Genomic DNA, 54,892 nt, shown 5'->3' on the forward strand with positions numbered 1-54,892 from the left:
GTCGCCCGCGACACCCTTGCCTCCGGCTAACACTTCCCCTTGCCGGGCGTGTAGAGGACTTTCACCTCCAAGTGAATGCGCCCTGCCGGGCGCACAACGAAAAAAGGGCAGCGCCACGGCTGCCCTTTTGGATCGCGATGGACCGCGCTCAGGCGTGCTCGCCGAGCACCGACACCGTGACGTCGACGAGAACGTCCGTATGCAGCGAAACCTGCACCGGATGATCGCCCACGATCTTCAGCGGGCCTTGCGGCAGGCGGACTTGCGCCTTTTCGACAGCGAAGCCCTGTTTCGTCAGCGTCTCGGCGATGTCCGCGTTCGTGACCGAGCCGAACAAGCGACCGTCGACGCCGGCCTTCTGCGCGATCTGGACCGTGAGGCCCGACAACTTCTCACCGAGCGCTTGCGCGGCGGCGAGCTTGTCGGCGGCGGCCTTCTCGAGCTCGGCGCGACGCACTTCGAACTCGGCGATCGCTTCCTTCGTGGCGCGGCGGGCGAGCTTTTGCGGAATCAGGAAATTACGCGCGAAGCCGTCCTTGACCTTGACGATATCGCCGAGGTTGCCCACGTTGACAACCTTTTCCAAAAGGATGATTTGCATTCGAATTCTCCTTGTAGCGCCGTCTGATCAGGCCTTGTGCAGATCCGTGTACGGCAGCAGCGCGAGGAAGCGGGCGCGCTTGATCGCCGTATCGAGCTGGCGTTGATAGTGGGCCTTCGTACCCGTCAGACGAGCCGGCGTGATCTTGCCGTTTTCGCCGATGAAGTCCTTCAGCGTTTCGATGTCCTTGTAGTCGATGTACTCGACGCCGGCTGCCGTGAAGCGGCAGAACTTCTTGCGCTTGAAGAGCGGGTTTTGCTGCTGGCGGCGCTTGTCGAACTTTTTACCAGTGGGACGGGGCATGTTCAGTCCTTTCCAATGTCCTGCAATTCTGTGATGTGAAACACCAAGGTTCTCGCATTGCGACTCTTCTTCGCCAGAAAACCCGTGAACAGCGTCTCGACGCCCATTTCACAGCTTTCGAGCTTGCCGCTCGCGGCACCCGCGGCCAGCGCGGGCATCGTCAATTCGACCAGCCGGGCGATGCCGGCTTCGACGACTTCCGTGCGGTGTTGCAACGTGCAGCTTGCGATCGGCACGCCAGCCGGCGTATAGCGCAGCGGCTCGCGCTCGATCACGCTGGCCGTGAGTTGCAGCCTGTTCACGGAAGCGGCTTGGAATCCATGAGACCTTGGCGGCTCGTAACGTCAAACCGTTTTCAAGCCTGCGCTTCGGACGACTGCGAAGCAGCCGCCTTCTTGGCTTCTTCGCGCTGCACTTCCTTCATCATCGGCGACGGGCCGGTTTCGGCCTTCTTCATCTTGACGATGAGGTGACGCAGCACGGCGTCGTTGAACTTGAATGCGTGCTCGAGCTCTTCGAGCGTTGCCTGGTCGCATTCGATGTTCATGCAGACGTAGTGAGCCTTCGCGAGTTTCTCGATCATGTAGGCCAGCTGGCGACGGCCCCAGTCTTCGATGCGGTGGATCTGACCGCCGCGCGTGGTAATCGTGGACTTGTACCGCTCGATCATCGCGGGCACCTGCTCGCTCTGGTCGGGGTGCACGACGAAGACGATTTCGTAGTGACGCATAAGCACTCCTTGTGGATAGAAGCCACCCGGGCGTCAGAGCCGGTGTGGCAAGTGAGAAGCCGGCGATTGTAGCGTAAATTCGGGCCGCGCTCAAGCCGCCGGGCAGGCCACGGGCGAAGGCGCCCCGCCCCAATATCCCGGCCGGTTGTAGACGCTCTTGAGGTAGTCGATGAAGTAACGCACCTTTGCGGGGACATATCGCTGCTGCGGATAGACGGCGAGGATGTCGTAATCGGGCAGTGCGAACTCATCGAGCACCGTTTCCAGCTCGCCGCGCGCGAGCTGCTCGGCGATCTCCCACGTCGAGCGCCAACCGAGCCCGAGCCCCTCGGCCGCCCAGCGGTGCAACAGCTCCCCGTCGTTGCAGTCGAGCGTGCCCGTCACGCGCACGGTAACCAGCTTGCCGTTACGGCGGAAATACCAGCCGCGGTTCTGTCCCCCTTGTAAATTGAACGCGAGGCAGTTGTGCTCGAGCAGCTCGTCGAGCGTTCTCGGTCGGCCGTGCTTCGCGAAATACTCCGGTGTGCCGCAAACGACGCGGCGATTCGCTGCAAGCTTGACCGCCACGAAGCTCGGATCGACCGCTCCGCCAATGCGGATCGACAGGTCGTAGCCCTCGCGGACCAGGTCGACGACGCGGTCGGTCAGATTGAACGACATCTTGAGATCGGGTTTGTCCGCCAGAAAGGCCGGCGCGAGCGGCGCGACGTGCTTGCGGCCGAACGCGGCAGGCGCCGACACGATCAGATGCCCGCTCACGGAGCGCCGGCCGGCGGCGAGCTCGTTTTCGGCCTGGTCCCAGTCGGCGAGCAGTCCGCGGCAACGCTCGAGGAACGCGGCGCCCTCCTCGCTGACGACGAGACGCCGCGTCGAGCGGTACATGAGCTTGACGCCGAGGCGTTTTTCGAGCGCGTCGATGCGCCGACCGAGAATGACGGGGGAAACGCCCTCCTCGAGCGCCGCGGCGGCGAGGCTGCCCGCCTCGGCCACGCGCACGAAGGTCTCGATTTGCTTGAAGCGATCCATCGTCAGTCCCCTTGCACCGATTCGATACTTTTTGTATCGAAAAACCCGACTTTCCGCGATCTTATCAAACCTTCGGCACGCTTCTAAAGTAACGACTCGAACGCCCATAGACATGAAGGAGACATCCATGCCGAAAATGAGAGCTGTCGACGCAGCCGTGCTTGTTCTCGAGAAGGAAGGTATCGACACGGCATTCGGCGTGCCGGGCGCCGCCATCAATCCGCTCTACTCCGCGCTGAAGAAAGCGGGCAGCATCAGCCACGTGCTCGCGCGCCATGTGGAAGGCGCCTCGCACATGGCCGAGGGCTATACACGCGCCGCGCCGGGCAACATCGGTGTGTGCATCGGTACGTCCGGCCCCGCCGGCACCGATATGATCACGGGCCTCTATTCCGCTTCGGCCGATTCGATTCCGATCCTCGCGATCACGGGCCAGGCGCCGCGTGCGCGCCTCTACAAGGAAGACTTCCAGGCCGTCGACATCGAATCGATCGCGAAGCCCGTGACGAAGTGGGCCGTGACCGTGCGCGAGCCGGCGCTGGTGCCGCGCGTTTTCCAGCAAGCGTTCCATCTCATGCGCTCGGGCCGCCCCGGGCCCGTGCTGATCGACCTGCCGATCGACGTTCAAATCGCCGAGATCGAGTTCGACATCGCCACCTACGAGCCGCTTCCTGTCTACAAACCGCGAGCGACGCGGGGGCAGATCGAGGCCGCGCTGCAAATGCTGAACGACGCGGAGCGCCCGCTGATCGTATCGGGCGGCGGCGTGATCAATGGGGCGGCGGAGCAACTGCTCGTTGAATTCGCCGAGACGATCGGCGTGCCCGTCATTCCGACGCTGATGTCGTGGGGCGCGATACCCGACGATCATCCGCTCATGGCCGGTATGGTCGGTCTGCAGACCTCGCACCGCTATGGCAATGCGACGTTACTCGCATCGGACTTCGTGCTTGGCATCGGCAATCGGTGGGCGAACCGCCACACGGGCAGCATCGATGTCTATACGAAGGGGCGCAAGTTCGTCCACGTCGATATCGAGCCGACACAGATCGGGCGCGTGTTCGGCCCGGACCTCGGCATCGTCTCCGACGCGAAGGCCGCGCTCGAGCTCTTCGTCGAAGTCGCGCGCGAATGGAAGGCGCAAGGCCGGCTGAAGGACCGCGGCGAGTGGGCGGAGGCATGCCGCGAGCGCAAGCGCACGATGCATCGCAAGACGCACTTCGAGAACGTGCCGGTCAAGCCGCAACGCGTCTACGAGGAAATGAACAAGGTCTTCGGCCGCGACACTTGCTACGTCAGCACGATCGGCCTTTCGCAAATCGCCGGCGCGCAGTTCCTCCATGTCTATCGAGCCCGCAACTGGATCAACTGCGGACAGGCCGGCCCGCTCGGCTGGACGATCCCCGCCGCGCTCGGCGTGCGTGCGGCCGACCCGCAGCGTCCGATCGTCGCGCTTTCGGGCGATTACGACTTCCAGTTCATGATCGAAGAGCTTGCGGTCGGCGCGCAATTCAACCTGCCCTACGTGCACGTCGTCGTGAACAACTCGTATCTCGGGTTGATTCGCCAGGCGCAGCGGCAGTTCGACATGGACTACTGCGTGCAGCTCGCGTTCGAGAACATCAACGCGCCGGAGCTGAACGGGTATGGCGTCGATCATGTGGCAGTCGCGGAAGGCCTCGGCTGCAAGGCGCTGCGCGTGTTCCGGCCCGAGGACATCAAGCCCGCCCTTGAAAAAGCCCAGACGATGCTCGGCGAGTTCAAGGTTCCCGTCGTCGTCGAAGTGATTCTCGAGCGCGTGACCAACATCGCGATGGGCGCGGAGATCGACGCCGTCAACGAATTCGAGCCGCTCGCGGAATCGCTCGACGATGCGCCGACGGCGCTTCCCACCTGACCGACCAGTGAGATCTGCATCATGCCGAAATTCGCAGCGAATTTGACGATGTTGTTCAATGAGGTGCCGTTTCTCGATCGCTTCGAGGCGGCAGCCCGTGCCGGCTTCGATGCCGTCGAGTTTCTGTTTCCGTACCCGTTTGGTGCCGCCGAGCTCGCGGAACGGCTCGAGGCGAACCGGCTGCGCCTGGTTCTTCACAATCTGCCCGCCGGCAACTGGGAAGCGGGCGAGCGCGGCATCGCCTGCCTGCCTGATCGGGTCGGCGAATTTCAGGACGGCGTGGGCCGCGCGATCGAGTACGCGAAGGCCCTCAAGGTGCGCCAGGTGAACTGCCTTGCCGGCATCCGTCCCAACGGCGTCGATGCCGAGCGGACGCGCTCGACGCTCGTCGACAATCTGCGCTTCGCCGCGGCCGCGCTCGCGCGCGACGGGATCCGGTTGCTCGTCGAGCCCTGCAACGCCTACGATATTCCAGGGTTCGCGCTGAACCGCTCGAAGGAAACACTCGACGTCATCCGCGATGTGGGCTCGGAGAACCTCTTCCTGCAGTACGACATCTATCACATGCAAAGGATGGAGGGTGAGCTCGCCGCAACGATCAAGGCCAATCTGCCGCGTATCGCTCATATGCAGCTCGCCGACAATCCCGGCCGTCACGAGCCGGGCACCGGCGAGATCCACTACGCGTTCCTGTTCGAGTTCATCGACAGTCTCGGCTACGATGGCTATATCGGCTGCGAGTACAAGCCGCGCACGACAACGCACGACGGCCTGGGCTGGCTGCGGACCGTCGCCGGCCGCGCAAGCGCCGCTGCCCGATAGCGCACGGCGCGGTATAGCGGCACCCTTCATCATCCGATGGACTCGGCACACTCGAGCTGAGAATAGAAGTCGATCCATCACGATTCAGCAACCAGAGCAGACTGACTGACGGAAATATCGACATGGCAAAGATCGGCTTTATCGGCCTCGGCATCATGGGCTCGCACATGGCGCGCAACCTTCTGAAGGGGGGCCATACCCTCGTCCTCAACCGCAAGCACCCCGTTCCTGACGATCTGCGCGAGGGTGCCACCGTGGTCACCGATTCGGCGGCCGTTGCGGCGGCAGCGGAAGTCATCATCTCGATGGTGCCCGACACGCCGGATGTGGCCAACGTGCTTTTCGCCGACGATGGCGTCGCGAAAGGCCTTTCGAAGGGGAAGCTCGTCATCGACATGAGCTCCATCTCGCCGCTCGAAACGCAGGCGTTCGCCAAGCGGATCAATGAGCTCGGGTGCGACTATCTTGATGCGCCGGTATCGGGAGGCGAAGTCGGCGCGCGCGACGCAACGCTGACGATCATGGTCGGCGGCCCCGAGGCGGCGTTCGAACGCGCCAAGCCGCTCTTCGAGTTGATGGGCAAGAACGTCTCGCTCATCGGCGATAACGGCGCCGGACAGACCTGCAAGGTCGCCAATCAGATCATCGTGGCGCTCAACATCGAAGCCGTGGCGGAAGCGCTGCTCTTCGCGGCGCGCTCCGGTGCGGATCCGGAGCGCGTACGGCGCGCGCTGATGGGCGGCTTCGCCTCGTCGCGCGTGCTCGAGGTGCATGGCGAGCGCATGACGAAGCGCACCTTCAACCCGGGCTTTCGCATCGAGCTTCACAGAAAGGACCTGAACCTCGCGCTCGACGGCGCGCGCAAGCTCGGCATTGCGTTGCCTCATACGGCGAGCGCGCAGCAGCTCTTCAGCGTCTGCGCGGCGCACGGCGGCAGCGGGTGGGATCACTCCGCCATCATTCGCGCCCTCGAAATCATGGCCGGGTTCGAGATCGAGGCGTGATCAGGTAAGCAGGAACGCCGCTTTCGGGCTGAGGGCGGCGAAGTGGGGTCCGCAGCGGCGCCCGGCGACGACGGGGAAGCCTTGGTCGGTCAGACGTCGTCGTCGGGTGTCCGTCTGTCGGATTGCCCTGCGTTCTTTCAGTAGGTGTCGAAAGCGCGTTGCAGCAGTGTGCGCTCCCCCATTCCCACCGCCAGCGCGAGCATCAACAGCACGCGAGCCTTGTAAGGATTGAGCGTGCCCGCGGTGACGAAGCCGAGCGCATCGTCGGGCGCGGCTCCGTTGCGCATGACATGCCCCGAGCCGACACGCGACGCGCGAACCACCGCGATGCCCTGCCGGACCGCCTCGGCCAGAGCGGCTTGAACGGTCGCATGGACCGACCCATTCCCGGTACCCGCCACGACGATGCCGCGCACGCCAGCGGCGATCAGCGCATCGACCGCGGTGCGCGTCGCGCCGGCGTAGCTTGCGACGATCTCCACGCCCGGCCAGCCGGCGTCGGCGACAAACGGCGTTGCCGCCGTATGCGGACGCACGACGCTGCGCTGAAATTCGACACGCCCATCCTGAACCCAGCCGAGCGCGCCGACCTCGGGCGATTGGAACGCATCGACGGCATAGGTGCTCGTCTTGACGATATCGCGCGCACTATGAATACGGTTGTTGAACGCGACGAGCACGCCTCTTCCCCACGCCTCACGCGTGGCCGCCACCGTGACGGCGCCGAGCAGATTGAGCGGCCCGTCAGCCGAGAGCGCCGAAGACGGGCGCATCGCGGCCGTCATGACGATCGGCTTCGATGTTTTCACCGTCAGATGGAGCAGGTATGCCGTCTCTTCGAGCGTATCGGTGCCATGGGTGACGACGATACCGTCGATGTCGGCGCGTGACGCGAGCTCGCCGATGCGCCGTGCGAGCACTGTCCACAGGGAAAGTTCGAGGTCCTTGCTGTCGATGCTCGCGACTTGCTCCGCTTCGATGTTCGCCATGTTCGCGAGCGCGGGGACCGCCGCGAGCAGGCGATCGACGCCGACCACGCCGGCCTGGTAGCCGGCCGTCTGGGCGGCGTCGGCAGCGGAACCCGCTATGGTGCCGCCCGTCGCGAGAACGGCGATGCGCGGCAGCGCGGCCGGGTCGGGCGAAACCGCCGAGTTCGAGGTGCTGATTGTGTCCATGGCCGCCATTCTATACGGCGCGCGGCGCGGCGCCGTAAGGAATGGCGTAGAAAAACTCGTTGCGTTTAAGCCGCTTCGCGCAGTCGGCCCGTGATGTCGGTGCCGGCGAGCTGGGGCGCGAACATTTCGATGAACCGGTAGGCGTACGCGCGCAGGATCGCGCCCTTGCGGAGCCCGACGCGCGTCGTGCTCGCTTCGAACAAATGCTGCGACTCGAGCGCGACGAGCTCGGAGTCTCGCTTCGGATCGTAGGCCATCGCCGCCACGATACCGATGCCCATGCCGAGCTCCACATACGTCTTGATCACGTCGGCGTCGATCGCGGTGAGCACCACGTCGGGGAGTCTTCCGGTTTTCTCGAACGCTTCGTCGATATGAGCACGGCCGGTGATGTCGCGCTCGTAAGTGATGATCGGATGCTCGGCGACGTCCTCGAGGGTCACCGTCTTCACGGCGGCAAGCGGGTGTCCCTTGGGCACGACCACGATGTGATGCCACGAGTAGCACGGAAACGTGACGATGTCGGAGTATCGATCGAGGCCTTCCGTCGCGATCGCGATATCGGCCTCGCCCTCGACGAGCATCTGCGCGATCTGGCGCGGGCTGCCCTGGCGCAAGGCGAGATGCACCTTGGGGAAAACCTCCTTGAACTCCCGGATCACCTGTGGGAGCGCGTAGCGAGCCTGCGTGTGCGTCGTGGCGACGACGAGATGCCCGGTGTCCTCGTCGGCATATTGGCGCGCCACGCGGCGCACGTTTTCGGCATCGAGCAGCATCCTTTCGATGAGCCGATGCACGGCTTTGCCCGGCTCGGTCAACCCTGTCAGCCGCTTGCCGCGCCGCACGAAGATGTCGACGCCCAACTCGTCCTCGAGATCCTTGATCTGCTTCGAGACCCCGGATTGCGAGGCATAGAGCACATTCGCCACCTCGGTCAGGTTCAAGTTGCGGCGCACTGCCTCGCGCACGTAGCGCAGTTGCTGGAAGTTCATAAAGGCCTCTCTTGGTTTTTCTTTACTGCGCTTCGAAGACGCGCGCCGAGCGCGGCACGACTGTCACGCGGTCGCCCTCGGCGAGCTGCAATGCATGCCAGGCCTCGCGCGCGATCTCCGCCTCGAGCGGACCAGCGGCGCCGGCGAGCTCGACACGAACCGAGCCCCCGCGCGCCACGACGCGCCGCACGTCGGCCGCCACGCCATCGCTACGCGCGACCGCGTGCGGATAGATCTGCAGGTCGTGCGGACGCACGTACGCGAATGCCGGACCCGAAGCCGCGGCCGGCGCGCCGGCCTCTTCCGCCAGCGTGGATGCGGCAACGAGCGGCGCACTCGCTCCGTGAGGAACGAAACCGTGCGGCTCGACGCTGCCCGCCACGCGGTTGGCCGCGCCGAGGAACGCATAAACGAACGGCGTGCGCGGCTCGTCATAGACTTCCTGGGGGCTGCCCGCCTGTTCGATGCGGCCATGATTGATGACGACGATCCGGTCCGCGACGTCGAGCGCCTCCTCCTGATCGTGCGTGACGAAGATCGTCGTGATCGAAAGCTCGTCATGAAGCCGGCGCAGCCAGTCGCGCAGTTCCTTGCGCACCTTCGCGTCGAGCGCGCCGAACGGCTCGTCGAGCAGCAAGACGCTCGGCTCGACGGCGAGCGCCCGCGCAAGCGCGACGCGCTGCCGCTGGCCGCCCGAGAGCTCGGCCGGATACCGGTCGCCGAGATGTCCCAGGTGCACCAGTCCCAGGAGCTCATTGACTTTCGCGCGAATGACCGCCTCCGAGGGACGCTCGCGACGCGGCTTGACGCGCAGCCCGAAAGCGATGTTCTCGAACACCGTCATGTGGCGAAAGAGCGCGTAGTGCTGAAACACGAAGCCGACTTGCCGTTCCCGCGCGTCGAGCGCCCCCACGTCGCGACCGTTGAGCACCACTTCCCCTTCGTCCGCCGCCTCGAGTCCGGCGATCACGCGCAGCAGCGTGGTCTTGCCGCAGCCCGACGGACCGATCAGCGCCGCGAGCTCGCCGCGCGTGAATTCGAGCGAGACGCCGTCGAGCGCGACGAAATCGCCGAAACGCTTGTGCAGATTGCGAACGATGATGCTCATTCCAGTACCTTTCGTCAGGGAAGTGTTGCGCTCGCGCCCTCGGCCGCGAGCCGACGCTCGGCGACGAGTTTCACGGCAAGCGTCGCAAGCGCGATCAGCGCAAGCAACGAGGCGACGGCAAAAGCGGCCGCGAAGTTGTAGTCGTTGTAGAGAATCTCGACATGCAGCGGCATCGTATCGGTGAAGCCGCGAATGTGCCCCGAGACGACGGAGACGGCGCCGAACTCGCCCATCGCGCGCGCGTTGCAAAGTATCACACCGTAAATGAGCCCCCACTTCACATTCGGCAGCGTCACCCGGCGCCAGATTTGCCAGCCCGACGCGCCGAGTACGCGCGCCGCCTCTTCTTCTTCCTTGCCCTGCGCCTGCATGAGAGGAATGAGCTCGCGCGCGACGAACGGGAAGGTGACGAAGATCGTCGCGAGCACGATGCCGGGCACCGCGAAGATGATCTGCAGATCGTGCGCTTGGAGCCACGGGCCGAACCAGCCTTGCGCGCCGAAGAGCAGCACATAGAGCACGCCCGAGATCACGGGCGAGACCGAAAACGGCAAATCGATCAGCGTCGTCAGCAATGCGCGGCCGCGAAATTCGAATTTCGCGATAGCCCACGATGCGGCGAGGCCGAAGACGAGATTGAGCGGCACCGCGATTACCGCCACGGTCAGCGTGAGCGCGATGGCGGCGCGCGCGTCGGGCTCGGCGAGCGCCTGGAAATAGTACGCGACGCCCTTGCTGAACGCCTCGCTGAACACGGCCACGAGCGGCACGACCAGAAACAGCGCGAGAAATGCGAGCGCGATGCCCGTCAACGCCCAGCGCGCGACGCTCGCGCTTGCTCCGGCGCGACGGCGAGCAGTCGAGGAGGTTGCGGCACTCGAGCGGGCGCTGGCTTGCCCGGCCCCGCTCGTTTCGATTGGAACGGCGATGCGGCTCATCCGATCGCTCCCTGCCCGGCCGTCGGCGCCGAACGCGGCGCGGTGCTCGCGCTGCGCGCCCTGCTCCTACCCCTGCCGTTGCGGCTCGTGCGGCGTTGCCAATGCCATTGCAGCGCGTTGATCGCGAAGAGCATCGCGAACGAAGCGACCAACATCGCGACGGCGAGCGCTGTCGCGCCGGCATAGTCGTACTGCTCGAGCTTCGTGATGATGAGCAGCGACGCGACTTCTGATTTCATCGGGATATTACCGGCGATGAAGATGACCGAGCCGTATTCGCCGAGCGCGCGGGCGAACGCGAGGGCGACGCCGGTCGACAGCGCCGGCGCCAACGCGGGCAGCACGACACGCGAAAACGTCTGCCACGACGAGGCGCCGAGGCACGCCGCCGCTTCCTCCTGCGCGTGCTCGAAATCCTGCAGCACAGGCTCGACGGTACGCACGACGAACGGCAGCCCGACGAACGTCAGCGCGACGAGGACCCCGAGCGGCGTGAAGGCCACCTTCAGCCCGAGCGGCGCGAGCCAACGGCCGATCCAGCCGTGCTGATCGTAGATGGAGGCGAGCGCGATGCCCGCGACGGACGTCGGCAGCGCGAACGGCAAATCGACGATCGCATCGACGAGGCGCTTGCCGGGAAACGGGTACCGCACGAGAACCCAGGCGACGAGCAGGCCGAAGACTCCGTTCACGAGGGCCGCGATCGCGCCGGCGCCGAACGTCAGCCGATAAGAGGCCAGCACGCGCGGGGAAGCCACGGCCGCGACGAACTGCGTCCAGTCGAGCGTCGAGGCCTTCAGGAACGCGGCCGCGAGCGGGATCAACACCACCAGGCCCAGGTAAGCCAGCGTGATGCCTAGCGTCATGCCGAAGCCGGGCAATACGCCGGGCCTGCGAAAAGCGAACATCGTCGATGCCTTTCAGTCGTTGAGCTTCAGTGAGGCTGGTAAATCGAGTCGAACGTGCCGCCGTCGGCGAAATGCACCTTCTGGGCATTTGCCCAGCCCCCGAAAGCCGTGTCGACCGTGTAGAGCTTCAGCTTCGGAAACTTCGCCGTGAGCTCGGCAGGCACGTTCGCCGAGCGCGGCCGGTAGAAGTTGGCCGCGGCGATCTTTTGTCCCTCGTCGCTGTAGAGGAAGCGCAAATAGGCTTCGGCCACTTTGCGCGTCCCCCGTTTATCGACGACCCCGTCGACGACGGCGACGGGTGGTTCCGCGAGAATGCTCACTGACGGAACGACGATCTCGAACTTGTCCGCGCCGAATTCCTTCTGCGCGAGAAATGCCTCGTTCTCCCATGCGATCAGAACGTCGCCCAGCTCGCGCTGCACGAAGCTCGTCGTGGCGCCGCGCGCGCCGGAATCGAGCACGCCGGCATTGCGATAAAGCTGCGCGACGAAGTCTTTCGCCTTCTGCTCGTTGCCGCCCGGACGGTTGAGCGCGTAGACCCACGCGGCGAGGTAGTTCCAGCGCGCGCCGCCGGAAGTCTTCGGATTCGGCGTGACAATCGAAACGCCGGGCTTCACGAGATCGTCCCAGTCCTTGATGCGCTTCGGATTGCCGTGCCGCACGAGAAAGACGATCGTCGAGGTGTATGGCGCCGCGTTGTTGGGCAGACGCTTTTGCCAGTCACGCGCGAGGAGCCCCTTACTCGCCAGCGCATCGATGTCGTAGGCGAGCGCCAGCGTGACGACGTCGGCCTGCAGTCCCGCGAGGACCGAGCGCGCCTGCGCGCCCGAGCCGCCGTGGGACTGACGAATCGAGACACCCTCGCCCGTGCTCGCTTTCCATTGCTCGGCGAATGCCTTGTCGACTGCCTGATAGAGCTCGCGGGTGGGATCGTAGGAAACGTTCAGCAGCGTAGTCTCCGCTTGCGCCTCGGCGGCAAACCCCAACATCGCCGCGGCCGCGCCGGCCACCATGCCGCCGAGCAGGCGCCGCCGCTTGCCCGACCACTCGCTTCCCCTTTCCACCATTTCTTCTGACTCCTGGCCGCATTGCATCAATTTTGAATGACGAGCTAGTCTAGCCACGAGCCCTTATGATCCAAACGAAGGATTTCGAATTCCTTTATATGAAAAACAGATAAGAAGGTTGCGGCGGCGCGAAGACGTCATAAAAAAAGGGGGACGTGCCACTTGTGTTCCGCCGAATACTGTATAAAAATACAGAAACCTGTCTATCCATACAGTGTCGCCATGACCAAACTCACCGCACGACAGCAGCAGGTATTCGATTTGATCCGCCAGTCGATCGAGCAGAGCGGGTACCCGCCAACGCGAGCCGAGATCGCCGCGGCACTCGGCTTCAGCTCGGCGAATTCGGCGGAGGAGCATCTGCGCGCACTCGCTCGAAAAGGGGTGATCGAGCTGGCGGCGGGCGCTTCGCGAGGGATTCGGCTCCTGGCGTCGGACGATGCGCCGCGGCAGCTGACGCTCCCGCATGCGGCATTGATGCAGCTCTCGCTGCCGCTCGTCGGCCGCGTCGCGGCAGGCAGCCCGATCCTCGCGCAGGAGCACATCTCGCAGCACTACGCATGCGATCCCGCGCTCTTTTCGAGCAAGCCCGACTACCTGCTAAAAGTGCGAGGGCTTTCGATGCGCGACGCGGGAATCCTAGACGGCGATCTGCTCGCCGTGCAAAAGCGAACCGAGGCGAAAGACGGTCAAATCGTCGTAGCCCGCCTCGGGGACGACGTCACCGTCAAGCGCTTCAAGCGCCGGTCGAACGGTGTCGAGCTGATTGCGGAGAATCCCGACTACGAAAATATTTTCGTCCAGGCCGGCAGCGCGGAGTTCGCGCTCGAAGGCATCGCCGTCGGCCTCATCCGTCCCACCGAATTCTGAACGCCCAAGGGAAAAACCATGGACCGCCTCGCCCGCCTCATGCCGTTTCGCCGCTTCGGCCGCCTGCGCCACTTGCGCAGTCTGGTGCCATGTCCGCCGCTCGAAGCGGCGCCCGCAGCGGATTCGAGCCGGCACGCCACACTTGCCCTCGACGAGCGGCCCTCGTCGATGCCGGCTTTCGCGCGTGTCTCGCTCAACAGCGCGTTACATGCTCAACCGGCGCAGCGGGCGCCGGTACGGGTCTATCATGGCGCGTCGCGCGTGATTCTCGTCGGAACGATCGACGCCGTTTGCCGAATGATCGACCGGTGTATCGACGAAGAACGCGCAGGGATGCGCGCGGCGCGGCTCGGCTGATACCGCCGCGCGATTTCGTTGGGGAAGGGCGCGACTTCGAGAGTCAGCCGGACATTCGGTCATCGAGCGACGCCAGGACCGGGAAACGTTTTGCCACATCGCCGGTCCATCGGGTTTCGCTCTGCTTACTCAAGGAAATGCGCCCAGTGACGACAAATGACAGACCCAATCGTGCACGCGGCAAGCCGCTCGCCGCCGTCGCGATCGTAATCGCGGCGATTATCGTATTCGCCATCCTCGCGTACATCTACGCCACCCCGTACCTCGTTCTCGACCGCTTGAAGCAAGCCGCCGATGCACGCGATGCCGAAACGGTCGACCGCTACGTCGACTATCCGGCGCTGCGTGCGAGCCTCAAGCAGCAGTTGTCGCAATTGCTGTCCCGACGCGTCGAATCGCAAAAGCGCGAGCATCCGCTCGCCGCATTCGGCGCACTCGTAGGCATGGCGTTGATTGGTCCGCTCGTCGACAACTATGCGACGCCTGAAGGCGTCGCAGCGCTACTGAACGGCATGCCGCCGCGCGGCGAGCCGAGCGAGGCGCTCTCGCCGCCCGCTCCGCCAACGGCACCGTCCGCTGGTGAGTCCGCTGCCGCGCCCGCTGCGCCGCCGTCGAGCCAAGCGACCCCAGCGCCGGCAGAGAACGCCCCGGCTGCGCCGAAGCGCGTCGGAGCACACTATCGCGGCATCGACGAATTTGTCGTCACCTATCGGCATGACGCCGCGAGCGCACCGTATAGCGTGATCCTGCGCCGCGATGGGTGGTTTTCCTGGAGACTCTCGGCGGTCGATCTGAACCAGCAATAGCTGAGGCGGCGTCGCTCGACGCTAAGCCGCCGCTTGCCGCTCGATAGATAGGACGCCGCACGGCGCCTTGTCGGGCCTGCCCTATGTCTCGCTGCCGGCCTTGGCTGACGTCTGCGCGGCCGACGGGCTGACAGCCAGCGGTTCTGTTTCGTGCGCCGTCGAAACGGCCACGAGAATGCTGCACGAGACGCGATCGAGCAATTGCGTGTTCCCCGCGCCCATCCACCATCGCGACAACCCGCTGCGCGCGCGGTGGCCGACCACGACGAGGTCAGCCTTCAACTCCTCCGCGAGCCGTGCAATCTCGTCGATAGGGTGCCCGAACGCAAAATGACCGTGCGCCGTCACGCCGCGCTCGGTCAGCCAGTCGACCCCTTCCTGAAGAATCTCGCGGGCTGCGTCCTCGAAGCGTCCGCAGGCGACATCGGTCAATAGGCCGGCGCTTTGCGCGATGCTCGTGCGCATATCCACGACTGAAAGGAGATGCGTCTCCGCCTGTAGGTCGAGCGCGAGATTGGCGCCACAGCGCAATGCCTTGCGACCTTCGCGGGTGCCGTCGTAACACAGCAGAATCTTGTTGTAACACGCCATCGTGGCCTCCTATCCGCGCAAACCGCAGACATTCGTTTGAATAATCCTGCGTCGCCGCCGCGGTTGCAAGCGATGGAAAACGCGTAGTCGCGCGCCGGCGCAAGCCGGGTCGACACGCTGCGGCGCAACAACGCGCTCCTTCATCGCGGACGCGGACCAAGCGCTGCTCCCCGATGCAATAGAATGGATCGCCGCCTGCACTGGTCTCGTGCGAAATCGCTCACTTGCACCCATGTCGAACAACACGATCGAATTCCTGGAAGTGGAAAAACGCTATGGCGATAAAACGGTCGTCGACGGCTTGACGTTCCATGTTCGAACCGGCGAGTGCTTCGGCCTGCTCGGGCCCAACGGTGCCGGAAAGACGACGACGCTCAAGATGCTGCTCGGCATCGCGGAGCCCGACGCGGGCACCATCAGGCTTTGCGGCGAGACGATTCCTGCCCGCGCTCGTTTTGCGCGGCAACGAATCGGAGTCGTTCCGCAATTCGACAACCTCGATCCCGATTTCACCGTCCGCGAGAACCTGCTCGTATTCGGGCGCTACTTCGGCTTATCCGCGAGCAAGACGCGGGCCATGGTACCCATGCTGCTCGAGTTTGCCCGCCTGGAGAACAAGGCTGACGCGCGCGTCAGCGAGCTCTCGGGCGGAATGAAGCGGCGCCTCACGCTCGCGCGCGCGCTGATCAACGATCCGGATGTCCTCGTCATGGACGAGCCGACCACCGGCCTCGACCCGCAGGCGCGGCACCTCATATGGGAACGGCTTCGCTCGCTGCTTGGGCGCGGCAAGACGATCCTGCTGACGACGCACTTCATGGAAGAAGCCGAGCGGCTTTGCGACAGGCTCTGCATCATCGAAGAGGGACGCAAGATCGCGGAAGGCGCGCCCAGCGCGCTCGTCGAGGCCGAGATCGGCTGCGACGTCATCGAAGTCTACGGCGCGTCGCCCGCGGCGCTTCGCGACGAACTCGCGCCTTTGGCCACGCGCACCGAGATCAGCGGCGAGACGCTGTTCTGCTACGTGCGCGACGCTGGCCCCGTCAACGCGCGACTCGCCGGCCGGGCGGGACTGCGCTATCTGCATCGGCCCGCCAATCTCGAAGACGTCTTTCTTAGGCTTACCGGCCGCGAGATGCAAGAGTGACGGCACGAGACAAGGCGACCGCGACCCAAAAATCAGCTATGGATACACCTTCCTACCGAACAGAAGCCGAACGCCGGGCAGCGGGTGCACGGCGTGCGCATGGATTTCGTTTCGCGCTGCCGGCCAACGCGGCCAACTGGCTTTCGGTCTGGCGCCGCAATTACCTCGTATGGCGCAAGCTCGCGCTCGCCTCGATGTTCGGCAATCTGGCCGATCCCATGATCTATTTGTTCGGCCTCGGCTTCGGCTTGGGGCTGATGGTCGGTCAGGTCGACGGGGTGCCGTACATCGCGTTCCTCGCCGCGGGCACCGTGGCTTCGAGCGTGATGATGTCCGCGAGCTTCGAAGCGATGTATTCTGGGTTCTCGCGCATGCATGTCCAACGGACGTGGGAGGCGATCATGCATACGCCGCTTACGCTCGGCGACATCGTCGTCGGCGAAATCGCCTGGGCCGGCAGCAAGGCCATTCTGTCCGGCGCCGCGATCATGGTCGTCGCGGGTGTGCTCGGCTACGCGCAATTTCCGTCCATGCTCCTTGCCCTACCCGTCATCGCACTCGCCGGCATCGCTTTCGCCAGCCTGGCCATGGTTGTCACTGCGGTTGCGCCCTCTTACGATTTCTTCATGTTCTATCAGACGCTCGTCATTACGCCGATGCTGCTGCTATCGGGCATCTTTTTTCCGCTTTCGAAGCTGCCCGAACCGGTGCAGCAAGCCGCCCTGGCGCTTCCGCTCGCCCACGCCGTCGAATTGATCCGGCCAGCGATGCTCGATCGTCCCATCACGGACGCCCCGATGCATCTGGCCGTGTTGGCCGCCTACGTGATCGTCCCGTTCTTCGCCTGCGCGGCGCTCTTTCGCCGGCGGATGATGCGATAGCCCGCGCCGCGTTGCCGCACGGCTAACGCTCCCCCGCGCGATCATTGCTCGTCGTCGCCCCAGGGAATGTCGACGTCGGTGATGAAGCCGACCATCGCAAAAGGCCTCGCTTCATGCCGGCCGATTTTGCCGTCGGCGCGTTGCCACTCGCACCGGAATACGACTTCCGGCGTATCGGCTCGCAACCAGACCGTGCGCAGTTCGTCCGGGTCGGACGTCTCGACCGGTCCATCGAGCGAGATGACCAGTTTCTGCGGCCAAAGGCCGGCCGCCGGATCGTAGATGCGATCGCCGTCGGGAATCGACGTGAACGCCTCGACGCCGATCGTCGCGCAGGCCTCGGAGACCATTTTCGCAAGCGCGCGCAGCAACGCCGTGGCACGCGCCGAGTTGGCCTGCCGAATCGCGAGATCGCCGCGCGTCAGCGCCTGCTCCAGTTTGGGGTCGGTCTTTTGCTTGCTCATGATGTTGATTATCCAGTGGAACCCGAACGGCGATGGCGTTGGCACTCAGGCGCGCCGAGCGCACCATCACTTGGAGATCGTACCACTAGAAGTGAACCGCCCCGTCTCGAACTAAAACTACCGCTAAATAGCAAAAAGCCCGGTCATCGAAACCGGGCTGGCTGCTTGAATTCTACTGGGGTGGCCGATGGGACTCGAACCCACGACAACAGGAATCACAATCCTGGACTCTACCAACTGAGCTACGGCCACCACTGAGACTTGTCGTTCAGTGCCCCGAAACCAAGCGGCACCGACGAAGAAGCGAGATTATACAAACCCGATTCGGACTTGCCTAGTCCCCTCAACCGGGAATTTCCGCCGGCTCGCGCAAATGTGCGCGCGCCTCGTCAAAAATCGAGAGATCGGCTGCCGCCAGCCGCTTGTTGTCGGAAAGCACGCGCCGCCAGCCGCGTGAGCCCGCGACGCCGCGGTGGAGCCCGAGAGCGTGACGCGTGATGGCGCCGAGGTAGGTACCGCGAGCAAGCTCCGTCGCGCAATAGGCGATGAGGCCCGCTTCGACTTCGTCCCTCGTCGGGGCCACGGCATTGGAGCCGTAGAAGCGCTTGTCCACATCCGCGAGCAGGTAGGGATTGTGGTACGCCTCGCGGCCGAGCATCACGCCGTCCACATGCTGCAAATGCGCCTCGGCTTCGTCCAGCGTCTTGATGCCGCCGTTGATGACGATCTCGAGTTCCGGAAAGTCGCGTTTGAGTCGATACGCATAGTCGTACTTGAGCGGCGGAATCTCGCGATTTTCCTTCGGCGACAAACCCTTGAGGATCGCATTGCGGGCATGAACGATGAAGACGCTGCAGCCCGCTTGCGCCACCGTGCCGACGAAGTCACGCACGAACGCATAGTCTTCCACGTCATCGACGCCAATCCGGTGCTTGACCGTCACCGGAACCGTCGTCACGACATCGCGCATCGCCTTTACGCAATCCGCGACAAGCCGCGGCTCCTTCATGAGGCACGCGCCGAACGCCCCGCGCTGCACGCGCTCGGACGGACAGCCGCAATTGAGATTGATCTCGTCGTAGCCCCACTGCTCGCCGAGCCTCGCGGCGCGCGCGAGGTCCTCCGGCTCACTGCCGCCGAGTTGCAGCGCAACGGGCGCCTCGTCCTCCGTGAAAGCGAGATGGCGCGCGACGTCGCCGAAGAGCAGCGCACCCGTGGTCACCATCTCGGTATAAAGCCACGTATGGCGCGAAAGGAGGCGATGAAAGTAGCGGCAGTGGCGATCGGTCCAATCCATCATCGGCGCGACGGACACGCGGCGCGGACTGGAAACTGAATTTAACGGCATGGCGAAGAGATCGACGAGCGAATTCGGCATTTTATCGCAATGGCGTTGCCGGCCTCATTCCTCCTCCGACGCGCAGCGCGTGTCGGCGAGCCGCTAGAATGTAGCCCGCGCATGCCGGGCCGGCCGCGGCGCCTCGTTCGTCGGCCGGCTCGCGCACCCAAGCCAAAAGAAGGAGCGTTGATCGATGAGCGGCGGAGTTCCCCGTCAACACGTGATCCGGTGGATTCTCGCCTGGATACTGCTGTCAGTCCTTGCCGGTTGCAGCACCTGGTTCGCTCCGAAGCCGCCGCCGGTTACGGAGCAGCCCGCCCCGTCGCCCGAACCCGAAACCGAATCGCCTCCCGAGGCGGCTTCCGAAGCGTCGGCGCCCGAGCCCGCAAACCCGCCTTCCGCGCACGCGGAAGCGCCCGAGACTCATAAAGCGCCGCCGCGCCCCGTGCATCGGCGCCCGCCGCCGCATCGCGCTCCGCCGGCCGAGACGCCGCCGCCTCCCGCACCCGTCGCACCAGCGCCGATCGTCACGACGCGGCTGCTGTCGTCGAACGATACGCGCAGTCTGCTCGACGCGCGCGTGCAGCGGCCCGACGGCAAGGTCATCGGCCGCGCCATCGACATGTTCGTCGACAAGGAAGGCGAGCCGATCGAAATGCTCGTCAATCTTTCGGGCTTCATGGGAATCGGCGATCGGAAGGTCCGTTTCCCCTGGAGCGCCTTCACGTTCAACATGGCGCCGAAAAAGACGGCAATCACGCTCTCTGTGCCGCGCGGACAGCCGCCGGCGGCCGAGGCCCTGAAGAAACATGGCCCGGCCTCGGCGAGCGCCACCCATGACGATGCACCACTGCTGCGGCTCATCGACGCGACGGTCGAGCGCGGCGACGGCTCGCGCGTCGGCCGCGTGACGGATGTGCTCATCGACAACCATGCGGCGCCGCAAGCTGCCGTGCTCGACGTGGGCAGCCTCATCCACCAGCGGCGCAGAATCGCGGCGGACTGGTCGGCGCTGCGCTTCGTGCGCAAAAATAAGGACGACGGGCTGACCGTCCAGGCGGACCTTTCGGATGCGCAAGTCGAGGCGGCGCCGAGCTACGAGCCGGAGCAGCCCGTACGCGCAGTCTCGCCCGCGCCGCCGCCGGCAAAGCCCGCGGCCACGAGCACAGCCTCTTCACGGTGACGAACGCGCAGATGGCAACCTTACGCAGTCTTCGCGCACTCGACTGGCTGAATTTCTTTCTCGCCAATGTCCAGACGGGCTTTGGCCCGTTCATCGCGTCGTATTTGACGACGAACAAATGGACGCAGGGAGAGATCGGCATCGCCCTCAGCGTCGGCACCGCCACGGCGATGCTGAGCCAAGTCCCCGCGGGTGCGCTGATCGATGCCCTGCGCAACAAGAAAGCCGCCGGCACCGCCGCGATCCTTGCGATCGCGGCTTGCGCCCTGCTGCTCGCGGCGAGTCCAACGCTGATCCCGGTCTTCGCCGCTGAAGTCTTTCACGGCTTCGCCAGTTGCATGCTCACGCCGGCCATCGCGGCGATCTCGTTCGGACTCGTGGGTCGCCATGCGCTCGGCGATCGGCTTGGCCGCAACGCACGGTTCGCATCGATCGGCAGTGCCGTGGCCGCGGGCTTGATGGGCGCCGTCGGCGAGTATTCGTCGGCGCGTGGCGTGTTCTGGTTGACCGCCGGGCTGACGCTTCCCGCGCTGCTCGCGCTGTCGCTGATCGAGCCGGTCGGGGACGCACCCGGCATGCCCACTTCGCCCGAGAAGCGCGGCAGCATGAGCGAGTTGCTGCGCGACAAGCGCGTGCTCATTTTCGCCGCCTGTATCGCGCTCTTTCACTTGTCGAATGCGGCGATGCTCAACCTCGCCGCGGGCGAAGTGACGACGCACATGAGCGACAACGTCCAACTCATCATCGCGGCCTGCATCATCGTGCCGCAGATCGTCGTGGCGGCCCTCTCGCCTTGGGTGGGGCGCTCGGCGCAGCGCTGGGGCCGGCGCCCGCTGCTGATCTTCGGGTTCGCCGCGTTGCCCGTTCGGGCCCTGCTGCTCGCGAGCATCTCGAGCCCCTATCTGCTCGCGCCGATCCAGGCGTTCGACGGCATCAGCGCCGCCGTGTTCGGGGTCATGTTGCCGCTCATCGCGGCCGACGTCGCGGGTGGCAAGGGGCACTACAACCTTTGCATCGGGCTCTTCGGCCTCACGGCCGGTATCGGCGCGACGTTGTCCACACTCGTCGCGGGATTCGTCGCCGACCGTTTCGGCAACACGGCGAGCTTCCTTTGCCTTGCCGCGGCAGGCGCGCTCGCCGTGTTCCTGGTGTGGGCAGCGCTGCCTGAAACGCGTGATGCGGCCGAAGCGGACTCCGAGGGCGAAGGCGAGCCATCCGCCTCGTCGTGACGCGCGCAACGCGGCGAGGCTCGGCCCGTTCACTTGGGAATCAAAACGAGCGCAGGCCTAATCGCAATCGCCCGACAGATACTTCCTCCCCTCGCAGGTGATCTCGACGGCGCCGCTACTGTTCTCGTCGGCAAGCCCCGCACCGAGCAGTTCGGCGGCTACCGCCATCGAGACGAGCGGTGGCGCCTGCCCGACTCCGACCTCGCTGAGGCGCCGAAGCGCTTCGATAGCTTCCGGGCTCAAGGATTTGGACATGGCCGTCTCCTGTCTGGCATACGAGTGCTGAAACCATGCTAGCACTTCGCCCGCGGGGCGGGGCGCGCCCCTATAATGTCGCTCGTTTTCCGACCATCGCGGGCCGCGAGCCGCTGCCCTCCCTGCGGCCGCCCCGGCTCAATTCATGCAAAAAGTCATCCTTCCGTTCCTTTCCGGCTTTCTTGCCGCATTGTTCTTTCGCGAGGCCACGCTGGGCCTCTTGCATACTGCCGGCTTCATTTCGACGGGCGGATTTTCGACCGAACCGTTTGCACCGCTCGGCATCCCCGAATTCGTCGCGAACGCACTGTGGAGCGCGGTCTGGGCCGTCTTGATGGCCTGGCTCCTGCGCGTATCGCCCGAACGCGTGGCGCCGTGGGTTCAGGCTTGTCTTTTTGGGGGCATCGCGCTTACCGCTGCTCGCATCTTCGTCGTCGATCCGGTACGCGGCATCTGGCCGAGCGGCAACATGTTGCCGCCCCTGGCAGAAGGGTTCGCTGCCAACGCGGCATGGGGCTGGGGCGCGCTCGTTTTCATGCGCGCCTTCATGTCCGAAACTGAGACCGACGAATAATCAGCCGCTCAGCCGGCGAAGCGGGTGATCGCCGGCGGACCAGGGGCTGACGAACATGCGCTCGACATCGCTGCGGGTCACGTCTTCGATGCGAGCGATACGCCAGCGGGGCCGATTGTCTTTGTCGATGATGCGTGCTCGCACGCCTTCGACGGCATCGCCGCGCTCGAACGTCGAGCGCGTGAGATCGAGATCGCGCCGCAAGCATTCAGCCATCGATCCTTCCGCGCGCGCCACGACTTCGAGCGAAACCGCCATCGACAGCGGCGAGCGCTCTCGCATGACGGCGATCGTTTCGGCTGCCCACTCGCGCGCGCCGTCCCCTCGCTCACTCTCGAGCGACGCGAGGATATGCGCGACGTCGCGTTGGCCGAAATGGCGATCGATCCATGCGCGGGAAGCGGCCAGAGAACTGGTCGCGCGAGAACCGGCGCCGCACGGCGCCGACTCGGCCACCCGCCTCACGCTGTCGACGACGCTCGCGCCGTCAACGAACGGTTCGTGTCGCAATCGGTCGAGGAGGCCGGGCAACGCCGCCTCGTCGATGCGAACATCAGCCAGTCCCGCGTAAAGCGCGTCGGCCGCGTCGATCGTCATGCCCGTGACCGCGAGATAGGGGCCGATCGCGCCAGGCGTACGCGCAAGAAACCAGCTCGCGCCAACGTCGGGGAAAAAACCGATACGCGTCTCGGGCATTGCCATGCGCGTCGACTCGGTCACGACGCGCAGACCGCCGGTGCGATGTCCACCGAGCGAAATGCCCATGCCCCCTCCCATGACGATGCCGTTCATCAAGGCGACGTACGGCTTGGGATAGATGAAGATCGCATGGTCGAGCAAGTACTCCTCGGCGAAGAAGCTGTCGCGCGCGGCCGTATCGCCGCGCTTCGCGGCTTCGTGCAGCTCGCGGAGATCCCCCCCGGAGCAAAACGCGCGCGCATGCGGGCTATGGACGACGACGGCGAGCACACTGGCATCGTCACGCCACGAGTCGAGCGCCGTGCGCATGGCGCGGATCATCCGCAACGAAAGCGCATTGAGCGCGCGCGGACGGTTCAGCTCGATGAAGCCGATTCGATTGACCACTCGGGTTTGCAACTCGTCGCAAGCAATTCCACCGGACGCAGGCGTGGGCATGGGAAACGTCGAGGTTACGTGGGAAATGCCAACGGTAGCACGCGCGGCGGTGGGCGGGGAGCCGTGATAACGATGCACGCGCTCGATTCTTGCTGCGACTGCGAAAAGGCGATGTCGGCGGCCTGCAAGCTTGCTTTCGATCGCTCCCGTCCGGGCGCGGGTATCCGCGCTCGTTCCCATTCAGCTCCATGACCCACTATGCACAAGTACTTCATTGACGACCGGGAGGTCGACGAAACGGCCGCGGCCGCCGCCTGGTTCGATCGCGCGGAACATCAGGGGATCGACATCCCCAAAGCCATCAGCCTTTGGGAGGATGCATCCGAGCGCACCGGCGAAGAAAGCCGACGCATCGTGGCCCACACCGGCGTACGCGTCGAGGTTAAAGAGAAATAGAAGGAGAAGAACGAGAGCGGCTTGCGCCGCCCCGCCGTTCAAACTTTTGCCAATGCGAGCAGCGCGTAGTCGTGGCCGAGCTCCGCGCAAAGCGCCTCGACGACGAGCTCATGATCGGCCCGCTGCGGCAAGCCCGAAACGGTCACCGAACCGATGACTCCGACACCGGCCACGGTAAGGGGAAACGCGCCGCCATGCGCGGCGTAATCTTCGACAGGCAGGCCGTGCTTATCGGCGAGCGTCGCGCCGGCATGTTGAAGACGCAGGCCGATCGCGTACGAACTTCGTCTGAAGTGCGCGACGACGTTGCGCTTGCGACGTACCCATGCGGCATTGTCGGGCGTCGCGCCTTCGAGCGCGCTGAAAAAGAGCGGCTGACCGAACGTGGAGACGTCGATCGCGAGCGCGAGCCCGCGCGCCGTGGCGATTTCGTGCAGAAAAGCACCGATCTGCCACGCGCGGGCGGCATCGAAGCGCGGGAAAACAAGGGTTTGTTCCTGCGTCGCGATCGTGTTCAAGTCGTGGTCGATATCCATGGCGTAAGTTGGTTGAGCTGATTGGCCGACGCTTCGCAAAATCGGGCTTGCACAGTGTACTCGTTTTCCCCTATAATCACTCTTTCGACGGACGCGGGGTGGAGCAGTCTGGCAGCTCGTCGGGCTCATAACCCGAAGGTCGTAGGTTCAAATCCTACCCCCGCAACCAAGCAGTCCTTCTACCGTCGTCCAAAATCCGGAAAAGCCCGATGGCATTCGCTTTCGGGCTTTTTTGTTTTCGCGCGAACCCACCCGTCCGGTCTATAGAGAGTCACCCGAGCGCCCTCGTCGCGAGCGCGCAAAATCAGCGGGCAGGCCCTGCTGTTACATCGCCGCCATCCCTGCGGCCAGACCTTTATGTAGTACCGGCTCCTATTGCGTATCGCTTTCCGTCCCCCTATCGTTGACGAGGCAGTGCGTCTGTCTCGTGAGAACAAAAATCCACACAGACAGCCCGTTCCGGACGACATGCAGGAGACCACGATGAGCAGTAGCATTACCGAGCCATCCGCTGGCTCGCCCTCGTTTTTTTCGAAGCAGGCCACCATCGCGGGCCCGGGTTTCTCGCGCTGGATGGTGCCGCCCGCGGCGCTTGCCGTGCATCTTTGCATCGGGCAGGCCTACGCCTTCTCTGTCTTCAACGGGCCGCTCACGAAGGTGATCGGCATCACGCAATCGGCGCCGGACGACTGGTCGCTCACGACGCTCGGCTGGATCTTCTCGCTGGCTATCGTGTTCCTCGGCCTGTCCGCCGCTTTCGCCGGCAAGTGGCTCGAGCATGCCGGCCCGCGCCGCACGATGTTCACGGCGGCATGCTGTTTCGGCGGCGGCTTTCTGGTCTCGGCTGTCGGCGTGTGGCTGCACCAGATCGTCCTCCTCTACCTGGGCTATGGCGTGATAGGCGGGATCGGTCTCGGCCTTGGCTACGTCTCGCCTGTCTCGACGCTGATTCGCTGGTTCCCCGATCGCCGCGGGATGGCGACGGGCATGGCGATCATGGGCTTCGGCGGCGGCGCGATGATCGCCGCACCGCTCTCCGTCGCGCTGATGAGTCACTTCAAGAGCGCGACGAGCGTCGGCGTGGCACAGACGTTCGTCGTGCTCGGCATCGCCTACTTCATTTCGATGTCGATCGGGGCGCTCGCGATCCGCGTGCCGGCGCCCGACTGGAAGCCGGCCGGATGGACGCCGCCCGACACGTCGCACAAGATGATCACGCGCAACCACGTTCATATCGACGAGGCCCTCAAGACGCGCCAGTTCTACCTGATCTGGCTCGTGCTCTTCCTGAACGTGACGGCCGGCATCGGTATCCTCGGGCAAGCGTCTGTGATGATTCAGGAAAGCTTCAAGAACACGGTGACGCCCGCGGCCGCGGCCGGCTTCGTCGGCCTGCTCTCGCTTTTCAACATGGGGGGACGCTTCGTGTGGGCGTCCGCGTCCGACTGGGTCGGTCGCAAGAACATCTACTTCGTCTTTTTCGTGCTTGGAGCGGTGCTCTACTATCTCGTGCCGAGTTTCGCGGCCGCGGGCAACATTGCACTCTTCGTGCTGGCCTACTGCGTGATCTTGTCGATGTATGGCGGCGGCTTTTCGACCGTACCCGCGTATCTGGCCGACATGTTCGGCACCGCCTTCGTCGGCGGCATCCACGGCCGGCTGTTGACGGCATGGTCAGCCGCGGGCGTGGCAGGCCCGGTGCTCGTCAATTACATCCGCGCCTACGAGGTCGCTCACGGCGTGGCGAAAGCCGATGCTTACACGATGACGGTCCACATCATGGCGGTCCTGCTCGTCATCGGCTTCATCTGCAACCTGCTCGTCACGCGCGTGGATGAGAAGCACCACATGACCGAAGCGCAGCTCGCGAAAGAACTGTAAGGAGACGACTCATGAGCACTCCACCGACCGCCGCTCATCGGACCAACCGCATCGCGATCGTCGTCTTCTGGGCGTATGTCCTGATCCCGCTCGCATGGGGCGTCGTCAATACGCTGCGGCAAGCGCTGAAGCTGTTCAGCTGACGCCGTCATTCCACCGGGTCGGCGCTTCGCGCTCGACTCCGGTTCTGCAACCAGGTTTTCGTGCCGGCATCGCGGCCCCGATAAGGCGGCTGCGCGCCGGAGCTTCCGTCCGAATCGCCGCCGCCATGCGGCGCGTGCTGCGCCCGGTGATAAACTCCCATCACCCTCAAGCGCGCGCTATCCATGAAATTCTGTTCAGCCTGCGGCCACCCTGTCAGCCTACGCATACCGCCCGGAGACAATCGCGAGCGGTTCGTCTGCGAGAACTGCGGGGCCGTGCACTACCAGAACCCACGCAACGTAGTCGGCACCGTGCCGGTCTGGGAAGACAAGGTGCTGCTGTGCCGTCGTGCGATCGAGCCGCGCTACGGCTACTGGACGCTGCCTGCCGGCTTCATGGAAATCGGCGAGACGACGGCCGAAGCCGCCGCGCGCGAAACGCTCGAGGAAGCCGGTGCGCGCGTCGAGGTTCAGCACCTTTTCTCGCTGCTCAACGTGCCGCACGTCCACCAGGTGCATCTGTTCTATCTGGCGCGCCTGCTCGATATCGACATCGAGGCGGGCGAGGAAAGTCTCGAAGTTCGGCTCTTCGACGAAGGCGAGATTCCGTGGGACGACATCGCGTTTCCCACGGTCGGGCAGACGCTGCGCTTTTTCTTCGCCGATCGCTCGGTAGGCAGCTACGGCCTGCACACCGGGGACATCTTCCGCTCGCTGCGCGAAGGCTGATCTCGCCGACCGTCGATCTACCCTCCAAAACGTACTTCGCCGATGGTTCCCTGGCTCGGACCCGATGATCCCTTCCCGCCCGTCGAGCACGCGCTGGGCCCGGTGAGCGGCGCGCCCGGCCTGCTCGCGGCGAGCTCGGATCTGCTGCCTTGGCGTCTCGTCGATGCCTACCGCCGCGGCATATTTCCCTGGTATTCGGATGGACAGCCCGTCCTTTGGTGGTCCCCCGATCCGCGCATGATCCTCGTGCCCGGCGAGTTCAAAGTCTCGCCGTCGCTACGCAAGACCCTGCGGCGCGTGCTGCGCGAGGCGCGCTGGGAGATTCGCGTCGATCACGATTTCGCCGGCGTCATGCGCGCCTGTGCGCAAGCGCCCCGGCGCGGGCAGCGCGGCACCTGGATCACCGCGGAAATCATCGACGCCTATTCGTCCTTGCATCGCGTCGGCGAAGCGCACAGCGTCGAAACATGGCTCGACGGGAAACGCGTCGGCGGGCTCTACGGCGTCTCGCTCGGGCGCATGTTTTTCGGCGAATCGATGTTCGCCGAGGTCAGCGACGCGTCGAAGATCGCGCTCGCCGCCCTGGTCGGGCACCTTCGCGGCCACGGGGTAGAAATGATAGACTGCCAGCAGAATACGTCGCATCTGGCGTCGCTCGGCGGTCGCGAGATCGCGCGCAAGGCCTTCGTGGCGCACGTGCGGGCGGCCGTCGCCGAAGCTCCGATTCCGTGGCGCTTCGAAAAGACGGCTCTCCTCCAAGTGCTGCCGAACGCCGCGCAAAGCGACCAAGCCCGCTGAAGCATCGGAGCGGCTTGCATAAGATTGAGAGGGACGATGCTTCGAGAGCCGCAATGACGCACCCCAACGAGCTGCCGTTATCCCCCCTTTCCGCGCTGCAATTCTATGCAACGGCGCCCTATCCCTGCAGCTATCTGGAGGGACGCATTGCGCGCTCGCAAGTCGCGACGCCGAGCCACCTGATCAATTCAGACGTCTATACCGAGCTGGTCAAAACCGGCTTCCGCCGCTCGGGCGTCTTTACCTATCGCCCTTATTGCGAAGGCTGTCGCGCGTGCGTGCCGGTGCGCGTACCCGTTGAAGCTTTCTCGCCGAACCGCACGCAGCGGCGCGTCTGGAAAAAGCACGCGAACCTCGCCGCGACCGTTTCCCCGCTGCATTACGACGAAGAGCATTACGCGCTCTACATGCGCTATCAGGCCGCGCGTCACGCGGGCGGCGGCATGGACCGCGACAGCCGCGATCAGTACGAGCAGTTCCTGCTGCACAGCCGGATCAATTCGCGCCTCGTCGAGTTTCGCGAACCGGCCGCGGCCGCGCCGGGAATGGCGGTGGCCGAACAGGGCGTGCTGCGCATGGTCAGCATGATCGACATTCTCGGCGACGGGCTGTCCTCGGTCTACACGTTCTTCGAGCCCGACGCGCCGGGCACCAGTTACGGCACCTACAACATCCTCTGGCAGATCGAACAGGCGCGCAGCCTGGGGTTGCCCTACGTCTATCTCGGCTACTGGATCCGTGAGAGCCCCAAAATGGCCTACAAAGCGAATTTCCGGCCGCTGGAGGGGCTGTCCGACGGCCGCTGGACCCGGCTCGATCCGGCCACGGGGGCCGCCGAGGGCGGCTTGCCCCCCGTCGACGCGGCATGGCGCGCGCGGCGCGGCTGACGCATCGCGATGGATGCTGCGGCGCGTCTCGGGCTCGCGCACGGAAGCCGGTAAAATAGCGCGCCTTCATTTTTTCGCCGCCAACTCGACGTGCTCAGCTCCCTTTACCCGCTCGCCCGCACCCGCCTCTTTCGCATGGATGCGGAGGACGCTCATCATTTGACGCTGCGCGCGCTCGGCGCGGCCGGCCGCACCGGGCTCGCCAAACTGCTTGCGACGCACGTGCACGACCTGCCGCGTACCGCGATGGGCATCGCTTTCCGCAATCCCGTCGGGCTCGCGGCCGGCCTCGACAAGGATGGCGCCTGCATCGACGGGCTCGCCGCGCTCGGGTTCGGCTTCATCGAAGTCGGCACCGTCACGCCGCGTCCGCAGCCCGGGAATCCGCGTCCGCGCATTTTCCGGCTGCCCGAGGCCGGTGCGCTCATCAATCGCATGGGCTTCAACAACGGTGGGGTCGATCAGTTCGTCAAGAACGTCCAGGCGGCTCGCTACCGCGGCCCGCTCGGCCTGAACATCGGCAAGAATGCCGATACTCCCATCGAGCGCGCCGCCGACGACTACCTGTACTGCCTCGAACGCGTCTACCCGTTCGCGAGCTATGTCACGATCAACATTTCATCGCCGAACACCAAAAACTTGCGTCAGCTGCAGGGCGCAAGCGCGCTGGATGCGCTGATCGGCGCGCTTAAGGACAAGCAACAGCGTCTCGCCGATCTGCACGGCAAACTCGTGCCGCTCGCGCTCAAGATCGCGCCCGACCTGGATGAGGAGCAGATCGATTCGATCGCCGATACGCTGTTGCGGCACCGCGTGGAAGGTGTCATCGCAACCAATACGACGCTCTCGCGCGCGGCGGTCACGGGCCTGCCGCATGCTGAAGAAACGGGTGGCCTGTCCGGAAGGCCCGTGTTCGAGGCTTCGAACCGAGTCATCGCGAAGCTGCGCGAGCGGGTCGACGGCGCGGTGACCATTATCGGCGTGGGCGGTATCGCCTCTGGCGAGGATGCCGTCGCGAAGCTCGCCGCCGGTGCGTCGCTCGTCCAGCTCTATACGGGCTTCATCTATCGAGGACCGGCCCTCGTGGGCGAGTGCGTCGAGGCGATCGCTCAGAGAGCGGCCCCAGCACCGGTCATATAGAAATAGGCAAACGATATTTAAAAGGCGATTGACTTATCGCTATGATTGCTCCCCACATCGATGCCTGCGAGGCAAGGAGAAGACCCGAATGAAAGTAACGACGTTGAAGAAGATCCTGACGGCTGGCCTGATCGGAGCGGCTTTCGTCGCGGCCACTGCCCACGCCGCCGAGTTGCTCGACGAGGTCAAGGCGCGCGGGACGCTGCGCATCGGCCTCGAGGGAACGTTTCCCCCGTTCGACTCCAAAGACGCCAAAGGGGATCTCGTCGGATTCGACGTCGATATCGCGAAAGCCGTCGCTGCCAAGCTCGGGCTGAAGCCCGAGTTCATCACGACGGAGTGGAGCGGGATCATCGCCGGTCTGCAGGCGGGCAAATTCGATGTGATCGTCAACCAGGTCGGCGCCACCGACGAGCGCAAGAAAGTGCTCGACTTTTCGCCCCCTTATACGTACTCGGGTGCCGAGCTGATTCAGCGCAAGAACGACACGCGCCAGTTCAAATCGCTCGATGACCTGAAGGGCAAGAAGCTCGGCCTCGGCCTCGGCACGAACTACGAGCAGATGGCGAAGGCCGTTCCCGGCATCGACGTCAAGACCTACCCCGGCGCGCCGGAATACCTTCGCGATCTCGCGGCCGGACGCCTGGACGCCGCACTCAACGACAAGCTGATGGTGGCTTACCTGCTGAAGGGATCGGATCTGCCGCTGCGCGCGGGCGCCCAGGTGTCGGGCGGCACGCCGTCGGCCATCCCGTTCCGCAAGGGCAATCCGAAGTTCGCCGCGGCGATCGACGACGCCATGAAGCAACTCGAGGCGAATGGCACATTCACGAAGATCTCCGAGAAGTGGTTTGGCATCGACGTAACGAAGCCGACGGAGAGCACCTCGGCCACGAGCAAATAAGAGCTCAGGGCTGAACCATGCAAGGGCGGCATCTAGCGATGCCGCCCTTTCGTATTGGCGCGTATATGATGTGTCCCCACCTCCGTATCGACGTCCGCCGGCTACACGTTAAATACGCTGAGTACGAGATAACAAAGCCACGTCATGTCCACGACTTCCCTGCTCGCCCAATCGCTGCCCGCGCTCGCGCAGGGCGCCGTCCTGACGATCAAGTTCGCGGTGCTTTCGATGATCTTCGGCCTTCTCGCCGCCACCGTCATCGCGTTGATGGGCATCAGCCATCGCAAGCCGCTCGTCGGGATCGCTCGTACCTACGTCAGCATCATGCGCGGCACGCCGCTGCTCGTACAGATCTTCGTCGTCTATTACGGCCTGCCGAGCGTCGGCCTTTCGCTCGATCCGACGCCGGCCGGCGTGATCGCGCTTTCGGCCAACGTGGCGGCCTATCTGTCCGAAAGCATGCGTGGAGCGATCAACGGCATTCACCGCGGCCAATGGCTCGCCGCATATAGCCTGGGGCTCTCGCGGCGGCAGACGCTGCGCTACGTGATCGGACCGCAGGCGCTGCGCATCGCCGTGCCGAGCCTCTCGAACAGCCTCATCAGTCTGATCAAGGATACATCGCTGGTCTCGGTCATCACCGTGACGGAGCTCTTGCGCAGCGCCCAGGAGATCATCGCGACGACCTATCAACCGCTACCGCTCTACCTCGCGGCCGCGGCCGTCTATTGGGTCCTTTGTCAGGTCCTGGAGTGGGTGCAGCACTGGTATGAACGACGCCTCGCGCTGCCGACGCGCCATTGACTGTCGACATGCCTAACGCCGCGCGAACTCGCCTGAGTGCGCCGCGCGCGGGCCGGCATCGGGACGGACGGACCCGGCCGGCGGCTGAACGCTAATGCCGGCTCGGCACCTCGACGGCGAACTCGCGACTGATCTCGTCGGCCGCCAACTCGATGAGGGCGAGCGCGGCGGCTTCGGCATCCTTGGGGTCGCGCCGCTCTATCGCCGACACGAGGCGCTCGTGTGTCTGCACGGATATTTCCCACGCGCCGGCCTTCTCCGCGAGCATAGGTTGCGTCGCCTGCAAGGCTCCACGGATGATGGCTGCCATTTGCTGAAAGAATTGGTTGCCGCTCGCATGGACGATGCGCGTATGCAACAGTTCGTTCGCGGACGCGTAGCCCGTATCGCCGGGGGCGAGCCCCTTGAACAGATCGAACGCCTCACGGATCGCGGCGACATCGGCCACGCTCGCGCGCGCGGCTGCCTGGGCGGCCGCGCGAGGCTCGATCAGCATCCGGAACTCGATGACGTCGCGCATGAAAAGCGGATCGGGCTTAGCGCGAAACCGCCAGTTGACGACGTCCTCGTCGATCATCCGCCAGTCGCGCATCGACCGGATCCGGGTGCCGACTTTGGGACGCACGTCCAACATGTGCCTCGCGAGCAGCATCGACAACGCTTCGCGCATGACGGTCCGACTGACGTCGAATTCCTTCGAAAGCACGTCTTGCGGCGGAAGAATCGCCCCATATTTTTCTTCGACGATCCCTGAGACGAGCCCGTCCATTACCTTGCTGACCAGTGAACGGTCCTTGCCCTGCTCCATGACTTCCCCCGATGCGCCGACCGACGCCTGTCCTTGCTGTTTCGTTTCAAAACCCTCGCATAGCGCTTTCGGGTATATGAATACGGTGCTTCGACCAAATTCGATACGCTATTGGGAAACGCCTGACAGGGTTATCCCTCTGATCGTACCGATGCCGAATGTGCTTCAACGGTGGCACGCGCCGCGACTCCACACCCTCACAAATTACTTCGCAGTACTATGCAATGCGGTTCCCAATTCGACGACGAGCGCTGCTTGAATGAACACTGCACGATGGCCGCGTTTCATACACGCAGCGACGAGCCACAGGCCCAGGTAAGACGAATCGTCATGTTGCACGGTACGTCTCGGACAAAGGGGTTTCCGTTCGCAATCGCACTCATTGTTGCTAGCGACCCGACACTCGCGCGAAACCTTATTCGGCATCCAACACTCGGCACGTCTCAACAATGAGTCACTCGCGCCGCGATCGTTTTTTTACAAGCATGCCGACAAGCTACGCCATCAAATGGCGTTTGCTCCCAGTCGTTCGCACGCCGCGATACGTCGCGTTTGAACCGGCCAATCCGCCCCTTCCCCTTGCTGCAGGCGGCTTTCGCGGGTCAAAGAAGAGGTGCTGGCGGGGCATCCAATGTGACCGATGCAACATAACTGAATCAAATTCGCAACGCGGCCGCCCTCCTCTCGGATCGTGCATCGAGCCGTTGCCAGCGGCTCGCCGAGGCCCGCGTGGCACAGGGAAATGCCAATCCGGTCAAGCGCTTAGCTCACCGATTCGAAGCGGTTTGTGAGGACCGCCATCCACCATCGCGATTGTGCAGATTTGAAACAAAAAGGCGGCGGAATCTCAACGCACCGCGCCGCAACATAGCCGCTGCCTTGTCCGACGCCGTCATACCGGGGCTTGGCACGATCCTCGCTGAACCTCGCCCGCAACTGAGTGCTGCCGCACAGACGACGTGGCAGCCACGGCCAGGGAGAGGCAAACAACGCCGGAACGGGGGTGGGTACTTCGCGAAGAATCTTGGCTCCTTCGCAAAATAACCCGGAAGTACGAGCCGTTAACCGTTACCGGCCCGAGCAACGATGAGCCGCAAGAGCACGTGCGCTTCGCGCATGACGTGGCATTCATTCGAGGACCGATCATGTTGACACTACAATCCGACCTTCACGGCAACCACCTTCTCGGCGCGCTGCCGCCGCACGAGTGGCAAGCGCTGACGCCGCATCTCGAGCTTGTTCATCTTCGCACTGAACAGCTGCTCTGCGATTGCGGCCACAAGATCCACCACGTCTACTTTCCGACGACAGCCATCATCTCGATTCTGTCGATGATGGAGGACGGCGGCTCGGTCGAGCTTGCCGCGGTGGGCCGAGAAGGCATGGCGGGGGTGCAAGTGTTGACGGGCGGAGAAACGATGCCGAGCCGCGTGCAAGTCCAATGCGCCGGGTTCGCCTACCGCATGAGCGCGCAGCAACTGAAACAAGAAATCGCACGGTCCGACCTGCTGCGACGGCTCATGTTGCTTTATATGCAAGCGCTTCTGACTCAAGTCGCTCAAACGGCGGCATGCAACCGCCATCACTCGTTGAGCAAGCAACTTTGTCGCTGGCTACTGATCGAGATCGATCGCGCAGCGACGAACGAGCTGGCCGTGACTCAGCAGATGATCGCCGACATGCTCGGCGTGCGGCGTGAAGGCATCACAGAGGCAGCCGGCAAACTCCACGAGGAAGGGCTCATTTATCACAGCCGCGGCCACATCAAGGTCCTCGACCGCAAAGGGCTCGAATCGCGCGCATGTGAATGCTACGGTCTCGTCAAGCGCGAGTTCGACCGGCTGCTCCCGAGTCTGCGTCAGACGAATACGGTGGCTTGAAACGTGAGGCTCTGGGCACGCCGGGACGCACGCACCATCCCCGGATCGGACCGCGCTCAGCTGCGATAGTCAATCGTCTCGACACGCTGGTCCGAAGCGAGCAGACAAAGATCGGCCCCACGCGCGGCGAAAAGCCCCACGGTCACGACGCCCGGCCATCCGTTGATCGCGGCTTCGAGCGCGCGCGGATCGTCGATCCGTAGCTCCTTTACGTCGATGATCTCGTTGCCGTTGTCCGTGACGTACGGGGTGCCGTCCTGCCGCACGCGAAGCACGGGCACGCCGCCTATCGCCAGCACGCGACGGCCGATCGCCGTACGCGCCATCGGGACGACTTCGATGGGCAGCGGGAACCGGCCCAGCATCTCAACGCGCTTCGACGCGTCAGCGACGCAGACGAACACATCGGACACCGACGCGACGATTTTTTCGCGCGTGAGCGCGCCGCCGCCGCCCTTGATCATCGCGCCGCTCGCATCGATTTCGTCCGCGCCGTCGACGTAGATCGGCAGCGATTCGATCTCGTTGAGGTCGAACACGCGAATGCCATGCTGCTCGAGCCGTGCCGTCGTTGCGACTGAACTCGATACGGCGCCGCGGTAGCGATCCTTGCGCGCGGCGAGCGCATCGATGAAACAGTTCGCTGTCGAGCCGGTGCCGATGCCGATCACCGAGCCTTCCGGCACATGCGTGTTGACGTAGTCGGCCGCTGCCTGGCCGACGAGGCGCTTCAGTTCGTCTTGATTCATGGGAAACAGTTCATCGATCAGGGAAGTGGCTTGGCCGCCCTCTGCCGAACGGCCTCGAACAGACAGACGCCGCTTGCCACGGAGACGTTGAGGCTTTCGACCGTGCCGGCCATCGGGATGTGCATGACCTCGTCGCACGTCTCGCGAGTCAAGCGCCGCATGCCCTCGCCTTCGGCGCCCATGACGAGGGCGACAGGACCATCGAGCTTCGTCGCGTAGAGACCGGCCGGGGCATCGCCTGCCGTCCCGACGACCCATACCCCGGCATCCTTCAGCTCGCGCAACGCTCGTGCGAGATTCGTGACCGTAATATAGGGCACCGTATCGGCGGCGCCGCTCGCCACCTTGGCCGCTGTCGCATTGAGCCCGACGGCGCGATCGCGCGGCGCGATGACCGCATGCGCGCCCGCGGCGTCGGCCACGCGCAGACATGCGCCGAGGTTGTGCGGATCGGTCACGCCGTCGAGCACGAGCAAAAGCGCGGGACCTTCGATTCCGTCGAGCAGTTCCGCCAGGTTCTGCGCAAGCGGCAGATCGGTCGCGCGAGCGACGACACCTTGATGGCGCTCCGTATGCGCGAGCCCCCAAAGCCTTGTTTCGTCGGCCGCGATCAGGCGAACGCCCGCTTCTTTCGCGGTATGCAGGAAGTCCTGCATGCGACGATCGCGCCGTGTGGCGTCGTAGAGAACTTCCTCGACCGTCGATGGATCGTGACGCAAGCGCGCCGTCACCGCATGAAACCCGTAGAGAACTTTGAGACGTGCCATATTCAGTTTTTCTTGCGCGCGCGTGCCTTGGCAGCCGGCTTCGGCGCCACACCCCGCTTTTTCGCGGCTTGGACCCGCGCCGCCCGCGCTTCGTTGACCGCCGCCGACTTGCCTGGCGCAGCCTTCTTGCGCCGCACACTTTCGTCGTTCGTCAGCGAGCGCACGCGAGGACCCATGTCGGTGGTCTCGCCAACCGAGCGCTCGACGAGCGCGGGCCGGGCTGCGATCGCCGACTTCATCGGCGTATCGCGCACGAGACGGAAATCGATCTTGCGCGCGTCGAGATCGACGCGGCTCACCTGCACGCGGACGCGATCGGATAGCCGATAGCGAATACCGGTGCGTTCGCCGCGCAGCTCGTTCTTGATTTCGTCGTACTGAAAGTAGTCCGATCCGAGCTCGGTGACGTGAACGAGGCCTTCGATGAAGAGCGCGTCGAGCTGGACGAAAATACCGAACGACGTGACGCCGTTGATCATCCCGCCATATTCCTCGCCGAGCTTGTCGCGCATGAAATAGCACTTGAGCCACGTTTCGACGTCGCGCGAGGCTTCGTCGGCACGCCGCTCGTTCGCCGAGCAATGGAGCCCGAGCTCTTCCCAGATGGCCGTATTCGTGCGGCCGTTCGGACGCGCTGTTTGCTCGTCGGCTTGCTGCAACGCCCGTGCGCGCGGCGAAAGCGCCGTATTCAACACGACGCCTTCGGGCGCGCGAGGTTGATATTTGCGGCCCGAAAGAATCGCGTAGATCGCGCGATGCGTGAGCAAATCTGGATAGCGCCGAATCGGACTCGTGAAATGCGCGTAGGCGTCGTACGCGAGGCCGAAGTGGCCGATGTTGTCCGGACTGTAAACGGCCTGCTGCATCGAGCGCAGCAGCATCGTCTGCAGCATCTGCGCATCGGGACGGTCGCGAATCTGCGCCATCAGCGCCGCGTAGTCGCTCGCATGAGGCGTGTCACCGCCGCCGAGCGTGAGGCCCATGCCACGCAGGAACGTCCGCAGGTTCTCGAGCTTTTCGGCTGTCGGGCCCGCATGGACGCGATAAAGACCGGGGTGCTTGTTGCGTTTCAAGAAGTCGGCCGCGCAGACGTTCGCGGCCAGCATGCACTCCTCGATCAACTTATGGGCATCGTTGCGCTGGCGCGGCAGGATCTGTTCGATCTTGCCCTGCGCGTTGCAGACGATGTACGTTTCCGTCGTGTCGAAGTCGATCGCGCCGCGCTTTTGCCGCGCGGCGAAGAGCGCCTTGAAGACAGCGTAAAGATCCTGCAGCTGCGGCACGAGCGCGGCGCGCCGACCGGCCTCCGGCCCCTTCGTATTGGAGAGGATCGCGGCGACTTCGGTGTAGGTAAGCCGAGCCGCCGAGTGCATCACGCCCGGATAGAACTGATAACCCTTGATCTCGCCGCGCCCTGTAATGACCATGTCGCAGACGAGCACGCAGCGATCCACTTGCGGATTGAGCGAGCACAGGCCGTTGGATAGCTTCTCCGGCAGCATCGGAATGACGCGGCGCGGAAAGTAGACCGAGGTGCTGCGCTCGATCGCATCGATGTCGAGCGCCGTTTCCGGTTGCACGTAATGCGACACGTCCGCGATCGCGACGATGAGACGGAAACCGTCGACGCGGCCGACCTTCATCGGCTCGCAGTAGACGGCATCGTCGAAGTCCCGCGCGTCCTCGCCATCGATCGTGACGAGCGGCACGTCGCGCAGGTCGACTCGATGGCGCAGGTCGGCAAGCCGCACCTCGTCGGGCAGCTTGGCCGACTCGGCTAGTGCCTCCGGACTGAACTCGTGCGGCACGCCGTACTTGCGCACGGCGATCTCGATCTCCATGCCCGGGTCGTCGATGTCGCCGAGCACCTCGATCACACGGCCGAGGGGCTGCGAATGGCGGCTCGGGAAGTCGGTCAACTCCGCGACGACGACCTGGCCCACCTTCGCCTTCTTGACGTTTTGCGTGACGAGGATATCGTGCGCGATCCGCTTGTCTTCCGGTGCGACGATGAGCGCGCCGCTCTCGCTGAGCAGCCGTCCGATCACGCGCTTGTTCGCGCGCTCGGTCACTTCGACGACGTGGCCTTCGGGACGTCCGCGCCGATCGTAGCCGACGATCCGCGCGAGCACGCGGTCGTTGTGCATGACCTTTTGCATCTCGGCGTTCGGCAGGAATAGATCGTCCTGCCCGTCGTCGCGCACGACAAAGCCGTAGCCGTCGCGATGGCCCTGTACGCGGCCCGCCACGAAGTTCGACGGGTGAGTCAGCTGATAGTAGCCGCGCTTGTCGAGACGGATCTGGCCGTCGCGCTCCATGGCGCCGAGACGTTTGAAGAAGCCTTCGCGCTCCTGGCGCTTGATCGACAGACTCTCGGCGATGTCGTTTGCGGTAACCGGCGTGTCACTGGTGCGCAGCACGCCGAGAATCTCTTCACGGCTCGGGATCGGGTACGGATATTTGCTCAAGGGCGCTGATCGATATTGGTGGTTTGTTCTTGTCTCGGTGGTTCAGACATGGCAATCCGCGCAATTCTAGCACTCGGGAAAGGACGGACGGACGCGGGTTTTGGCGGGCGGCAATGTATGGTTGCGCCCACGCGCTCACGGGCGTTGAGGCGCGAACGCGGCGCATGGGACGGTGCCCGGAGCCGCTAGCCGTTCACCCGACGAATCGCTTGACAGCAATTACGAGGCCGATATAATGACGGTCTTTGCTGCACGACACCTTGCCCAGGTGGCGGAATTGGTAGACGCACTAGGTTCAGGTCCTAGCGGTGGCAACACCGTGGAGGTTCGAGTCCTCTTCTGGGCACCAAGTTTTAAAAAAGGCCAGCGGTTAGCTGGCCTTTTTCATTTCTGCGCCCAGGAAGCAAAGTGCCTGCGCACTTTGCGCGAGGACTCGAAAGGCTGCGCTTGCAAGCGCAGCCGGGGTCGCGCTTGTATGACCCAGTCCTCTCATGGCACCGAGGATTGAAACAAAAGGCCAAGTCTTCGTGACTTGGCCTTTTGTTTTCAAGGACTTGCGGGGCTCCTTGTTCTTTGCGATCACGCGATTGGCGTAATTTTGGCGTAATGGCGTACGAGACTGGCGGCGTCGTCTGAAGCGCCTCTATCCACCCAACTTCGACGCCAGAATGGCGTGGGGCATCAACAATGCCCCGATATCCCGGATCACACCAGCAAGGTCACCGGGGTTGAAAGCGACGTCACCGATAAATGCGTTCCATTGACTTTGCCTTTTCTCATCGTCAGCGAATGCGTGCGTGAGGGCATCTGGCAGCTCGATAGGAACCGGTGTGCCACGACGTGCGAAAGTCGCAGCGATCGCCCGCGCCAATCGGTCTCCTTCAAATCCGAATGATCGGCTGAGAATCCAGAGGTCATAGAAATCCTTCAGCCGACTGTTCGCGTGCCCTACGCCACCATCGCCTGAAACTTCTCGGCGATAACCGTTTCCCGCGCAGAGGCGCGCAGACGTGGCATCGGAAAATCCAGCAGTGACGGATAATCCAGCATCTCCGTGCCCGGCTCCAACGCATCGCCAAATCCAACGTCGATGGTCACCGCGATCCGAGCACCGCCGATCGATGCCGCCGTTCTCAATCTAATGCCGCCATACTCTGTCTCTTCGCGGATACGATCGACGCGAAGTGCGTCGACGTCAAAGGCAACGCCGTCATCGACAGCTTGGCACAGAATCTCGCGAAAGGTGTCAACCATCTGCCCTGGATTCGAATCGCCAAAACCCAGCAGGTCGAGGTCACGCGTCCCACGGTAGGGATCATCGAACCAGCTCATCAATAGCATGCCCCCCTTCAGCACGAAACGGTCAGCGTGGCGGGATCGACTTAGCCGAAACAGAAGGCGTTCCAGAGCGAAACGCGTGAGCACCAGATCGAAGCTCTGGCCGTTCGCCTTCGAAAGCTGCAGCAATCTCGCGCGGACCGACGCCGCAATATTCCTGAGCTCCTTAGCCATTGGCGGTCAGTGCCTCCAGATATGGCCGAATCACCGTAGCGACGCCCCCACGCTCCGCCTCGCGAGCGATTGCACCGGGAGTTGCCTTGCGTTGATGAAGTGCCTCCTGCAGCCCTTCGATCGCCACCGGAATGCCGATTTTGTTCCGGTGTCGGAAGCAGTCCGCGATGGTCTTGGCAACGCCGAATACCTTAACGGGGACGCCTTCGACTACGTGGATCTCCACCCCCTGAGTAAGAAGGCTTTCAGTGAAGCGCACGATGCGCAGAGGCGTGTCCCCAGCCGTGGGCGCCCAGTCTTTCACACCGATCGCCATCCATACCTTGCTCGGAAGACGGTCGGTGAGCCCGTGATATGCAAGCGCAGACACCAGGCAAACCACCCCTTTTGGTAGCCGCTTCGCGACCTCCGCCAACGTATGATTTGCATCGAGCGCAGCGTCCGGCAGCTGATAAAGTCCGCGATCAAGGCGGAGCGCTTCCCCGGCTCTCTCCATGCGGCTCACTGTCGCTGCAGTTATACCGGCATCCCGAAATTCAGAAAGACGCACGATCCCCTGCGCCTCCAGCAAGGCGCGTGCGATCTCGCGTTGTGTCCGGGGCACTGGCATTGATACAAAGTCTCGGATAGCAGCAACTATCGTTCTAGGATTTGTATCCTACAGTAATGACGCGCCGGTCGGTGCATCGTAGGCAAACTGCAACATCACTCGGCAGATTGGTCGGCACGCGCTCGCACGTCGGCAGCAGTGGCAATCGGCAACATGATGAATTCGCGCTCGGGCATTTCGAGAAACGACTGCCGAAACGGCAGATAGAGTTGCACGATCCACTGCGCGCCGTCCTTGCGACCGGCGTACGGATGGAAGATCTCCCCGTCATGCGCGCAGCGATCAAAGCGCAGCACACCCTCGTGCGGATAGCGCGCGCTAGCCTCCTCGAAGCGAGCCTTCATCATGTGGTTGACGACATCGCCCGGATAGCCCGGATGTCCCGATGTATCGACCTCCTCGATCGCCGCGAGAATGGCATCTTCCTCTGTGAGGTGGCAGCGCTCGATCTCGTGCTCGTCGAACACCACTTCCTTGGCAACGTACGGGGGCCCTCGGTACCAATTCGGATCGTTGTGGTCAAGCCGGACAGCCACGATCGTGCGCGCGCCTACATCGGTACAGCGCCAACGGAATCCGGCCAGGCCAAGAAATTCGAGGCCAATAAAGAAATCTGCGTGCTTCATAGCGATCGACGGGAATTGTTTGCTTCAGAAGGAGCCGCGGATCACCGATGGTGACTGCGGGACACTCAACCAATGTATCCTCGCATCGTGAAGGCCAGCGCATTTCCCGACATTTCTAGGACTTCTACCGCCCACTCACGACGCATTCCGAGCGTCACATCCTGGTCTGCCGCTTCTGCCTTGCGTTGCCGTCGCTGAGATGGATCTCGTCTTCCCGGTGCCAAACGTCAAAGAGGCGTCCCGTGGCAGATCACTCCACGCGCCCTGATGACCACGATCGCCCGATCCTGATCGAGCGGCGGCCAAGCGCGCGTTCGAATCCATGATGGACATGTGCAAGATCGACATAGCTGCGATTGAAGCGGCTCGGCGCGGCTGACGCTCACAACCCAGCCCAAAGTCATGTTTGGGACGGCGAGCCTGCCTTTCTCCATTGATACGGTACACCGGGAACAGCATGTCCGGCCCGATACAATGGTTCTCCCGCAAGTAGGGAAATCATGGCCCGGGCCAATCTATCAGCCCGATCCTGAATTCAGCCAGCAGGTTCTCAATCGCACCTACCGGATCATCGGAGCGAGACTCGCCTCGGAGCATATGCATTACCAGCCGATCATGCAGTTCGGGATCGGCCAGGATGCGGACGATCTGTTGCTTGCTTTCCGCAGAAGCGATAGATGCTATATCGAGTCCGAGCAATCTCGGGCCGGCGCGCTCGAATACATAATCGCACGCCGCCAGCAACGGCAACTCTTCTCCATAAAGCTGTCGACGTTGCCCGCAGCAGCATAGTTTTCTAGCAGATACCGGAAATCCACCGCGTCTTTCGGGTTGGACTGTCCGCGGTCCAGCCACGCGATCAATTTCGTCATCACGAGACCCGGTATCGACGCAACGGGGATATCGCAATGATCTCCGATGCGTACAGTCACCGCACTATCCAGCGCTTCGGCGTAGCCCGCCACATTCATCACGACGGCCATATCCGGCGGCCATGCCACCTGCGAGGGAGAAATCTCGACACCGCCGAACGGAACCAGATCCACCGGAAAGCCCTCTCCAATCGCTGGCGAATAGTGAAGTCGATGCGCAATCTTCGCGTCCGCATGGAAGGTCGGCTCATGAAGAAGCGCAGTTCTGAGCGCTTCGAACGCCGGCCAGCTCTCGATGGCCATGGCGAAATCGATGTCGGGACTGGCGCGGTTAAGAGGGAAGCCATGAAGGTGGTACATCAAAATATCGCGCGCTGTCGCACCGACAACGAAGTACCGCAGGTTCGTCAGCCGGGCCACGCGATCCATAATGATCAGCACAGCCTGCTTTCCTTCCGGCAGCGGCCTCTTTAGATGTATCGCCGTCATTCGGCCTGCTCCAATTGGTCGCGAATCAACGCCGCCGCCTCCGCGTTGCGAGGTTCCCTCGTACGCTGAAGATCTGCATACACGAGCAAAGGTGGCGCCGTCAGCTGTTCCGTCCGTGTGTCGTCGAGATGCCAGAAGGCATCGATGATTTCCAGCGTGCCAGCGGAATCAGCACGCAAGCGGTGGTGCTTCGCCAGCGCCATCGTTACGGCCGGTCTTGCCGCGGGTTCGACATAGAGTGTTTGTGAGCCCGGCCGAAGCTGTCCAGTCAGTTTTGCAGCAGCCACTTCCCCGCTCCACCATGCTTGCCCCGCAGGAAGTTCCGCTTGCTGCCACCACGATGGATCGCCCACCGCAAACCGTTGTACGTTGAGCTTGGGCAGCAGGCGAAGCGAATAGTTGATAGCCCACTCGTCCCTCAGGGCGGCAGGATCGAGCAATCGCCGGTCATCCGTGCCCGCCAGCAGACCACGTTCACGTAGGTCGTCGAATACGCTGCCAACAGTACCAAGTGCCACACCCGCCGACGACGCGATTTCTCGGTACGGACGGTTGACCAGTTCGGGAGCGGATAACAACACAAAAATCATCCTGAGCGCAGAGGCACTCGCGGAGATGGCGGGCCTTCCTGATCTCGAGGCGAGACGCCGGATGTCCTGATTCGCGGACCTGCCTGTCACGAGAATGTACTGGCCAGGCGCATGCACATACAGATTACCGGCGAGGTCGATGAACTGTAGGCCTTGTTCGACACACTCATCCGCTAACGCAGGTGTCAGATAGGTAGTGGCCAAAAGGATCGGAAAATCCGCGGTGGCGCTTTTCGCAACGACGGCTCTCACGTCCTCCCGCGATCTTATCCGATTGCGGGACGCGAGCACGTATGGCTGGGTGGTACCGTTCACCTCCAGGGTGACCTTCGCTTCACTAGCCGACGCAGCGCTTCGGCGACGCGGGCGGAAGTCGATGACACGCAGGGGGACGCCGAGACGTCCGGTGGCCGCATTGACGAGCCGTCTGAGCAGCGCTTCCGTTGGCCTGTCGAAGCTCGCGAGATCGTACTGGTTGCCGTTGTTCATAAATCTCGTTTGTTCATAGCCATTGAACACCCGAATATTATGAACATAAAGCGCAGCTCGTTCAACTTTTTCTCTTGTTCACATTTTTCGAACGACATGGGATCCTGAACGAACGCCCCGCCTCTAGCGACCAAGTCGCGCCTGGATCGCGGGCGATCAGGCAGCGTCAGGCTGCCGCTCCGGCGCCGCATCCACAAACGCCTTTACTCGCGACGCATTTGCGTTGATTCGCGCTATGGTCGGATAGGGAGTCAGATCTGTTTCGAATCGTTGGGCGTTATACACCTGTGGTACCAGGCAGAGATCGGCTAATGTTGGACTGTCGCCATAGCAGAACGCGCCAGTGCGCGAATCTTTAGATAACTTGGCTTCGAGTGAAGCGAAACCCAACTCGACCCAGTGGCGATACCACGCACCAGAAACACCTGCTTGGCGCACGCCGACATGATGTTGAACACGGGCGCTTCCTGGAAGGCGTCGCTGCCGATCGCGGCACGCGGCACCTGCCCGCAGATGAGGACCACCGGGACCGAATCGCCATTGCAGTCGGCGACGGGCGTCACCGCATTGGTCGCGCCGGGACCCGACGTCACCATGAACACGCCGACCTTTCCGCTCGCGCGTGCGTACCCCGCGGCCATGAAACCCGCGGTCTGTTCGTTGGCGGGTACGACGAGGTTGATCTGACGCTGGGGCTCGTCGGCGTGCAGTTCGTTGAAACGAAACACCGCGTCGTAGGTCGGCAGGATCGCGCCGCCGCTATAGCCGAACGCGGTATTGACACCCTGTTCACTAAGTACGCGCAAGATGATGTCGGCGCCCGACATCGGTTCGCCGGAAAGCGGCGCTTTCTGGGAGCTTTCTCGAGCAGATTTCGGGTTCTGGGTCATACCTGGCTCGCACGGAAACGGGCGCTGATGCGATCAGCGGCCAAACACAACGGATCATTTCCCTTCCGACTCAAGAACAGCGTATGTCCCCTACCAGCTCGTGGGCGACAGCTTTAGCGGGTTCTCCGCATGAAGCACAGTCCACCCGGCACGCTTTGACGTGCGCCTGGAAATACCGTGAGAAAGGGTTCCAAGGATTCTGACAACGATTGAAGCGGCGCGCGTCAGCAATAAGGTTGTTTATGGGCCAGGATGCATCGCATCCGGGCCACCGCGGCTGACGGCTGACCGTTCCTACCATTCGGCAATGCCCACGTCCATGTCCTCGTCGTAGAAAGCAACGAGAAACTCTTCGGGCATCAACCATGAATCGACGCTCACGGTTTGCGCGCCAATATCCACATCGACCTTCGCGTCGGCGTCTACGGACTTCATCGCATGCACGATCGTCGCGAGATCGTCCGTGCGGATTTCAGTTTTCATCGCGAACTTCATTTCTCACCTCGCTGTCTCGATAACTGGTTCAGGTAACTATAGGATTTGCTCGATGCCTTGAGTCAATCTGCGTTTGATGGGATCCGGCCCGCGGACTCGCGAGGCGCGCCGATCCAGTGGATGGCGGCAGCCACGATGCCAAGTGCGACACCGAAGGCGACGATGCCCGACCAGCCAAAGCGGCTCATGAGCCAGCCGCTGACGGTCGCGCCGATTGCGCCGCCGAAAAAGGTTGCCGTCATATAAAGGCTGTTGATTCGGCCTTGCGCTTTCGGATCGACCGAGAATGCGCGAGTCTGGTTGGAAACGAGACCAGACTGCACGCCGATATCGAGCACGATCACGCCCACGATCAGCAGCGTGAGCGAGGTTGCCGCGCCGGAGAGAAGCACGTAGGCAAGCGTCGCGATGCCGATACTGGCGCCGATGACCTTGCGAAAGCCGACGCGGTCGGTGGCATTGCCACCCAGCGATGCGGCGAATGCACCGGCCGCGCCGATGATGCCGAAGCCGCCCGCCCAGGCGCTGCCGAGATGCCACGGTCCGCTCTTGAGCAGCGCGGCAAGATTGACCCAGAAGGCGTTGAAACAGGCCCACAGCAACGCCTGGATGATCATCGATTCGCGAATCGGACGATTGTCGCGAACGAGCGGCCACAGCGAAGCGAGCAGACGCCCATACGAAAGATTCGTCGAAGGCACGCCCTTCGGCAGCAGCGCAGCGGCAGCGATGAAGACTGGCACCATGAACGCGGCTTCCGCGCCGTACACCGCGCGCCACCCCCACGCCGCGCCGATTACGCCTGCGATCGTGCGTCCGACCAGGATGCCGACCATGATGCCGCTCACGACGGTGCCGACATTCCGGCCCCGCTCGCTCGGCAACGACATGACGGCGGCGAAGGGCACGAGTTGCTGTGGCACGCAACTCACGATGCCGACCGCAAACGAAGCCGCGATCAGTGCCCAGATGCCGGGCGCAACCGCCGCCGTCGCCGCAAAAGCCAGCGCGAGTGCGATTTGCGTGAGAACGAGCTTGCGCCGGTCGAAGCGATCGCCAAGCGGCAATAGCAGCGCGAGGCCGGTCGAGAAGCCGAGCAACGCGGCGCCAGCGACGACATCGACGGCCGTGATGTCGACCCGCAGACCCGCTGCGATAAGTGGCAGGATCGGTTGGGTGCAATAAATGTTTGTGATCACTGCGCCTGCGATGATTGCCATCATGACGATCTTGCCGCGCGATGCGACGGCGGGCGTAGCTGCACTTTCTCGGGCGCTGGGTAAGCCGCTCACGACAACCTCCGTATTCGTTGAATTTCTCCGGTCGTTACCGCGATGTGCCACGATCCAGATTGAGGTCGAACGTTACGCGCTTGCACTTACGAAGAGAATCCCTCACGATCAAGATTCATCCTTCCACTATTTGATAGGGTCCATGAATCGCCTCGAAGCCATGGCCATCCTCGTTTCGGTCGCCGATGCGGGCAGTCTCTCGGCTGCGGCGCGGCATCTCGACATGCCGCTCGCCACTGTCAGTCGCAAGGTTGGAGAGCTGGAAGCGCACCTCAAGACGCGCCTCTTTCACCGCACGACGCGCAAGCTTTCATTGACGGAAGCCGGCGCCGCATACGTGGCCGCGTGCCGGCGCATTCTCGAAGACATCGGTGAAGCCGAGCGCGCTGCAACGGGGGAATACGCCGCGCCCAAAGGCGAACTCGTGGTCACCGCGCCCATTGCGTTTGGCCGCTTGCACGTGGTGCCGGTGGTGGCGGAATTCCTCGCGCACTATCCGGAGATCGACATCAACCTCCTGCTGACCGATCGCGTCGTTCATCTGATGGATGAGCACGCGGACGTCGCGGTCCGCATTGGCGAGCTGCCCGACAGCACGTTGATCGCGACGCGAGTGGGCACGGTGCGCCGGGTCATTTGCGCCAGCCCCGCCTATCTCGCGAAACACGGCGTGCCGGCCGAACCCGCGGACCTCGCCAGCCATCAATGCATTACCTTCGAGGCGCTCGCGTCGCTGCGCGCGTGGTCTTTTAGCTCGGGCAAATCGGAGCAGTCCGTGCCCGTTCATTCGCGGCTTGCCGTGAATACCGCGGACGCCGCTATCGAAGCCGCGATCCTCGGCGTCGGGCTGATACGCGTGCTGTCCTACCAGGTCGCACGCGCCGTTCGCGCCAACGAGTTGCGCGTCGTGCTCGACGCGTTTGAAGCGGCGCCGCTGCCCGTCAATCTCGTGCACGCGGGGCAAGCGCCCCTGCCGCTGAAGCTGCGCGCGTTCCTCGACTTCGCATCGCCGCGCCTGCGCGAGCGCACCGCGGGCGAACTCGTCAACGCCGTCACCGCGTGACGGCTTGAGCCGCGCACGCAAAGGCGCTGCGCTTCAAGGCGCGCCTGTCCGCCGTTTGAATTCCCCGCGTTATTGAGCGCGAGTATCAACTGTTGTTCATCCGAGGTGGTTTCGCGCGCGGCGCAACCGCAGGTGCCGCCAGCTGCTCCACCAGAAAATCCACGAACGCCCGTACGCGCGATGTCAAATAACGTGCATGCGGATACAGCAGGATAAACGGCCGGGTACGCCCCCCCTCCTCGCGCAGCACCTCCACGAGCCTGCCTTCGCGCAGATCGTCCGCCACCACGAAGCGATACGTCTGGAAGAGCCCCGCCCCCGCGCGCGCGAGCGTCACGCCGGCGAGCGCGTCGCCCGAAGTGCTGTAACTTCCGCTCGTGATTACATCGCCATCTTCACTGGCATTGCCCGCGAAGGTCCACGCAAGGTGACGTCCACTACTTGGCAGTTCGAACTGTATGCATTCCGAGCGACTGCAGATCCGCCACGGTCCTGGGCACGCCCGCGCGCTTCAGATAACCGGGCGCGGCCACCACCACCATCTCCGCGTCTTCCAGCTTGCGCGCGACCAGGTTGGAATCGGCGGGCGCGCGCCCGCGAATCGCCAAGTCAAAGCCTTCGTCGGCAAAGTCGATGTTGCGGTTGCTCAAATGCGTGTCGACCCGCACCTCCGGATAGCGCTCGCGAAATGCCGGCAAGAGCGGCAGCACGCGATAGTGTCCGTAGGGCGTGGGCATGCTGATGCGCAGCACGCCAGCCGGCGTGGTCTGCCCGCCCGTGACTTCGCGCTCGGCGTCCACGAGCTGCGAGAGCGCTTGGCGGCACTGCTCGAAGTAGCGCCGCCCCGCATCCGTCAGGCGGATCTGGCGCGTCGTACGCACGAACAGGCGCACGCCGAGCCGCTCTTCGAGCCGCGCCACGGAGCGGCTCACCGCGGCGGGCGTGACGCTCGCCGCATTGGCCGCCAGCGTGAAGCTGCCAAGCTCCGCCGCCTGGCAGAACAGCTCAATGCTGCCCAGCTGCAGATCATCGAATTTGCGTTGCATGCCCGCTTTCTCCTGCTTGCTTCTGTTCGCTCTTGTTGTTTTCGCTCTGTTTTGACGGTTCCAACATGAGGCGAATGCTCATTACGATTGGAGGAAAACATCGTGTCGGTCGAACAAAAACTTGCCGATCTCGGTCTCGCCCTGCCCGCTGCGCGCAACCGCTCGGCAACTACAATCTCAAGCGTGCGCGCGGCGCTGCGCCCAGTGCGCGAGTCCACCGCATGCGACCAGCAGCGCGCCGGTCGCGAAGAACACGGCGTGCAGGCCGAAGTGAACGCCGATCACGCCGCCGATCAACGGGCCCACCACCTGGCCGCTGAATTGCGCCGACTGCAGATAACCGAGCATGCGGCCCGTTTTGCTTTCGTCTACCGACTGCCGCGCGAGCTTGCCGATGGAAGGCAAGAGCCCCGCGAGCGTCATGCCCATCACCACGCGCAAGCCAGCAAGCTGCCACCAGTGCGTGACGAACGCTTGCGGCACCATCGCGAGCCCCGTGAGCACGAGGCAAGCGACGATCACGCGCCAGCTCCCGAAGCGGTCGGCCAGTGCGCCCAGGCGCGCCGCCGTGAGCATGCTGCCAAGCGCCGAGCATGCCATGACCACGCCCGCCACGCGCGCGAGATGTGCCGCGCCCACGCCCAGACTGCCGATATAAACCGTGATGACGGGCTCGATCGACATGTTGGCGAGCAGCACCATCATCGCGGTAACGAGCAGCGCGGCCACCACCGCATAGTCGGGCCGGCGCGCGCCACTGCCCGAACCGGCCGCGGCGTTGCGTGGGTGCGGTTTCGCGTCGCTTTCCGGATGAAACTCTTCCTTCACCACGAAGATGGTCAACAGCGCCGCCACGGCGATCATCGCGCCGCCCGCGAAAAAAGTGCCGCGAATGCCGATCCAGCCGGGCAGCACGCCGCCCACGAGCGGCCCGACGAGATTGCCCGCGAGCGCGCCCGTTGAAAGAATGCCGAGCGCCCAGCCCGCTCGCTCGCGCGGCGCCTGAGTGCCGACCATCACGGTGGAGGCCGACGCGTAGCCACCCACGAGGCCGGCGATCAGACGCAGCACGACGAGCTCGTACACATTGTGCGCCACGCCGATCAACGACATCACCACGGCCATGCCGATGGCCGCGCGCACGAGCATGGACTTGCGCCCATAACGGTCCGCAAGGCGCCCCCAGAGCGGCGCGGTGAGCGCCGTGCCGAGGAAGGTCGCGCCGAATGCCACGCCCGACCACTGGATCACGGCGGACTGCGAGGTCGCGCCGAGCTGCCGCACATAGAGAGGCAGGAATGGCAGCAGCATGCTGAGGCTCACGAGCGTCGTGAATGAGCCGATTACGCACACGACGAGATTGCGCCGCCAGTACTGGACGTTGCGCTCGGCGTAGCCGCGCGGCTGCGGCCTGGTCTGCCGCAGCGCAGCCGCCGGGGAAGATACGGTGGTATTCACTTGGCCCTCAACGCGGAGAAGAGATCGACAGAGAGCGCTAGCACGAGCGCCGCGGCGCCGATCGCGAACAGCACGAGGTAATTGCCGCCGCTGGACGAGAACACGAACGACAGGCCGTAGGCCGCAACCGCCTGCATCACGGCGAAGCTCGTCGTGGCCCGACTCCACGCGTCTTTCACGGCGGACGGATGGTGCGCGAGTAACTCGTTCACGCGGCCGAGCACGAGCGGCACGATGCCGGGCGTGAATGCGCCCACCAGCACCGCCGACACCAGGAGGCCCGGCGTGCCGAAGAACCCGGCGGCCGGAATGGCGACCGCCGCCGCTTGCACCAGATACGCGACCCGCAACGCCCGGCCGAAGCCCGCGCGATCAGCGAGATGCCCCGCTACGAGCGGGCCGACGATCGCGCCGATGCCATACAGCACCCAGAATTCGGCGCCCGCCTCCACGCCGCGGCCGAGCCCGCGCGCCACGTAGTCGACGAGAAAGATCATGTGCGGCACGAGCCCCACGGCGTTCAGCCCATATTCCGCGAAGAGCGCGCGCAGCTTCGCGCGGGGATACGCCTTGGCATGTTCGAAGCGCGAAGGCGCCTGAGCGTGCGCGGGCGCGCCGTGCCCGGGCCAGCCGTTCCACGCTACGGCCGTGAGGAGCAGCGAGACGACGGCGAGTCCGAGCCAGGTGGCCGTCAGGCCCTGACGCAGCAGGATCGGCACGATCGTGCCCGAGGCGGCAATGCCGAGTCCGATGCCCGTGAAGATGCCTCCGCTCGCGAAGCCCCGGCGCGCCGCGGGCACGTGCGCGAGGATCGTGGGCGCCGCGAGCACCATCAGCGCGCCGCCCGAGAGGCCCGAGGCGAAGCGCCAGACGAAGAACCACAGGAACGAAACGGGCATCGCGCAGGCAACGAAGGCGAGTGTCGCGAGCAGCATCATCGCGCGCAGTACGGTGGCGGGCTTCGCGGCACGGGCCATCGCGCCCGCGAACAGCGCACCGGCCAGATAGCCGCCCAGGTTGGCGGCGCCGAGGTAGGCAGCGGTCGAGGCTGGGAACCAGTGCGCGCCGATGATGGCGGGCAACAGCGGCGTGTAGGCGAACCGCGCGAGGCCAATGCCGATCAGGCTTGCGCTGGCCCCCGCGAGCGTGCCCCGCCAGACGTTGAAGGCCGCGGGCGCGGACGGATTCGAGACGGCTTGATGCATGGTGACTCCCGGCAAGCGAGCAATGAAGCGCCCTGAAGATGGAAGTCAGTCTAGGTTAGATCGCGCATCGAGAGAATGATTGCGGTACGGAAGTCATTCTTCCATGTCGCGAACGAATGGGTGAATGTCGCTCAGGCGAATGCCGCTCAACCGGCCTCAGTAATGCGCTGGGCCTGCTCGAAGTACTCACGCAGGCGTGGTGCGGCGAAATCGACGAAACTGCGCACCTTCGGCACCGAAAGGCGCCCGTGCGGCGTGACGAGGTTCACGGGCAGCGGCGCATGCTCGCTGTCGCGCAGCACGATCTTGAGCCGGCCCGCCTCGACCTCTTCGGCCACGTGATAGGAAAAGAGCCGCGTGACGCCATGCCCCGCCACGGCCGAAGCCCGCGCCGCGCGTATCGTATTCACGATGAAGCGCGGCGAGAACTGCACGACCTGAGGCAGCGCAGTCTGGCGCGCCGCCGGGAAGCTCCACGAGTCGAGCCCGAAATGCGTCATCGAAATGATCGCGTGGCTCGCGAGATCGGCGGGCGCCGCGATGGTCGGATGCGTGCCGAGATAGCCGGGCGAAGCCACCACCACGCGCCGCACCTCGCCTACCGGAATGGCGACGAGCGTGGAGTCCTGCAGATGCGCAATGCGCAACGCCACGTCGATGCCCTCGTCGATCAAGCTCACGGGCCGGTCGAGCAGGTGCAGGCGGATCGACACCTCGGGGTGACGGTCGATGAACGCCTCGATCATCGGGCGCAGCACCTCTTCGCCCACGGCCACCGCCGCCGTCACTCCCAGCAGCCCGTGCGGCGCGGAGCGTTCGTCGGCCGCGAGCAGATCGGCTTCTTCGAGATCGGCAAGAATGCGCCGGCACGCGAGCGCATAGCGCTCGCCGGCGTCGCTCAGCCGGATCGTGCGCGTGGTGCGGTACAGAAGCGGCGTGCCGGTGTGCTCTTCGAGGAACGCAATGGCGCGGCTCACCGCAGCGGGCGAGCGGCCGAGCCGCCGGCCGGCGCCCGCGAGACTTCCCTCGTCTAGCGTGGCGACGAAAACCTTCATGGCGTCGATTCGGTCCATTGCGCGTTCTGGCGTGCGGTCGCTTCGCTCTGTGAATCCCGCGTCGATATTAGCGGTTTATTGCCTGCGCCATGGCGGCGCGCTGATAGCCGGCCATACCGGCGCCGGCTATCTTCGAGCGCACGGCGAATTCACGCCGCGCTTAGCTTATTTCGACGCGGACACGGCCAATTCCGCGCCCTCGATGCTGCCGGGCCAGCGCTGCGTCACGCTCTTGTAGCGCGTGTAGAAGCGTACAGCTTCCTCGCCATATGCATGATGATCGCCGAACAGCGAACGCTTCCAGCCCCCGAACGAATGCCACGCCGACGGCACTGGACTCGGCACGTTGATGCCCACCATGCCGATTTGAATGTGCCGGGTAAACGTACGTGCTGCCGCGCCATCAGCCGTGAACAGCGTGACGCAATTGCCCAGTTCGTGTGCATTGACGAGTTCAATCGCACTGGCGAGATCCGGCACGCGCACCACCGAAAGCACCGGCCCGAAAATCTCTTCCCGATAGATCTTCATATCCGGCTGCACGTCATCGAAGAGCGAGCCGCCGAGGAAGAAGCCCTCTTCGTGCCCCGCCACGGTATGACCACGCCCGTCCACCACGAGCTTCGCGCCAGCCTCGACGCCCGCATCAATATAGCCCAGCACCTTGTTGCGATGCGCGGCGCTGATGAGCGGCCCCATGTCCAGATCGGGCTCCATGCCCGCCCCGATGCGCAGCGCGCGCACGCGCGGCGCGAGACGCTCGATCAGTTCGTCGCCAATGCTGCCGACCGCCACCGCGACTGAGGTCGCCATGCAGCGCTCGCCCGCCGAGCCATACGCCGAATTGATCAGCGCATCGACGGCCTGATCGAGATTCGCGTCGGGCATGACGACGAGATGATTCTTCGCACTGCCCAGCGCCTGCACGCGCTTGCCGCGTTTGGCGCCCTCTGCGTAGATATATTCGGCCACCGGCGTGGAGGCGACGACGGACATCGCAGCCACGTCGGGATGCTGAATCAGCGCATCAACGGTTCCCTTGTCGCCGTTCACCACGTTGAAAACGCTTTTGGGGAAGCCCGCCTCGATGAAGAGTTCCGCCAGCCGGATCGACGACGACGGCGTGCGGAACGTACACGTCGTTGAATCGCCCGCTCGTTCCAGCGGCGCTTTGACCGTCGATGAAATGATTCAGTTGGCGCACCGCGCCCTGGTTTGCTTCGCTCATACGTCGCTCCTTCAAGGGGATTTGGGCGCTGCCCGCGGATAGAAGAGAGTCCGAATTGCACGCACATCAAATGGATTACCCGCCATATGTCGACTCCCATCCTCCTCCGAGCGCTTTACAAAGCGTAATGAGATTCGTGGCCGCCGTAGCTCTGCTTTGCTCGAGATTGCTCTGCGCTTCGAGCAACTGCTTCTGCACGTTCAATACGTCGAGATAATCGAGCGCGCCGGCCTTGTACCGCTCCCGCGCGACCGAGAGCGCGCGCTCGTTCATGGTCACGGCCTGGGCCAGCCGGTCGCGGCGGCGCTGTTCGGCGTCGTAGGTGACGAGCGCGTCGTCCACCTCCTGCCACGCGCGCAGCACCGTCTCCTTGTAGGCAATCGCGGCTTCCTGCTGTTGCGCCTCGCGCAGCTGGAGCGTGCCTTTCAGCCGACCGCCTTCGAAGATGGGAAACGTAATGGAAGGGCCAATGACGAACTGCCCGGACGCCCAACTGGCCAGATTCGAAAGCTGAAGACTCTGAAAGCCCGCGCTTCCGTTAAGCATGATGCGCGGATAAAAATCGGCCTTCGCCACGCCAATCGACGCCGTCGCCGCGTGCAGTTCGGCTTCCGCTTTGCGGATATCCGGCCGGCGCTGCACGAGTTCGGAAGGAAAGCCGATCGGCACCTGCCCCGGCAGTGCGGGCACCTCCTGCGTCGCAGCAAGCGTCTGACGCAGCGCGCCCGGTTCCTCGCCGAGCAGCAGGCCGATGGCATTGATGGTCGTTTCGGAATGCGATTCCAGTGTGGGAATCCGGCTTTCGATATTTTCCACCTGCGCTGAAGCGTTCGAAACATCGAGATCCGTCGTGACGCCCTCATGCGCACGCACCTGCGTGAGCTTCAGCGCGTCGTTGGCGATGTCCAGGTTTTGATGCGCGATCTGCAGGAGTTCCTGCGTGTCGCGCAGCTCGATATAGTCTCGCGCAAGCTCCGCGCGCGCGCTCAGCAAGACCGCGTTCCGGTCCTCATATGAGGCTGCCGAAAGCGCTGTCGCCGCTTCCACGCTGCGTCGCACGCGGCCCCAGATATCGACCTCCCATGACGCGTCGAAGCCGGCCTGGTATAGGTTATAGGCGGGTGAGCCCTTGGAGCCCGGCATCGCCGCCACGCCGAGCGGCGCGCTGCCGGAAGCCGACTGCGGCTGACTCTGCGTGGGCGTCACGCCAAGAAGCGAGAGAATGCCGTTTTCACTGCCGCGTTCGCGGTTGTACGATGCGGCGCCGTCGAGCGTCGGATACTCGGCTGCGCCCGCTACGCGGCGCGCGGCCCGGCTTTGCAGCAGGCGCGCGGAGGCCGCTGCCACATCGAGGTTCGCGTCGGCCAACTGCTTTTCCAGTCCGTTCAACACCGGATCATTGAATAGCGTCCACCATTCTGGACCAAACTGGCCTTTGACAGCTTTGCTCGGCGCCTGTGCCGTTTGTGTGCGGTTGAAGACCTCAGGTGTTGGCGACTTTGGAGGTTCGAAGTTCGGACCGACCGTGCAAGCAGCCATTGCGAGACATGCGAGAACCGCGAGGAGCATCGCGCGGATAGAAGATTTGCTCGTGTTCATTTTCTTTCCGCTCCCTCTGCCGTCGCTTCTGCGCCCCGGCCAACGGCAACTTCCGCTTCCACCGAAAGTCCGACACTCA

Annotated in this window: 56 protein-coding genes, 3 tRNA genes and 4 pseudogenes (1 of these 63 cut by a window edge); 25 read left to right on the plus strand and 38 right to left on the minus strand. The window is 63.9% G+C overall.

Annotated features, from left to right (window positions below; genetic code table 11):
* Positions 1–148: 148 nt before the first annotated feature.
* The 5 genes from rplI to B0G57_RS27255 form a co-directional block, all read right to left on the minus strand.
* Positions 149–601 carry a 50S ribosomal protein L9 gene (gene rplI / locus B0G57_RS27235; protein ID WP_018442034.1) on the minus strand — a complete coding sequence of 151 codons (453 nt, stop codon included), beginning with the start codon at positions 599–601 and terminating at the stop codon, positions 149–151.
* A 27-nt stretch (positions 602–628) separates the two neighbouring features.
* Entirely contained in the window at positions 629–904 is a 276-nt protein-coding gene (rpsR, locus tag B0G57_RS27240; protein WP_018442035.1) for a 30S ribosomal protein S18, read from the minus strand.
* A 2-nt stretch (positions 905–906) separates the two neighbouring features.
* The gene (gene priB, locus B0G57_RS27245) at positions 907–1,206 is read right to left on the minus strand and encodes a primosomal replication protein N (protein WP_018442036.1); all 300 of its coding nucleotides are present in this window, start codon (positions 1,204–1,206) and stop codon (positions 907–909) included.
* 53 nt (positions 1,207–1,259) lie between these two features.
* On the minus strand, positions 1,260–1,634 hold the full coding sequence (rpsF, locus tag B0G57_RS27250) for a 30S ribosomal protein S6 (RefSeq protein WP_018442037.1): 375 nt from the start codon (positions 1,632–1,634) through the stop codon (positions 1,260–1,262).
* 90 nt (positions 1,635–1,724) lie between these two features.
* Positions 1,725–2,660 (minus strand): substrate binding domain-containing protein, encoded by a 936-nt coding sequence (locus tag B0G57_RS27255; protein ID WP_018442038.1) that lies wholly within the window; start codon positions 2,658–2,660, stop codon positions 1,725–1,727.
* Positions 2,661–2,787: 127 nt separating this feature from the next.
* On the opposite strand from B0G57_RS27255, the gene gcl reads away from it, so the two are divergent.
* The 3 genes from gcl (at position 2,788) to B0G57_RS27270 (ending at position 6,383) form a co-directional block, all read left to right on the plus strand.
* Positions 2,788–4,557 carry a glyoxylate carboligase gene (gene gcl, locus B0G57_RS27260; protein WP_026229923.1) on the plus strand — a complete coding sequence of 590 codons (1,770 nt, stop codon included), beginning with the start codon at positions 2,788–2,790 and terminating at the stop codon, positions 4,555–4,557.
* A gap of 21 nt (positions 4,558–4,578) precedes the next feature.
* The gene (gene hyi / locus B0G57_RS27265) at positions 4,579–5,379 is read left to right on the plus strand and encodes a hydroxypyruvate isomerase (RefSeq protein WP_018442040.1); all 801 of its coding nucleotides are present in this window, start codon (positions 4,579–4,581) and stop codon (positions 5,377–5,379) included.
* Between the two features lie 122 nt (positions 5,380–5,501).
* Entirely contained in the window at positions 5,502–6,383 is an 882-nt protein-coding gene (locus B0G57_RS27270; RefSeq protein ID WP_018442041.1) for a 2-hydroxy-3-oxopropionate reductase, read from the plus strand.
* Between the two features lie 137 nt (positions 6,384–6,520).
* Here B0G57_RS27270 and B0G57_RS27275 read toward each other — a convergent pair whose 3' ends face one another.
* The 6 genes from B0G57_RS27275 to B0G57_RS27300 form a co-directional block, all read right to left on the minus strand.
* The gene (locus B0G57_RS27275) at positions 6,521–7,558 is read right to left on the minus strand and encodes an asparaginase (RefSeq protein ID WP_020566345.1); all 1,038 of its coding nucleotides are present in this window, start codon (positions 7,556–7,558) and stop codon (positions 6,521–6,523) included.
* A gap of 65 nt (positions 7,559–7,623) precedes the next feature.
* On the minus strand, positions 7,624–8,550 hold the full coding sequence (locus B0G57_RS27280) for a CysB family HTH-type transcriptional regulator (protein ID WP_018442043.1): 927 nt from the start codon (positions 8,548–8,550) through the stop codon (positions 7,624–7,626).
* A 22-nt stretch (positions 8,551–8,572) separates the two neighbouring features.
* Positions 8,573–9,658, minus strand: coding sequence for a sulfate/molybdate ABC transporter ATP-binding protein (locus tag B0G57_RS27285; protein ID WP_018442044.1), 1,086 nt, complete (start codon positions 9,656–9,658; stop codon positions 8,573–8,575).
* Positions 9,659–9,672: 14 nt separating this feature from the next.
* On the minus strand, positions 9,673–10,596 hold the full coding sequence (gene cysW, locus B0G57_RS27290) for a sulfate ABC transporter permease subunit CysW (protein WP_018442045.1): 924 nt from the start codon (positions 10,594–10,596) through the stop codon (positions 9,673–9,675).
* Positions 10,593–11,504 (minus strand): sulfate ABC transporter permease subunit CysT, encoded by a 912-nt coding sequence (cysT, locus tag B0G57_RS27295; protein ID WP_018442046.1) that lies wholly within the window; start codon positions 11,502–11,504, stop codon positions 10,593–10,595. Before cysT ends, cysW begins: the two co-directional genes overlap by 4 nt.
* Positions 11,505–11,530: 26 nt before the next feature.
* Positions 11,531–12,517, minus strand: coding sequence for a sulfate ABC transporter substrate-binding protein (locus B0G57_RS27300; protein ID WP_399279077.1), 987 nt, complete (start codon positions 12,515–12,517; stop codon positions 11,531–11,533).
* Positions 12,518–12,793: 276 nt separating this feature from the next.
* Between B0G57_RS27300 and lexA the strand changes: the two genes are divergently transcribed.
* The 3 genes from lexA to B0G57_RS27320 all read left to right on the plus strand — a co-directional run bounded on the left by lexA (position 12,794) and on the right by B0G57_RS27320 (position 14,604).
* Complete coding sequence (lexA, locus tag B0G57_RS27310; protein WP_018442048.1) at positions 12,794–13,441, plus strand: transcriptional repressor LexA; 648 nt, start codon at positions 12,794–12,796, stop codon at positions 13,439–13,441.
* Positions 13,442–13,459: 18 nt separating this feature from the next.
* The gene (locus tag B0G57_RS27315; protein WP_018442049.1) at positions 13,460–13,798 is read left to right on the plus strand and encodes a hypothetical protein; all 339 of its coding nucleotides are present in this window, start codon (positions 13,460–13,462) and stop codon (positions 13,796–13,798) included.
* Between the two features lie 137 nt (positions 13,799–13,935).
* Positions 13,936–14,604 carry a DUF2939 domain-containing protein gene (locus B0G57_RS27320; RefSeq protein ID WP_018442050.1) on the plus strand — a complete coding sequence of 223 codons (669 nt, stop codon included), beginning with the start codon at positions 13,936–13,938 and terminating at the stop codon, positions 14,602–14,604.
* An 81-nt stretch (positions 14,605–14,685) separates the two neighbouring features.
* Here B0G57_RS27320 and B0G57_RS27325 read toward each other — a convergent pair whose 3' ends face one another.
* Complete coding sequence (locus tag B0G57_RS27325) at positions 14,686–15,195, minus strand: universal stress protein (protein ID WP_018442051.1); 510 nt, start codon at positions 15,193–15,195, stop codon at positions 14,686–14,688.
* A gap of 232 nt (positions 15,196–15,427) precedes the next feature.
* On the opposite strand from B0G57_RS27325, the gene nodI reads away from it, so the two are divergent.
* Together nodI and B0G57_RS27335 are read left to right on the plus strand one after the other, a co-directional pair.
* Positions 15,428–16,342 carry a nodulation factor ABC transporter ATP-binding protein NodI gene (nodI, locus tag B0G57_RS27330; protein WP_018442052.1) on the plus strand — a complete coding sequence of 305 codons (915 nt, stop codon included), beginning with the start codon at positions 15,428–15,430 and terminating at the stop codon, positions 16,340–16,342.
* Positions 16,343–16,380: 38 nt separating this feature from the next.
* Entirely contained in the window at positions 16,381–17,223 is an 843-nt protein-coding gene (locus tag B0G57_RS27335) for an ABC transporter permease (RefSeq protein WP_018442053.1), read from the plus strand.
* Positions 17,224–17,264: 41 nt separating this feature from the next.
* On the opposite strand, the gene B0G57_RS27340 is transcribed toward B0G57_RS27335, so the two are convergent.
* From B0G57_RS27340 to dusA, 3 genes are all read right to left on the minus strand, one after another.
* A complete protein-coding gene (locus B0G57_RS27340) occupies positions 17,265–17,687 on the minus strand; it encodes a hypothetical protein (RefSeq protein WP_018442054.1) in 423 nt (140 codons plus the stop codon).
* A 176-nt stretch (positions 17,688–17,863) separates the two neighbouring features.
* A tRNA-His gene (locus B0G57_RS27345) sits at positions 17,864–17,939 on the minus strand.
* Between the two features lie 91 nt (positions 17,940–18,030).
* A complete protein-coding gene (gene dusA / locus B0G57_RS27350) occupies positions 18,031–19,035 on the minus strand; it encodes a tRNA dihydrouridine(20/20a) synthase DusA (protein ID WP_026229924.1) in 1,005 nt (334 codons plus the stop codon).
* Positions 19,036–19,219: 184 nt separating this feature from the next.
* Here dusA and B0G57_RS27355 point away from each other — a divergent pair, with 184 nt between their 5' ends.
* Together B0G57_RS27355 and B0G57_RS27360 are read left to right on the plus strand one after the other, a co-directional pair.
* Positions 19,220–20,209, plus strand: a complete 990-nt coding sequence (locus B0G57_RS27355; RefSeq protein ID WP_026229925.1) for a PRC-barrel domain-containing protein — start codon at positions 19,220–19,222, stop codon at positions 20,207–20,209.
* A gap of 11 nt (positions 20,210–20,220) precedes the next feature.
* Entirely contained in the window at positions 20,221–21,438 is a 1,218-nt protein-coding gene (locus tag B0G57_RS27360; protein WP_083925707.1) for an MFS transporter, read from the plus strand.
* 57 nt (positions 21,439–21,495) lie between these two features.
* Here the strand turns inward: B0G57_RS27360 and B0G57_RS27365 are convergent, their stop codons facing one another.
* Positions 21,496–21,693 (minus strand): hypothetical protein, encoded by a 198-nt coding sequence (locus B0G57_RS27365; protein WP_018442058.1) that lies wholly within the window; start codon positions 21,691–21,693, stop codon positions 21,496–21,498.
* 145 nt (positions 21,694–21,838) lie between these two features.
* Between B0G57_RS27365 and B0G57_RS27370 the strand changes: the two genes are divergently transcribed.
* Positions 21,839–22,267, plus strand: a complete 429-nt coding sequence (locus B0G57_RS27370) for a hypothetical protein (RefSeq protein WP_018442059.1) — start codon at positions 21,839–21,841, stop codon at positions 22,265–22,267.
* Here the strand turns inward: B0G57_RS27370 and B0G57_RS27375 are convergent, their stop codons facing one another.
* Positions 22,268–23,404, minus strand: a complete 1,137-nt coding sequence (locus tag B0G57_RS27375; RefSeq protein WP_026229926.1) for an enoyl-CoA hydratase/isomerase family protein — start codon at positions 23,402–23,404, stop codon at positions 22,268–22,270. It lies immediately after the preceding gene.
* 198 nt (positions 23,405–23,602) lie between these two features.
* Between B0G57_RS27375 and B0G57_RS27380 the strand changes: the two genes are divergently transcribed.
* Positions 23,603–23,800, plus strand: coding sequence for a hypothetical protein (locus B0G57_RS27380; RefSeq protein WP_018442061.1), 198 nt, complete (start codon positions 23,603–23,605; stop codon positions 23,798–23,800).
* A gap of 38 nt (positions 23,801–23,838) precedes the next feature.
* Here B0G57_RS27380 and B0G57_RS27385 read toward each other — a convergent pair whose 3' ends face one another.
* On the minus strand, positions 23,839–24,336 hold the full coding sequence (locus tag B0G57_RS27385) for a heme-degrading domain-containing protein (RefSeq protein ID WP_018442062.1): 498 nt from the start codon (positions 24,334–24,336) through the stop codon (positions 23,839–23,841).
* Positions 24,337–24,428: 92 nt separating this feature from the next.
* Here B0G57_RS27385 and B0G57_RS27390 point away from each other — a divergent pair.
* The 9 genes from B0G57_RS27390 to B0G57_RS27430 all read left to right on the plus strand — a co-directional run bounded on the left by B0G57_RS27390 (position 24,429) and on the right by B0G57_RS27430 (position 31,622).
* Positions 24,429–24,505 (plus strand) — tRNA-Met (locus B0G57_RS27390).
* 314 nt (positions 24,506–24,819) lie between these two features.
* Positions 24,820–26,217 (plus strand): L-lactate MFS transporter, encoded by a 1,398-nt coding sequence (locus tag B0G57_RS27395; protein WP_026229927.1) that lies wholly within the window; start codon positions 24,820–24,822, stop codon positions 26,215–26,217.
* 11 nt (positions 26,218–26,228) lie between these two features.
* Positions 26,229–26,360, plus strand: a complete 132-nt coding sequence (locus tag B0G57_RS27400) for an MFS transporter small subunit (protein WP_018442064.1) — start codon at positions 26,229–26,231, stop codon at positions 26,358–26,360.
* A gap of 183 nt (positions 26,361–26,543) precedes the next feature.
* A complete protein-coding gene (locus B0G57_RS27405) occupies positions 26,544–27,089 on the plus strand; it encodes an NUDIX hydrolase (RefSeq protein ID WP_026229928.1) in 546 nt (181 codons plus the stop codon).
* A 42-nt stretch (positions 27,090–27,131) separates the two neighbouring features.
* A complete protein-coding gene (gene aat / locus B0G57_RS27410; RefSeq protein WP_018442067.1) occupies positions 27,132–27,887 on the plus strand; it encodes a leucyl/phenylalanyl-tRNA--protein transferase in 756 nt (251 codons plus the stop codon).
* 53 nt (positions 27,888–27,940) lie between these two features.
* Complete coding sequence (locus B0G57_RS27415) at positions 27,941–28,774, plus strand: arginyltransferase (protein WP_018442068.1); 834 nt, start codon at positions 27,941–27,943, stop codon at positions 28,772–28,774.
* Positions 28,775–28,864: 90 nt separating this feature from the next.
* Complete coding sequence (locus tag B0G57_RS27420; RefSeq protein WP_026229929.1) at positions 28,865–29,914, plus strand: quinone-dependent dihydroorotate dehydrogenase; 1,050 nt, start codon at positions 28,865–28,867, stop codon at positions 29,912–29,914.
* Positions 29,915–30,002: 88 nt separating this feature from the next.
* Entirely contained in the window at positions 30,003–30,818 is an 816-nt protein-coding gene (locus B0G57_RS27425) for a transporter substrate-binding domain-containing protein (RefSeq protein WP_018442070.1), read from the plus strand.
* 144 nt (positions 30,819–30,962) lie between these two features.
* Entirely contained in the window at positions 30,963–31,622 is a 660-nt protein-coding gene (locus tag B0G57_RS27430) for an amino acid ABC transporter permease (protein WP_018442071.1), read from the plus strand.
* A 91-nt stretch (positions 31,623–31,713) separates the two neighbouring features.
* On the opposite strand, the gene B0G57_RS27435 is transcribed toward B0G57_RS27430, so the two are convergent.
* Complete coding sequence (locus B0G57_RS27435; protein ID WP_018442072.1) at positions 31,714–32,430, minus strand: FadR/GntR family transcriptional regulator; 717 nt, start codon at positions 32,428–32,430, stop codon at positions 31,714–31,716.
* 1,145 nt (positions 32,431–33,575) lie between these two features.
* On the opposite strand from B0G57_RS27435, the gene B0G57_RS27440 reads away from it, so the two are divergent.
* The gene (locus B0G57_RS27440; RefSeq protein ID WP_026229930.1) at positions 33,576–34,310 is read left to right on the plus strand and encodes a Crp/Fnr family transcriptional regulator; all 735 of its coding nucleotides are present in this window, start codon (positions 33,576–33,578) and stop codon (positions 34,308–34,310) included.
* A 56-nt stretch (positions 34,311–34,366) separates the two neighbouring features.
* Here the strand turns inward: B0G57_RS27440 and rpiA are convergent, their stop codons facing one another.
* Genes rpiA through rnr form a run of 3 tightly spaced genes read right to left on the minus strand, consistent with a single transcriptional unit; the run spans position 34,367 to position 38,294 of the window.
* Positions 34,367–35,059 (minus strand): ribose-5-phosphate isomerase RpiA, encoded by a 693-nt coding sequence (rpiA, locus tag B0G57_RS27445; RefSeq protein WP_018442074.1) that lies wholly within the window; start codon positions 35,057–35,059, stop codon positions 34,367–34,369.
* Positions 35,060–35,076: 17 nt separating this feature from the next.
* Positions 35,077–35,826 carry a 23S rRNA (guanosine(2251)-2'-O)-methyltransferase RlmB gene (gene rlmB / locus B0G57_RS27450; protein ID WP_018442075.1) on the minus strand — a complete coding sequence of 250 codons (750 nt, stop codon included), beginning with the start codon at positions 35,824–35,826 and terminating at the stop codon, positions 35,077–35,079.
* Between the two features lie 2 nt (positions 35,827–35,828).
* The gene (gene rnr / locus B0G57_RS27455) at positions 35,829–38,294 is read right to left on the minus strand and encodes a ribonuclease R (RefSeq protein ID WP_018442076.1); all 2,466 of its coding nucleotides are present in this window, start codon (positions 38,292–38,294) and stop codon (positions 35,829–35,831) included.
* Between the two features lie 262 nt (positions 38,295–38,556).
* Between rnr and B0G57_RS27460 the strand changes: the two genes are divergently transcribed.
* Positions 38,557–38,643, plus strand: a tRNA-Leu gene (locus B0G57_RS27460).
* Positions 38,644–38,937: 294 nt separating this feature from the next.
* Here B0G57_RS27460 and B0G57_RS32205 read toward each other — a convergent pair.
* From B0G57_RS32205 to B0G57_RS27475, 4 genes are all read right to left on the minus strand, one after another.
* Entirely contained in the window at positions 38,938–39,225 is a 288-nt protein-coding gene (locus tag B0G57_RS32205) for a nucleotidyl transferase AbiEii/AbiGii toxin family protein (protein WP_317615756.1), read from the minus strand.
* A gap of 17 nt (positions 39,226–39,242) precedes the next feature.
* Complete coding sequence (locus B0G57_RS32210) at positions 39,243–39,806, minus strand: nucleotidyl transferase AbiEii/AbiGii toxin family protein (RefSeq protein ID WP_262984506.1); 564 nt, start codon at positions 39,804–39,806, stop codon at positions 39,243–39,245.
* The gene (locus B0G57_RS27470) at positions 39,799–40,416 is read right to left on the minus strand and encodes a type IV toxin-antitoxin system AbiEi family antitoxin domain-containing protein (RefSeq protein WP_018442077.1); all 618 of its coding nucleotides are present in this window, start codon (positions 40,414–40,416) and stop codon (positions 39,799–39,801) included. The genes B0G57_RS32210 and B0G57_RS27470 overlap by 8 nt, the downstream gene beginning before the upstream one ends.
* A 95-nt stretch (positions 40,417–40,511) precedes the next feature.
* Complete coding sequence (locus B0G57_RS27475; protein WP_018442078.1) at positions 40,512–41,042, minus strand: hypothetical protein; 531 nt, start codon at positions 41,040–41,042, stop codon at positions 40,512–40,514.
* Between the two features lie 234 nt (positions 41,043–41,276).
* Between B0G57_RS27475 and B0G57_RS31965 the strand changes: the two are divergent.
* A pseudogene (locus tag B0G57_RS31965) lies at positions 41,277–41,421 on the plus strand (VOC family protein); the annotation flags it as partial.
* Positions 41,422–41,722: 301 nt separating this feature from the next.
* Here the strand turns inward: B0G57_RS31965 and B0G57_RS27480 are convergent.
* The 5 genes and pseudogenes from B0G57_RS27480 to B0G57_RS27505 form a co-directional block, all read right to left on the minus strand.
* Entirely contained in the window at positions 41,723–42,403 is a 681-nt protein-coding gene (locus B0G57_RS27480; protein ID WP_223258768.1) for a nucleotidyl transferase AbiEii/AbiGii toxin family protein, read from the minus strand.
* Complete coding sequence (locus B0G57_RS27485; RefSeq protein WP_018442080.1) at positions 42,400–43,482, minus strand: type IV toxin-antitoxin system AbiEi family antitoxin; 1,083 nt, start codon at positions 43,480–43,482, stop codon at positions 42,400–42,402. Before B0G57_RS27485 ends, B0G57_RS27480 begins: the two co-directional genes overlap by 4 nt.
* 413 nt (positions 43,483–43,895) lie before the next feature.
* Positions 43,896–44,372: pseudogene (locus tag B0G57_RS27495) on the minus strand (thiamine pyrophosphate-binding protein); the annotation flags it as partial.
* A gap of 294 nt (positions 44,373–44,666) precedes the next feature.
* A complete protein-coding gene (locus B0G57_RS27500; protein ID WP_018442083.1) occupies positions 44,667–44,867 on the minus strand; it encodes a hypothetical protein in 201 nt (66 codons plus the stop codon).
* Between the two features lie 62 nt (positions 44,868–44,929).
* A complete protein-coding gene (locus B0G57_RS27505; protein ID WP_020566348.1) occupies positions 44,930–46,159 on the minus strand; it encodes an MFS transporter in 1,230 nt (409 codons plus the stop codon).
* Between the two features lie 142 nt (positions 46,160–46,301).
* Here B0G57_RS27505 and B0G57_RS27510 point away from each other — a divergent pair, with 142 nt between their 5' ends.
* Positions 46,302–47,222, plus strand: a complete 921-nt coding sequence (locus tag B0G57_RS27510; protein ID WP_018442085.1) for a LysR family transcriptional regulator — start codon at positions 46,302–46,304, stop codon at positions 47,220–47,222.
* An 85-nt stretch (positions 47,223–47,307) separates the two neighbouring features.
* Here B0G57_RS27510 and B0G57_RS27515 read toward each other — a convergent pair.
* From B0G57_RS27515 to B0G57_RS27545, 7 genes and pseudogenes are all read right to left on the minus strand, one after another.
* Positions 47,308–48,268: pseudogene (locus B0G57_RS27515) on the minus strand (LysR substrate-binding domain-containing protein).
* Positions 48,269–48,445: 177 nt separating this feature from the next.
* Entirely contained in the window at positions 48,446–49,726 is a 1,281-nt protein-coding gene (locus B0G57_RS27520; protein WP_018442086.1) for an MFS transporter, read from the minus strand.
* On the minus strand, positions 49,723–50,931 hold the full coding sequence (locus B0G57_RS27525) for a YbfB/YjiJ family MFS transporter (protein ID WP_018442087.1): 1,209 nt from the start codon (positions 50,929–50,931) through the stop codon (positions 49,723–49,725). Before B0G57_RS27525 ends, B0G57_RS27520 begins: the two co-directional genes overlap by 4 nt.
* Positions 50,932–51,077: 146 nt before the next feature.
* Positions 51,078–52,004 (minus strand): LysR family transcriptional regulator, encoded by a 927-nt coding sequence (locus B0G57_RS27530; protein ID WP_018442088.1) that lies wholly within the window; start codon positions 52,002–52,004, stop codon positions 51,078–51,080.
* Positions 52,005–52,151: 147 nt separating this feature from the next.
* Positions 52,152–53,114, minus strand: a pseudogene (locus B0G57_RS27535) (aldehyde dehydrogenase family protein); the annotation flags it as partial.
* 175 nt (positions 53,115–53,289) lie between these two features.
* Positions 53,290–54,813, minus strand: coding sequence for an efflux transporter outer membrane subunit (locus B0G57_RS27540; protein ID WP_102607406.1), 1,524 nt, complete (start codon positions 54,811–54,813; stop codon positions 53,290–53,292).
* Positions 54,810–54,892: the end of an HlyD family secretion protein gene (locus B0G57_RS27545; protein ID WP_026229934.1), read on the minus strand. Its footprint extends 1,006 nt past the window's final position; the window shows 83 of its 1,089 coding nt (coding positions 1,007–1,089); its start codon lies beyond the right edge, outside the window; its stop codon occupies positions 54,810–54,812. The genes B0G57_RS27540 and B0G57_RS27545 overlap by 4 nt, the downstream gene beginning before the upstream one ends.

It is taken from the genome of Trinickia symbiotica, from assembly GCF_002934455.1.
GTDB classification, from domain to species: domain Bacteria; phylum Pseudomonadota; class Gammaproteobacteria; order Burkholderiales; family Burkholderiaceae; genus Trinickia; species Trinickia symbiotica.

Bases quoted from the DNA above. Each gene is read 5' to 3' on its own strand.
- rplI (WP_018442034.1), bottom strand. From the start codon at position 601: ATGCAAATCATCCTTTTGGAAAAGGTTGTCAACGTGGGCAACCTCGGC.
- rpsR (WP_018442035.1), bottom strand. From the start codon at position 904: ATGCCCCGTCCCACTGGTAAAAAGTTCGACAAGCGCCGCCAGCAGCAA.
- rpsF (WP_018442037.1), bottom strand. From the start codon at position 1,634: ATGCGTCACTACGAAATCGTCTTCGTCGTGCACCCCGACCAGAGCGAG.
- B0G57_RS27255 (WP_018442038.1), bottom strand. From the start codon at position 2,660: ATGGATCGCTTCAAGCAAATCGAGACCTTCGTGCGCGTGGCCGAGGCG.
- gcl (WP_026229923.1), top strand. From the start codon at position 2,788: ATGCCGAAAATGAGAGCTGTCGACGCAGCCGTGCTTGTTCTCGAGAAG.
- hyi (WP_018442040.1), top strand. From the start codon at position 4,579: ATGCCGAAATTCGCAGCGAATTTGACGATGTTGTTCAATGAGGTGCCG.
- B0G57_RS27270 (WP_018442041.1), top strand. From the start codon at position 5,502: ATGGCAAAGATCGGCTTTATCGGCCTCGGCATCATGGGCTCGCACATG.
- B0G57_RS27275 (WP_020566345.1), bottom strand. From the start codon at position 7,558: ATGGACACAATCAGCACCTCGAACTCGGCGGTTTCGCCCGACCCGGCC.
- B0G57_RS27280 (WP_018442043.1), bottom strand. From the start codon at position 8,550: ATGAACTTCCAGCAACTGCGCTACGTGCGCGAGGCAGTGCGCCGCAAC.
- B0G57_RS27285 (WP_018442044.1), bottom strand. From the start codon at position 9,658: ATGAGCATCATCGTTCGCAATCTGCACAAGCGTTTCGGCGATTTCGTC.
- cysW (WP_018442045.1), bottom strand. From the start codon at position 10,596: ATGAGCCGCATCGCCGTTCCAATCGAAACGAGCGGGGCCGGGCAAGCC.
- cysT (WP_018442046.1), bottom strand. From the start codon at position 11,504: ATGTTCGCTTTTCGCAGGCCCGGCGTATTGCCCGGCTTCGGCATGACG.
- B0G57_RS27300 (WP_399279077.1), bottom strand. From the start codon at position 12,517: ATGGTGGCCGGCGCGGCCGCGGCGATGTTGGGGTTTGCCGCCGAGGCG.
- lexA (WP_018442048.1), top strand. From the start codon at position 12,794: ATGACCAAACTCACCGCACGACAGCAGCAGGTATTCGATTTGATCCGC.
- B0G57_RS27315 (WP_018442049.1), top strand. From the start codon at position 13,460: ATGGACCGCCTCGCCCGCCTCATGCCGTTTCGCCGCTTCGGCCGCCTG.
- B0G57_RS27320 (WP_018442050.1), top strand. From the start codon at position 13,936: ATGCGCCCAGTGACGACAAATGACAGACCCAATCGTGCACGCGGCAAG.
- B0G57_RS27325 (WP_018442051.1), bottom strand. From the start codon at position 15,195: ATGGCGTGTTACAACAAGATTCTGCTGTGTTACGACGGCACCCGCGAA.
- nodI (WP_018442052.1), top strand. From the start codon at position 15,428: ATGTCGAACAACACGATCGAATTCCTGGAAGTGGAAAAACGCTATGGC.
- B0G57_RS27335 (WP_018442053.1), top strand. From the start codon at position 16,381: ATGGATACACCTTCCTACCGAACAGAAGCCGAACGCCGGGCAGCGGGT.
- B0G57_RS27340 (WP_018442054.1), bottom strand. From the start codon at position 17,687: ATGAGCAAGCAAAAGACCGACCCCAAACTGGAGCAGGCGCTGACGCGC.
- dusA (WP_026229924.1), bottom strand. From the start codon at position 19,035: ATGCCGTTAAATTCAGTTTCCAGTCCGCGCCGCGTGTCCGTCGCGCCG.
- B0G57_RS27355 (WP_026229925.1), top strand. From the start codon at position 19,220: ATGAGCGGCGGAGTTCCCCGTCAACACGTGATCCGGTGGATTCTCGCC.
- B0G57_RS27360 (WP_083925707.1), top strand. From the start codon at position 20,221: ATGGCAACCTTACGCAGTCTTCGCGCACTCGACTGGCTGAATTTCTTT.
- B0G57_RS27365 (WP_018442058.1), bottom strand. From the start codon at position 21,693: ATGTCCAAATCCTTGAGCCCGGAAGCTATCGAAGCGCTTCGGCGCCTC.
- B0G57_RS27370 (WP_018442059.1), top strand. From the start codon at position 21,839: ATGCAAAAAGTCATCCTTCCGTTCCTTTCCGGCTTTCTTGCCGCATTG.
- B0G57_RS27375 (WP_026229926.1), bottom strand. From the start codon at position 23,404: ATGCCCACGCCTGCGTCCGGTGGAATTGCTTGCGACGAGTTGCAAACC.
- B0G57_RS27380 (WP_018442061.1), top strand. From the start codon at position 23,603: ATGCACAAGTACTTCATTGACGACCGGGAGGTCGACGAAACGGCCGCG.
- B0G57_RS27385 (WP_018442062.1), bottom strand. From the start codon at position 24,336: ATGGATATCGACCACGACTTGAACACGATCGCGACGCAGGAACAAACC.
- B0G57_RS27395 (WP_026229927.1), top strand. From the start codon at position 24,820: ATGAGCAGTAGCATTACCGAGCCATCCGCTGGCTCGCCCTCGTTTTTT.
- B0G57_RS27400 (WP_018442064.1), top strand. From the start codon at position 26,229: ATGAGCACTCCACCGACCGCCGCTCATCGGACCAACCGCATCGCGATC.
- B0G57_RS27405 (WP_026229928.1), top strand. From the start codon at position 26,544: ATGAAATTCTGTTCAGCCTGCGGCCACCCTGTCAGCCTACGCATACCG.
- aat (WP_018442067.1), top strand. From the start codon at position 27,132: ATGGTTCCCTGGCTCGGACCCGATGATCCCTTCCCGCCCGTCGAGCAC.
- B0G57_RS27415 (WP_018442068.1), top strand. From the start codon at position 27,941: ATGACGCACCCCAACGAGCTGCCGTTATCCCCCCTTTCCGCGCTGCAA.
- B0G57_RS27425 (WP_018442070.1), top strand. From the start codon at position 30,003: ATGAAAGTAACGACGTTGAAGAAGATCCTGACGGCTGGCCTGATCGGA.
- B0G57_RS27430 (WP_018442071.1), top strand. From the start codon at position 30,963: ATGTCCACGACTTCCCTGCTCGCCCAATCGCTGCCCGCGCTCGCGCAG.
- B0G57_RS27435 (WP_018442072.1), bottom strand. From the start codon at position 32,430: ATGGAGCAGGGCAAGGACCGTTCACTGGTCAGCAAGGTAATGGACGGG.
- B0G57_RS27440 (WP_026229930.1), top strand. From the start codon at position 33,576: ATGTTGACACTACAATCCGACCTTCACGGCAACCACCTTCTCGGCGCG.
- rpiA (WP_018442074.1), bottom strand. From the start codon at position 35,059: ATGAATCAAGACGAACTGAAGCGCCTCGTCGGCCAGGCAGCGGCCGAC.
- rlmB (WP_018442075.1), bottom strand. From the start codon at position 35,826: ATGGCACGTCTCAAAGTTCTCTACGGGTTTCATGCGGTGACGGCGCGC.
- B0G57_RS32210 (WP_262984506.1), bottom strand. From the start codon at position 39,806: ATGGCTAAGGAGCTCAGGAATATTGCGGCGTCGGTCCGCGCGAGATTG.
- B0G57_RS27470 (WP_018442077.1), bottom strand. From the start codon at position 40,416: ATGCCAGTGCCCCGGACACAACGCGAGATCGCACGCGCCTTGCTGGAG.
- B0G57_RS27475 (WP_018442078.1), bottom strand. From the start codon at position 41,042: ATGAAGCACGCAGATTTCTTTATTGGCCTCGAATTTCTTGGCCTGGCC.
- B0G57_RS27480 (WP_223258768.1), bottom strand. From the start codon at position 42,403: ATGACGGCGATACATCTAAAGAGGCCGCTGCCGGAAGGAAAGCAGGCT.
- B0G57_RS27485 (WP_018442080.1), bottom strand. From the start codon at position 43,482: ATGAACAACGGCAACCAGTACGATCTCGCGAGCTTCGACAGGCCAACG.
- B0G57_RS27500 (WP_018442083.1), bottom strand. From the start codon at position 44,867: ATGAAGTTCGCGATGAAAACTGAAATCCGCACGGACGATCTCGCGACG.
- B0G57_RS27510 (WP_018442085.1), top strand. From the start codon at position 46,302: ATGAATCGCCTCGAAGCCATGGCCATCCTCGTTTCGGTCGCCGATGCG.
- B0G57_RS27525 (WP_018442087.1), bottom strand. From the start codon at position 50,931: ATGCATCAAGCCGTCTCGAATCCGTCCGCGCCCGCGGCCTTCAACGTC.
- B0G57_RS27530 (WP_018442088.1), bottom strand. From the start codon at position 52,004: ATGGACCGAATCGACGCCATGAAGGTTTTCGTCGCCACGCTAGACGAG.
- B0G57_RS27540 (WP_102607406.1), bottom strand. From the start codon at position 54,813: ATGAACACGAGCAAATCTTCTATCCGCGCGATGCTCCTCGCGGTTCTC.